Consider the following 57,671-nt stretch of genomic DNA (forward strand, 5'->3'; position numbering starts at 1 on the left):
CAATTTCTGTTTCGTCTGCTGTTGAAGGTTTACAGCTTATTTATCCTGACATACAGACGATTCCGATCGTTATCAGCATCTTAACCTTAATCTTTGTAATTCAAGCATTTGGAACAAAAGTGGTCGGACGCGCTTTCGGGCCGATTATGGTTACCTGGTTTCTGATGCTTGGCACACTTGGTCTGTTTCAGGTTTTGAAACATCCTGAAATTTTAAAAGCTTTTAATCCAAAATACGGCTTTGACCTGCTAACAAATCATCCTGGCGGGTTCTGGATGCTTGGTGCAGTGTTTCTGTGTACCACAGGAGCGGAAGCATTATACTCTGACTTAGGACATTGCGGACGGGAAAACATTCGTATCAGCTGGATTTTTGTCAAGATCTGCCTTCTCTTAAACTACTTTGGACAGGGTGCCTGGTTAATTTCTGAATTAGGAAATCTGCTGGAAGGCCGTAAACCTTTTTACGAAATTATGCCTGAATGGTGGCTTTTGCCGGGCGTAGTTATTGCAACCCTGGCGGCAATTATTGCGAGCCAGGCGGTAATTACGGGTTCATTTACCTTAATTTCAGAAGCAATACGTCTCAACTTCTGGCCAAAAGTAAGATTGGTTTACCCAAGTGATCAGAAAGGTCAGTTATATGTTCCAAGTATCAACTGGCTGCTTTGGCTGGGTTGTACTGGTGTAGTTTTGTATTTCCGCCAATCATCAAACATGGAAGCGGCTTATGGTCTGGCCATTACGCTGACCATGATCATGACAACAATCCTGTTCTCCTACTACTTGTATATGAAGCGGGTGAACCTGTATATTGTCATTGCTTTTATGCTGCTGTATCTGTTCATCGAAGGCATGTTCCTGGGAGCTAACCTGTTGAAATTCACGCATGGAGGTTGGTTTACAATTCTGATTGGCGTGTTGGTGGCCGGATTAATGACTGTCTGGTTACGTGCATTTTATATTAAACTACGGCTTACTGAATATACCAAGCTCGACAAATTTGTTCCTGCTTTACATGAACTAAGCCGTGATATCAGTATCCCGAAATACGCAACGCATTTGGTTTTCATGACGAATGCCTCGCGTGCCAGCGAAATTGAAACGAAGGTTATTTATTCAATTTTTCAAAAACGGCCCAAACGTGCGGATATTTATTGGTTCCTGCATGTGGATACCACTGATGATCCATACACAATGGAATACAAAGTAATGGCCGATGACGATGATGATGATAATGTAATCAAAATCAATTTCAGGCTCGGCTTCCGTGTCGATCAGCGTATTAACCTGTTTTTCAGGAAGGTTGTTGAAGACATGGTAATGAACAAGGAAGTGGATATTACCAGTCGCTACGAATCATTGAACCGCCAGAATATCTCCGGAGATTTCCGATTCGTTGTATTGGAGCGTTTCCTTTCTTTTGAAAACGATCTTCCGTTCTTTGAGCAGATGGTGATGAAAACTTATTTTTTTGTGAAGGACTTTACAACTCCGGAAGACAAATGGTTTGGACTGGACAGCAGCTCTGTCAAAATAGAAAAGGTACCGCTTATTATCCGGCCGGTAGAGAACATCAAGCTCCGGAGGGTTTATAGCTAAACTTCCATAAAAAATGCCCTCATTTCGATTTTTGATTTGAGGGCATTTTTTTTATTTACAAGAGTATCACTTCAAGTAAACTCCCTCCTCTTCCGGATTACTAAGCACTACCTCTACATGCTCGCTGATTGTCGTACTTAATGAATAGCCAACGTAATCGGCGTGAATTGGAAAAAGATGATGGCTGCGGTCTACGACGACGGCTACCTGTACTTTCTTCATACGAACTTTCAGGAAGGGTTCTAATGCAAAAGCGAGTGTACGACCGGTATTCAAAACGTCATCTGTAATCACTACAACCTGATTATCAACCACAGTTTCCTTATCAAATAAAATCGGGCTTTGGTAATGAATATGTTTGTCAAAACGAAGTTCAATCAGCTGCAAGTTTAATGGAGAAATGGCTTGAAGTTCGGCAGTCAACCGTTTGGCGAATTCATAACCCTGTCCGGCTATCCCTGCCAGAATGATTCCGGTTTCTTCGAAATTCTGTTCGTAAATCTCAAAAGCGATACGACGGATCTTCTGGTTTGTCTCATGCGAAGTCAAAATCTGACGTCGTGGCGTGGTGCTGCTATCGGTCATGAATTATTTTAGTATGTACTGATCAAGGGGTAAAATTAACAATACCCGTGATTCTATTTCAATGCGTCTTCCACAAATTTCCTGATCCAATCCGCAACCAGCAATTCATGAGTAGGTAATTCCAGACTTGCAATGCCGGATTTCACTTTACTTTCCCCTATTCTATCCACACGAAGCTGCATCAAAGCTTTGTCATAATTTTTCGGAAATTCCGGATGAGCTTGTAAACCAAGCATATTTTTGCCAATGGTGAACATGGCGTGCGGACAATCAGCTGTTCGGGCCAAAAGTTTAGCACCAACAGGTAATTGCACAACCTGATCCTGACACATCATCAGTAAATTAAAGTCGTTTTGTGCGGGAACCATCCAGCTTTCTTCCTGAAGAAGTTTGAAACTGTGAACGCCAACACACCAGCCGACCGGTGCTTTTTCCACCTTTCCTCCCAGCACTTCCCCCAGCATCTGATGTCCAAAACAGACACCCACGAAAATTTTATTCGACTGGTATATCAGTTTTACAAAATCTTTGAGCCTGAAAATCCAGTCTTCCCCATCATAAACAGAATTTTTGGAACCTGTACAAATGTAAACATCGCATTCATCAGGAGATTCAGGAAAAAAACCGTTAAAGACATCGTAAAAGTTAAATTGCCAATCGGGAGCAACCTGCGCAAACAAAGCCGGAAACATTTGCCGGTAATCGCCCGCAATAGGTAGCAATTCCTCACGAACATGATCACATTCCAGTAATCCAATTTTCATATCTTTTTAAAACAGCAGGCCTATTTATTAATCTTCAAATGGAAAGACTTGGGTCTGGTTAGCGCTTCATAACCAATTGTCGACAAAGTACAGCCACGACCAGAATTTTTAACTCCTGTCCAGGCGAGAGCAGGATCCAGATAATCGCAGCGGTTCATAAACCAGGTTCCGGTCTCAACCTGTTCGCCTATCGCAAGGGCAGCGTCCAGGTCCGTCGTCCAGATAGAAGCAGTTAAACCATACTGACTATCATTCATTAGCCGGATCGCTTCCTCATCACTTTTAACCGACATGATCCCAACAACCGGCCCAAATGTTTCTTCCGTCATCACATCCATTGAATGATCAACATTCACCAAAACCTGAGGAGCCAGATAAGGAGAACCCGGTATATTGGCAGAAAAAAGGTCTGGATCGATCAATGCCTTTGCACCCTGTGCTACGGCTTCGTCAATTTGTTTTTGTGCAAAAGTCGCCGCAGAAGATTTAACCATAGGACCTAATGTAGTATCAGCATGCAGCGGATCGCCAAGCGTGTAGGTTTTTGTCAGTTCCACAAAACCATGTATGAATTTTTCATATACCTCTTCGTGAACATAAATGCGCTCAATTCCGCAGCACGACTGCCCGGAATTAAAAAACGAACCGTCGACAAGATTTTCAACGGCATCGGCTATGTCCGCATCTGCGCGTACATAGGCAGGATCTTTTCCGCCCAGTTCAAGCCCGCCTATAATAAAACGTTTGTTGATAGCATCCTGAACAGCATGACCTCCTTCAACCGAGCCGGTAAAAGCCACGTAATCAATTCTTTCATCACCAATCACGTCTGCCACCTGCTGATGACTTAAATGTAAATACTGAAAAACCCCGTCTGGCAAACCTGCGTATTCAAAAGCAGCAGCATAACGTTCGGCACAAAGCGGTGTTTGCTGTGCATGTTTTAAAATAACAGCATTGCCAGCCATGATGGCCGGAATCACAGAATTGACAGAAGTTAAGTAAGGATAATTCCAGGGCGCTACCACAAACACAACGCCCAGCGGATCACGCCGGATGAAACGCCTGAATCCGGGAATCTCTTCAACCTCAACATCAGCCAATGCTTTTCCTGCAACCGAAATCATGTAGTTAGCACGTTCCTTAAATCCTTTCCTGATCTCATTCGCAGTATAACGGATAGGCCGCCCCATTTGCCAGGTAAGTTCCTGACCAATTTCATCGGCATTGTTTAAGAAATACGCAACTGCTTTCCGGCAAACTGTTTCCCGCTCAGCCAGCGAAGTTTTTCGCCAATCCTTGTGGGCAGAAACCGCTTTCGTCAAGGTGACTTCTACCAGTGCATTATCCGCCAGCTCCCGTTCGACATAAACCGAGCCATCTACCGGGCTTATTGTTTTTTGAGTAGACATAAAATTGATGAAAAAAGGGAGGAAGGAGCTATGGAGTACGGATGATCAATCCTTTCTCCCTCGTCCGTTTTTCCCTTTTTCCTTTTAAAGTGGTGTTACATAAGCAGAGGTAATTCCTCCGTCAACCAGAAAATCTGTACCCGTTACAAACGATGATTCATCGGATGCCAGGAAGAGTGCTGCATAGGCCATCTCTTTGGCTTCTCCAAAACGGCCCATCGGAATGTGAACAAGTCGTCTTTGTTTTTTTTCTTCGGTATTTAAAAATTTCATCAGCAGTTCTGTACGTAAAGGTCCCGGACACAGTGCATTTACACGGATATTTTCGCGGGCATGAATGATGGCAAGTTCTCTTGTCAGTGCCAAAACAGCACCCTTACTTGCCGTGTAAGCAATCTGCGGTGTGGCTGCACCAAGAATTGCAACGAATGATGCCGTATTGATAATTGATCCACCGCCTGCGCGCTGCAAAGCCGGAATCCCATATTTACAACCCAGAAAAACACCTTTTGCGTTGATATTCATCGTGAGGTCCCAGATGGATTCCTCGGTTGTCATGGCGTTGTCATCATCACTATGCATAATACCTGCATTGTTGAAAATGATATTCAGCTTACCGAATTTATCTTCAGCAAAAATAACCGCCGCTTCACAGTCTGCGGCCTTGGATACATCAGAATGCAGAAAATAAGCTTCACCGCCGTTGGCGTTAACTTCGTCGGCAGTTTCCTGTCCAGCCGCATCATTTACATCCGTAACGACAATTTTCGCACCTTCTTTTGCGAACAACAATGCCGTTTCACGGCCGATACCGCCGCTCCCGCCGGTAATTAGGGCTACTTTATTTTCTAAACGCATTTTATGTGGTGTTATGGTTTCAGATTTACTTAATCAAAAAAATCGAATGAGAAATTTTCTTCATATTGAATTTCAAATTTTCTTAGAAATTCCTGATATTCTGATCGAAATGTTCGTTTACTATGATGTTCTTCCTGACCTATTACATATTTGATAACGAGATTAATATGGGAGTGAGAATCGGAAAACACTCCATACCCCTCTTGCCAGGAGAACTTCTGATTTGTCCATTTCTTACTGTTTATAAACTCGTTACTTTCAACTTTTATTTCCTTTACGAAATCTGATATACTAATAACAGGTTTGAAACCAACAAAGAGGTGCGTGTGGTCGGGCATACAATGAACAGCCAACATCTTCGCTTTCCGATTTTGTACTAATCCAGTCACATATTTATGCAGCTCTTCTTTGTGTTCCTTTGGAATAAGACTCTGCCTGTTTTTCACTGCAAATACAAATTGTAAATAAATTTGAGAAAAAGTGTTTGCCATTTCTATTTTTGATTAGTGTGTGTTATTGCTTTTTACTACAGGAAGCTACTACGTAGCTCTGAAAATTTCAAATACATTCTTTCTATAAACAGGAGGCCATTACGTGGCCAAATTTTACTTAAAATCATAACCACTTTTTGATACTATTCCTTGTGTTAACTCATATCTGCTCAAAATATCTTCTCCGCTCCCAATCCGTCACTGACTTGTCATAGGCCTGCTGCTCGCTTTTGAAAAAATGACTGTAATGCTCCACTACTTCAATCCCAAATGTACTTTTCGCAAATTCACTATTTTCAAATAATGCTGTCGCTTCATGTAAGGTATACGGTACTCTCGGCAAGTGGGCTGCCGCATAAATGTCTCCGATAAAACATTCCGGTGGTTCAATCTTATTTTTAATCCCGTCCAGACCCGATGCAAGAGAAGCGGCAAATGCCAGATATGGATTACAATCTGCACCCGGGATCCTGCATTCAATCCTCAAACTCGCTCCTCTTCCTACCACTCGAAAGCCGGCTGTACGATTGTCATAACTCCATGCAAGCCTGGTGGGAGCCCATGAACCGTCTACAAATCGCTTATAGGAATTGATCGTTGGCGCATAAAAAGGCATCACATCAGACACATGTTTTATCCATCCTCCCAAAAACCACCTAAAAATATCCGAACCCTTCACCGGCCCGAATTCCTGATCTCCCACAAAAGCATTTTTCCCATCCTTCCACAAACTCATGTGAATATGACTACTCGAACCGGCTTGATCCGTTACAAACTTTGCCATAAAAGTTACCGACAAACCCATTACATCCGCAACTTCTTTCAGGCACTGCTTATAAACAACATGATTGTCTGCCATGGTCAAAACTTCAGAATACTTGACATTTACTTCATGCTGACCCAAACCAAATTCTCCTTTCGAAGTTTCAACCGGCACTCCGGAATCTTTTAAATGACGGCGCACTGCAGATGTGTATTTCTCATTTCTCGTTCCCTGAAGAATATTGTAATCTTCCAGGTAATAACCGGCGGGTTTCAGGTTATGGTAATTTTGCTCAAAGGCTTGTCTGTAAGTATTTTCCAGAAGATAATATTCCAGCTCCGATGCTGCAAAACAGTTAAGATTCTGCTCAGCAAGTAAATCCAGCTGTTTTTTTAGAATAGATCGCGGTGCGATTGATTCGGTTTGATGCGTTTTTTCATTATGCAAATCACAGAGCACCATCGCTGTTTTATCAAGCCAGGAAGCCTTGCGAAGCGTGGAGATGTCCGGAACCATGTGAAAATCGCCGTAACCCAGTTCCCAGTTGGCATAATTATAACCGGGCACAGGCTCCATTGTCATATCGGTTGTCAGCAAATAGTTGCAGCCATGGGTCCCCGAATCCAGAACGGTTTCCAGAAAAAACTCAGCATCCACCCGTTTTCCCATGAGCCGGCCGTAATGATCTGTAAAAGCAACAACTACTGTTTCCAGCATGCCATCTTTGACAAGCTGCTTAAATCCTTCCAGTGTAAGCATATACTTCTGTTATCAAGACAGCCGCCTTGTTTAGTGTGGACAATCACATTATCTTAATTTCTCTATTTTCGCATTCATCGGAAATTTCAACAATACTTTTTTGCCTGATGCCTTTTCCAGCATGGGCGTTAAAATCTTTGTTGCATTTTCTTCGGTTTGTTTTAAAATACCCATATCCAAAGCCGACTTTTGAATCTGCTTTTCGGCTTGTTTATAGGCATCCTGCACGAGTTTGGCTTCTTCGGTAAAGGCATATTCGGTATTGTAAACCCTGGATTTTTCGTGATCAATTTTAAAAACACACAATTCCGGTTCAGGCATGTGTACAACCAGCGTTTCCTGTTCGGATGTAATGTCTGCGATCCTGATTTTGGTTAAATCCACGCAACCTATGGCTTCTCCCTGAACGATTAAAATGGCTTTTGCATTGGGAAGCCACATTTTTACGATCTCCTGTTCCACCACATCCTTGAAATTGTACTTAACAAGTTCAAGTTTCCCCATCGCCGTGATTTCCTGCAGAACCACTGTATGCAGGGTCTCAGTTTTATCTTCACCACTCAGGAAATCGGGCAGCCAGTCGCCGTTCCGGAAGTTATTCCACAAGGTTTTCATTCCCACCAGTAAAAGCACCAATACGATTAAACGTACTGCCCACGACAACAATCGCATAGAAATTATTTTAAATTAACAACAGTACTGCTTACTCAGATAAACGCTCTATTTCTTCCTGCTGCTGCCTTGCCATACGCTGCGCAATGATGCTTGCAGAAATTAATTGCAAAGCATGATAAAGCATAATTGGCAAAAGCATCACGCCCGCATGCGCACCTGAAAATAAAACCTTTGACATGACCGCTCCCTGTATCAACGATTTTTTTGATCCGCAGAATACAGCTGTCACTTCATCTTCTTTACTAAAACCCAGTGACCGGCAAAAAAAAGTCAGCAGAAAATAAACGGCAAAAAACAAAGCCAGCATTCCCATACCTAAAAATATGATATCCTTTGCCTCGAACTCACTGAAAAGGTGCTCGCCAAATGATTCACAAAACGATGTATAAACGATCAGCAGAATCGAAAACTGGTCGAAATAACGAATGTATTTTTTATATTTTTCAGCGATTGAGCCCCAGCTTTTGTTCATCAAAATCCCAAGCGTCACCGGCAATAGTACTTGTAAAGAAAGCTTTCCGACTACTGACATCAAATCATAATTCCCCGAACCCGTATCCAGCACCAATCCCATCCACAGGGGAGTAATAAACACACCAATTAAACTGGAAATACTGGCATTGAAAATAGCGGCAGGAATGTTGCCACCGGCAATCGAAACCATCACAACCGAAGAAGAAACGGTAGAAGGCAAAGCTGTTAAAAAGAAAATAGCCAGCCACATCATTTGATGATCTTCCCCTTTGAAGAGCGGACGCAACGCCAACGCCAGCAACGGGAAAAGTACAAAAGTGGAAAGGTGAACCATTGTATGTAGTTTCCAATTGACCAGACCCGCCCGTAGTTTGTCTGGACTCAGACGTAATCCGTAAAAGAAAAAAATAAGTGAAACGGCATAGGAGGATATTTGAGCAAGCGGGACCGGACTCCCTTTCATACCCGGATAAGGCCAGAGATATGCCAGTCCGATCATGCTGATCAGGGCCAGCATAAAACCATCCAAACCTGCTTTTTTTGCTGTGTCTAAAATCGTGCTCATGAAATTATCTTAGGCTTTAAGCCATCAAAATATCTTTGTTAATGTAATATATGCTGTTTCCAATTACATTATGTACAAAAGAAGGTTAAAAGAATATGAAAATAAATCGCCCGCAATGTTTTCCCAAATATGGCGTTCCAGCTTCAATCGGGCACATCTTAATAAATCTTTTTGCCTGTAATTTCACTTTCTTTGCGTAAATATTCATTCACTTCTGTTAGATCTAATAATCTTTTAACATGTCAGTAGTTACAAAAGGATTACTCTTACTTGCTTTATTTAGTTTTAATTTTTACTCAGCCAATGCGCAATGGAAGCTGGTTTGGGCCGACGAATTTAATATGGACGGGAAACCGAATCCTGCAAACTGGAAAGGCGAACAGGGCTTTGTCCGCAATCACGAACAGCAGTGGTATCAGGATGCCAACGCTTATTGCAAAGATGGAAAGCTGATTATCGAAGCTAAAAGAGAAAAGGTAATAAATCCGAAATACGTTGCCAATAGCAGCCACTGGAAAGAAAACAGGGAATATTCTGAATATACATCAGCAAGTATAATCACTGCAAAAAAACAAAGCTGGCAATATGGAAGGTTTGAAATGAAAGCAAAGATTGATACCCGCCCCGGCATGTGGCCCGCTTTCTGGACGTTAGGAAATGAAGGTCAGTGGCCTGAAAACGGTGAAATTGACATCATGGAATATTATCGTGGTGACCTGCTTGCAAATGCTGTCTGGGGTTCGATGGAGCAATACAAAGGAATATGGAGCACTACAAAAAAACCAATTACAGAATTTAACGATCCGGAATGGTCAAATAAATTTCATATCTGGAGAATGGACTGGGATGAAAAAAGCATCAAACTTTATGTCGACGACCTGCTGCTTAACTCCATCGATCTTGAAAAAACTTATAATGCAAAAGACCCTAAGAAAAACCCGTTCCGTCAGCCACACTATATGTTAGTTGGCATGGCAATAGGCGGAGATAACGGAGGTGACCCATCCAAAACAGAATTCCCGGCGAAATACGAAATTGATTATGTGAGAGTTTATCAGAAGTGAAGGAAAATGAAATTGGGGAGGAAAGGAGGATGACATTAATAGCTACGAAGGAAAAAAAATCTTAATTCTTAATCACTTCGGCGACCCGGTCTTAATTTAAAAATTCTCCCGTCCTGCCAGATCCGGTTTCAGTTTTCTCAGACTTTTCCTGGCAGGCTTTTTCTTTTTATTTCTGCCCCACCAGATTAGAAATCCGGTTATGGGTAAACTGGCACAAATCAGACTGGCACAAAAAGCAAGAATTTTCCCTGGCAACCCCAATATTGCGCCGACGTGAATGTCATAGTTCATCCGGCGCAATTTGTTTGCAAAGCTGGCTTCACTGTATTTTCCTGAATACGGTCCGTTTGCCTTAATCCGCTTCATTGTATGCTGATCAAAATAGTTGTAATCTACTTTGTAATAAGTACCCGCACGGAAATTTACGTAAGAGTAAATCGATTCTGACCTCAGATGAGGGGTGGATATGTTGATTCCTTCATTCCCTGGATACTCCTTTTGCAAAGCATGCCACGCCTTATCCACCGCTTCAATTGGTTTTGAAACTGCCGAAATCTGCGTCGTGTCGGAAGTAGGATTGTAGTAAGCATCGGAACCTTGCCCGCCTGTTACTGTATAAACCGATTGTGAAAACCACTGGAATCCCCATACTAATCCGGTTAAAGCCAGTATCAGTCCGATGGACATTACGTAGAAGCCAAACACGTTGTGCAGATCATAATTTTTACGGCGCCAGGCGGCGTTCCATTTTACAGAAAATCTTTGTTTAGCAGCCGATTTGTTTCTGGGCCACCACAGCACCATCCCGCTAACCAGCATCACCACAAATATCAATGTCGAACTGGCAACAACAACCTGTCCGATTTTTTCAGGAAGCCATGCGTAATAATGCCCGTGAAGAATCCAGTGAAAGAAATCCCCATCCTCATTCCATACTTTTTTAACCTCTGCAGTATAGGGATTTACGTAAACGACGTAATAATATTCAGGATCAAGATTGTAAAAACCAACTTCTGCATTTCTGGTTGGAATTCCGTATAAAATACCGTTGGCTTTTTTGCCAGGCAGATGTTTTTCAGCACTGGCCTGCAATACTGAGGGAGGTAATAATTTCGCGTTTGCCGGCGGTTCGACAAACATATAAGGCTGGGTAAAACTTTTAATTTCATGTTCGAATGCAAGGATACACCCAGTAATGGCAACGACGAATACCACTATTCCGGAGATTAATCCGAGATATAGATGCAGCTGTCCGATCAGTTTTTTAAAAGTCATCCCTTAAATAATTACAGTAAAATGGTCCAGAGACTACAAATGTAACTATACCAATTCTAAATAAAAAAACCGCACTGCTTGTTTCACTCCAAAACAACAATCCCTGCCAACGATCAGATTAGCAGGGATTGTCAGTTTATTTCATTCAAAATCATACTGGTAAACACCTTCTACCTTCGTGCCAGGCGGCATTTCGATAATTGGTTTGATGATCCCGTCATGCAATCCGAAAACCCAGCCATGCAAATGAACCTGCTCTCCGTTGTGCCAGGCTTTTTGCACGATGGTAGTTTTTGAAAGATTTTTGACCTGTTCAATGATATTTAATTCAACCAGACGGTCGAAGCGCGGTTTTTCATGCTGAATTGCATCAAGTTCCAACGAATGTTTATCATAAACGTCTTTGATGTTGCGAAGCCATTTATTTATCAAGCCCAGGTCCTGGTTTCCCATAGAAGCCTTTACTCCGCCGCAACCGTAGTGGCCTACAACCAGAATATGCTTTACTTTCAAAACTTCAACTGCATATTGGAGTACGCTCAGCATATTAATATCCGTGTGTACAACCAGGTTGGCTACGTTTCGATGTACGAACATTTCTCCCGGATGTGTACCGGTTAATTCATCTGCAGGAACACGGCTATCCGAGCATCCGATCCAGAGAAAATCCGGTTTTTGACTTGCTGCTAACCTGTTGAAGTAATCTTCGTCCAATTCCAGTCTTTCCGCTGCCCAGGCTTTATTTGCCAACAAAAGTCTTTTATACAATTCCATCCTTCTTTTTTCTTGAAATATTCCTTTGAACAATATATCTGAATTCAACTTCTATATTTCTTGTATCTGCATCCGCCTTAAATTCCTGAAGTGTGGTAAAGATATCCTGGTCAATAAATTGGGCTCTCGCTCCGTCAAACAGCACTGAGTCTCCTTCCTTTATATCAATTAGGATCTTCTTTAAATTAGATTTATTTAGAAAAGAGACATCCTTGCTGAAAACAACCAACACGTTTTTCCCGTCACGAACCGCCTTGATGGCTGAATGGAAATTGAAATACAAAACATAATTAACTCCAACGGCTAAACCAACCAAAATTCCAATGAGAAGGTCGGTAAAAATGATCGTTACAATGGTGATAATAAAAGGTATAAACTGATCCTTTCCTTCCTTGTATATTTTTTTAAATACCTTGAAATCAACCAGTTTAAAACCAACTACTATCAACAATGCAGCAAGACAGGCGAGCGGAATGCGCTGTAACAGAGAACCTGCTGTGATTAAACTGATCAGCAGAAATAAACCATGAAACATGGTGGCGAGCCTTGTTCTTGCTCCTGAAAAAACGTTTGTCGAACTTCGGATAACAACCGCTGTAATTGGAAGAGCGCCAACCAATCCGCACAAAATGTTGCTGATCCCCTGTGCTCTCAGTTCCTGATTGGGAGAGGAATACCTGCGGTCATGGTCAACACGGTCAGCTGCTTCCAGGGTTATCAACGATTCTAAACTGGCAACGAGCGCAATCGTCAATGCGGCAACATAGACGCCCGAAGATGTAAGTGCGGCAAAATCAGGAAATACAAACGAGTTCATGATCACATCCCAGCTTCTAAAAGACGGAAAGGAAACCATGTGCTGCGGGGAAGTGCCCAGATACCAGTCGGGGTGCAGAATACGGAACAACTCATTCAACCCCACTCCAACAAAAATAACGGCAAGGGATGATGGGAAAAGTTTGAAGAAAGTCTGTTTACCTACTGCCAGTTTGTCCCAAAAAACAAGGAACAGAATACAAGCCGAACTTATGATAAACGCTCCGGAATTGACATGGGTAAGCGCTGAAAATATTTCAGTGAAAGTATTCTCGCCGTCAGACTGCTGGCTGAATTCAAATTCTCCCTCGTAGTCCACATCCCAGCCTAATGCGTGAGGAAATTGTTTTAAAATAATTACCAAACCAATGGCAACCATCATTCCGCGGATGGTACTGTTTGGAAAAAAACTGCTTAATGTGCCCGCTTTTAACCAGCCAAGAATAAACTGAATAACACCAGCCAGAACAACAGAAACAAGAAAAGACTGATAACCCAACGACTGAATAGCCTGCAAAACAATGACTGTCAATCCGGCGGCCGGACCGCTCACGGTTACTTCAGATCCCGACCAGTAACCCACAACCAACCCGCCGATAATGCCGGAAATCACTCCCGCAAACAAAGGCGCTCCGGAGGCCAGTGCGATACCAAGACAAAGCGGAATGGTAACCAGGAAAACAGAAATCCCGGCAAGGAAATCTTCACGCAGGTACTTCAGCGATACGGAGGGAAATTTCATGAATGGCAATCGTAGTCAGTTTTGAATTAACATTGATAACGAATGGCGGTAATTTTAATCTCGTTTTAATGCCGGCGTCTACAATATTACGCAATAACGGGTAATGTCGCTGTACTTTGAGATTGAAATAAGTCAATTCAATACTTATGACAATCAGGAATTAAGGCTCATTAAGTTTAATGATAGTTATCCCGATTTTTCAAAACCTTAATTTTCTTAATTCCTTAATGGTTTAACCTTTCGATCCCTTTACCCTTTCACAGAAAAAATCCGTAATTTTGCGGTTTGATTTGCAAGAGTAAATAACAATTTGTTTATAAAGCTAAAAGCTCATCGCTGATAGCTGACAGTCTATATGAAATACAACGAGTTTAAAAACCTGAGCTATCCGCAAATTGCAGACGAGGTACTGAAATTCTGGAAAGACAATAAGATATTTGAAGCGTCCGTCGATACAAGGGAAGGTGCTCCTTCTTTTACATTTTTCGAAGGTCCGCCATCAGCGAACGGAACCCCTGGTATTCACCATGTTATGGCTCGCTCAATCAAGGATATCTTCTGCCGTTACAAAACTTTACAGGGCTTTCAGGTAAAGCGCAAAGGCGGCTGGGATACACACGGTCTGCCGGTTGAATTGCAGGTTGAAAAGGAATTAGGCATCACCAAAGATGACATCGGCAAAACCATTTCGATTGCTGATTATAACGAAAAGTGCCGCCAGACCGTCATGAAATTCACGGATCAGTGGAATGACCTGACCGAAAAGATGGGCTACTGGGTTGATTTGGACGACCCGTATATTACCTATAAAAGTGAATACATTGAAAGTCTGTGGAGTCTGCTTAAAAAGCTGTACGACAAAGGTTTGTTATATAAAGGTTATACGATTCAGCCTTACTCTCCTGCCGCCGGAACCGGACTTTCCTCACATGAGTTAAACATGCCCGGTACGTATAAGGATGTAAAGGACACGACCATTGTGGCAATGTTTAAGGTGAAGTTACCGGAGACTTTCCAAGTCTTCAAAGACTTGGAAAGTCTAAACGGTTTGGACATTCGCATATTAGCCTGGACAACCACTCCCTGGACTTTGCCTGCAAATACTGCGCTAACTGTTGGAGCCAACATAAATTACGTTTTGGTAAAAACCTTTAACCCTTATACGTACGAACCGGTACATGTTGTACTTGCGAAAGATCTGACCGGAAAATATTTCTCAGAAAAATATCTGGACGGAGATTTTGATGATTTTGCAGCGAGTGATAAAAAACATTTGCCCTGGTCCGTCATTTCCGAATTTAAAGGAAAGGACCTGGAAGGAATCGAGTACGAACAGCTGATGCCGTACATCCAGCCTTCAACCCCTGCTTTCAGGGTGATCATTGGTGATTTTGTGACCACCGAAGACGGCACAGGTGTGGTACACACTTCGCCAACTTTTGGTGCGGATGACTTCCGGGTAGCGCAGGCCAATGGCATTCCATCCATCATGGTAAAAGACGAAACAGGAAAAGAAGTACCGATTGTTGATCGTCAGGGCCGTTTTGTAAAAGAAATCACGGATTATGCAGGTCGTTTTGTAAAACCTGAATACTATTCTGCAGCCGAACAGAATGATCCTGAATTCCGTGCAACCGATGTGCTGATTGCGATCAAACTGAAAGAGGAAGGCAAGGCGTTCAAAGTCGAAAAATACGAACACCCTTACCCGCATTGCTGGCGTACGGACAAACCGGTACTCTACTATCCGCTTGACAGCTGGTTTATCAAAACAACAGCTGTAAAAGACAGATTAGTAGAATTAAATAAAACAATCACCTGGAAGCCGGAAAGCACAGGAACAGGAAGATTTGGAAACTGGCTGGAAAACCTGGTTGACTGGAACCTTTCGCGTTCACGTTACTGGGGAACACCTTTGCCGATCTGGAGAAGTGAACATGGTGAAGAGGTTTGTGTCGGTTCGATAGAGCAATTGAAGGATCTTTTGGAAGAAGCCATTATCTCTGAGCATTTAACAAGAGAACAGGCTGCACATAATTCGGAATACCTGTTGAAACTTCAGCACGGCGATTTCGATCTGCACCGCCCTTATGTGGATACCATTGTGTTGGTTTCGTCAAGAGGAAATGTGATGCACCGTGAGCCGGATCTGATCGACGTTTGGTTTGATTCAGGTGCGATGCCTTACGCGCAGTGGCATTATCCGTTTGAGAATCAGGAAATTTTCAACCAAAGTTACCCGGCAGATTTCATATCAGAAGGTGTAGACCAGACCCGTGGATGGTTCTTTACGCTTCATGCCATTGCCGGTATGCTATTTGATTCTGTTGCGTTTAAAAACGTCGTTTCAACAGGATTGGTTTTGGACAAAAACGGCAACAAGATGTCAAAGCGTCTTGGAAATGCAGTCGATCCTTTCGAAACACTGAGTAAATGGGGCCCCGATGCAACGCGCTGGTACATGATTACCAATGCCGAACCCTGGGACAACCTGAAATTTAATATCGACGGCATTCAGGAAGTTCAGCGGAAGTTTTTCGGAACATTGGTGAACACCTATAATTTCTTCGCTTTGTATGCGAACCTGGATGGTTACAACTTCCATGAGGCAACATCTGTTCCGGTTGAAAAAAGAACTGAACTTGACCGCTGGATTTTATCCAAACTGAATACATTAATTAAAGAAGTCGGCGAGCAGTTCGACGATTACAACCCGACCAAAGCCGGGCGTCTGGTGCAGGATTTTGTTACGGATCAGCTTTCCAACTGGTACATCCGGTTAAACCGCCGCCGTTTCTGGAATCCGTCCAGCGAGCAGGGGTCCGGACTGACCGAAGACAAAAAAGCTGCCTATGAAACCTTACAGCATTGTTTGGTAACTGTTTCACAGCTCATGTCACCTATTGCTCCGTTTTTTGGAGAGTGGTTATATAAGAGCCTTACCGACGGGATCAGAGATGAAGCCAAAAAGGCGGGCTCTCTTTTGCAATACGATTCTGTTCATTTAACACACTGGCCACTTGTAGAATACAACGCCATTGATCTTGACCTTGAAGAAGCAATGGAAATGGCCCAGTCGATCAGTTCGCTGGTTCATTCAATCAGGAAAAAACATAAATTAAAGGTTCGTCAGCCGCTTTCAAAAGTTTTAATTCCGGCTTTGACTGAAAAAACGAGCCGTCAGATCCGCCAGGTTGCATCGATCATTTTATCAGAAGTGAATGTAAAAGATGTAGATGCGATCAATGATAACGATGGATTTTTCCACAAAAAAGCCAAACCAAACTTCAAGGTTCTGGGTAGGAAATTTGGTAAGGATATGCAGGCCGTTGCCGAGAAAATTAAGCTTTGGGACAATACCGAAATAAAACAGCTGGAAAAAGATGGACAGTATTTAATTACTGATCTTCAACCCGTGGCAGCAATTCTTTTGGAAGAAGTTGAAATTTATACAGAAGACGTACCGGGTTGGCTGGTTGCAAGTGAAAACGGTTTAACCGTTGCGCTGGATATTACGGTTACGGACGAACTTCGTCTGGAAGGTATTGCACGTGATTTTGTAAACCGCGTTCAGAATCTTCGTAAAGACAGCGGTTTTGAAGTAACGGATAAGATCAAAATTACGCTGCAAAACAATGATGAATTGCTGGCCAGTGCAGTTACTGCCAACCGGGATTACATCTGTCAGGAAGTTCAGGCATTGGATCTTGATCTGGTTAGTGACTTAAATGGAACATCCAGCGAGATTGAGATGGATGAGTTTTTACTGAAAGTGAAAATTGAGGTAGTTGCCTGATTTCTTAGAGACATACAGGTAAGTTATCTTTAAGAGAGGTTCACAGAGTTAAAGTATTTTCTCTGTGAACCTCTCTTTTTTCTCTGCGAACCTCTGTGTAAATTAGCAAACAAAATCTCACACTTCATGCAACTACAAAACGCCACAGCGCTGATTACCGGAGGTGCATCAGGACTTGGTGAAGCAACGGCCCGCCTGTTCCTTTCTCAAGGAGCTAATATTGTAATTCTTGATTTGAATGAAAGTTCCGGCAAATCACTCGAAACAGAGTTTTCAGGAAGATTAAAATTCTTCAAAACAGATGTTTCTGATGAGATTGATGTCAAACTGGCTGTTAATTCAGCTCTCGAAACATTTGGATCTGTTCAAATTGTGATCAACTGTGCAGGTATAGCACCGGTCGGGAAAACGATTGGAAAAACCGATGGTATCTATGGACCGCATTCTCTCGAAATTTTTGAAAAAACGATTAAAATAAATCTGATCGGAACTTTTAACGTAATTCGCCTCGCCGCTTTTGCCATGGAGAAAAACGCGCCTAATTCCGAAGGTGAACGGGGCGTAATTATCAATACAGCTTCCGTTGCCGCTTATGACGGGCAGATCGGACAGGTTGCGTACGCGGCGAGTAAAGGAGGAATTGTGAGTATGACATTACCTGTTGCACGTGATCTTGCCAAATCAGGTATAAGGGTTATGACAATCGCACCTGGTTTATTTGAAACGCCGCTGATGCTGGGATTACCAGAAGAAGCCCGCCTTTCCTTGGGGCAACAAGTTCCTTTTCCTCCACGTTTAGGCCGGCCGGATGAATATGCTTTGCTTGCTAAATCCATCGTTGAAAACCCAATGCTGAACGGTGAAGTTATCAGGCTGGATGGGGCGATCCGTATGGGACCAAGATAATATCTGAATCAAATTCTTGCAGTCCTGATATAAATAGCGGTATTTAAAAATGCAAACAGATAAGATATACAGGTTTAAACTTCCGGTTTTACACTGGTTGTTTCTTGCGTTTTTATCATCCTGTATTTCATATCAAACCCATGACTCTCAGTTTGGCAGACAAACTGCCCGCTTAGAGGCAGTTGATTCACCGAAAGTATATAGGAGAATAGCATCAGGAGCTCACTACTATTCTAATATTAACACCCAGGCTTTTCAACCAAAATCAGCGCATATTCAGTTACAAAGAATTTTGCTTTTATCGCGTACACTGGATTCTTTCCTTGTAACAACATCGCGAATTTGTAAAGAATCTTCTGTACAAAAAAACGTAATCGTTCATTGTCGCAGTCGTAATTTACATTCCAATACTTTGGAAGACCACATTTCCTGATAAACCAGTTTCCTTACTTTTTAGCCGTCCCGTAACAACCTGGTTGTTGCCTGCACTGTCATTTTTTGATCAGGAATATCGGCAATCTTAATACTCAAACTTTCAGGAAATGAAACCAAATTACATCATTTCTCAGACCACAAAATGGCTGAGAAGATTCATTATGGCATTTATGCTTGGGTTTTCTAATGTTCTCAATCAGGAGACAAAGATGATCGATGATACCTTTAACAAAATTGAACAGACCTCTGACGACAAAAAAAACGATTGAAAATTCATCATTGAACAGCATAACAAAAGGGCGACCAGAATCACTGACCGCCCTTTTAACAAAATAATACTTTTATAAATCTAAACCTTTTCCTTTACCTTTTCCTTTAATTGCAGCAGCTCATCCCTAAGCCGAGCAGCTTCCAGAAAATCCATATCTTTGGCCGCTGATTCCATCTTGCGCTGGGTTTCTGCAATGAGTTTGTTCAAGTCATTTTTACCCATATACTGAACAACAGGATCCGCAGCAATTCGTATTTCGGACGGTTCCACGTAGGCCCTGCGGGGTTTGGAATCTGCCACCATGGTTTGCTCCATAATTGCTTCCCTGGATTTAAGAATTGTTCTTGGTGTTATTCCATGGAGTTTATTGTATTCAAGCTGAATACTTCTGCGTCGGTTTGTCTCTCCAATTGCCTGCTCCATCGATCCCGTCATCACATCCGCATACATAATCACCTTACCGCGGTCATTACGCGCAGCCCGTCCAATTGTCTGGATCATTGAACGCACATCCCGGAGAAAACCTTCTTTGTCTGCATCCATTATCGCAACCAGGGAAACTTCCGGTAAATCGAGCCCTTCACGAAGTAAGTTCACACCAACCAGAACATCAAAAACACCTAATCTTAATTCACGCAAAATCTCAACCCGGTCCAGAGCTTTTACTTCTGAGTGAATATACCGGCATTTAATACCCACCCGATCCAGATACTTGCTAAGCTCCTCAGCCATCCGTTTAGTCAAAGTGGTGATCAACACACGGTCGCCCATTTCGATTCGCTTGGTAATTTCATCCAGCAAATCGTCAATCTGGTTCAGACTTGGCCGTACCTCAATTTCGGGATCGAGCAATCCGGTTGGACGAATAATTTGTTCGACAACAACACCTTCCGATTTTCTCAATTCATAATCCGATGGCGTTGCACTAACAAAAATCGTCTGCGGAGTCATGTCCTCAAATTCCTGAAAAGTAAGAGGACGATTATCCATGGCCGATGGCAGACGAAATCCATATTCGACCAGCGATTCCTTGCGCGAACGGTCACCTCCCCACATCGCACGAATTTGCGGCATGGTAACGTGGCTTTCATCAACCACCATCAGAAAGTCTTCAGGAAAATAATCGAGCAGACAAAATGGGCGCTGACCAGGCAGACGACGATCAAAGTACCGGGAATAATTTTCGATACCGGAACAGTATCCCAGTTCACGCATCATTTCCATGTCAAACTCAGTACGCTCTTTTACCCTTTCAGCTTCTGCCAGCCTTCCTTCTTTGGTAAAATACTTGATTTGCTGAACAAGATCATCCTGAATTTCTTTGATCGATTGTGTCAAAACATCGCGTCCGGTAACAAAGAGATTTGCAGGGAAAATGGCCACGGCCTTGTCAGTCGATATTTTTTTCCCAGTATCCGGTTCTATTCGCTGTATTTCTTCAATTTCATCACCAAAGAAAATAATACGATAAGCGAAATCCGCATAACCCGGAAAGATGTCCACCGTATCGCCTTTTACGCGAAAAGTCCCGCGGGTAAATTCCACTTCGGTCCGGCTGTACAAAATCTCAACCAGCCTGAAAAGGAATTGATTCCTGCTCACAACATCACCCAGTTTTATACTGACAATGCTTTTTTTATACTCATTAGGATTTCCCGCACCATAAATACATGAAACAGAAGCTACTACAAGCACATCTCGCCGGCCGCTCATCAGGGATGAAACGGTATGCAAACGTAATTTATCAATTTCCTGATTGATCATCAGGTCCTTTTCAATATAGGTATTGGTACTTGAAATGAAAGCTTCCGGCTGATAATAGTCGTAGTAACTAATAAAATATTCAACTGCATTATTTGGAAAAAACTGCTTAAACTCGCCGTAAAGCTGAGCCGCCAGTGTTTTATTATGACTCAGGACAAGCGTGGGTCTGTTGATCTCCGCCACCACGTTGGCTACCGTGAAAGTTTTCCCTGATCCGGTTACCCCGAGCAAAGTCTGGGCCGGTTCGCCCGCAGCTATTCCCTCTAAAAGCTGCCTGATTGCCTCAGGCTGGTCTCCGGTTGGTTTGTATTCAGAAGTGAGTTCAAAATTCATAACAAGTCATAAAGTGCATACCAGAAATAACGTATTTCAAAGATAGAATAGTTTCGTTTATGTGTGTGGTAGTTACTGATTCCAATTTATCCAAAAACAAAATACCCCGGCACTGCTGAACCGGGGTATTATATAAATTTTATCGCCAAAAAAGTTTACTACTCAGGCCGTCTCGTGAAGAACAGCTTCTGCTTTTTCAACCGCTTTATTCTCTTTCCAATGCTGCCAGCCAAGTCCAAGCAACTTAGTCATACTTTTATCCACAAATGTGTGGCGAACAATGTTCATACCTCCTCTAACCGCTGTGAAAATATTATTGTTTGCTCTCAGGGCAAGACTAAAACCACCATCGATGTAACGGATATAATGCCACCAAAGCGAAGGAATAAAAATGGTTTCGCCATGTAGCAAAGTGGTTTCATGCCCTACAAGACCTTTTAAAGCAGGGAATTTTTCGTAATCCGGGTTAATCGGATCAACCTTGCTCATCACCGTAAAAGGATGATGATATAACCTGGCGCTGTCCTCAGGAGAAAAAAGAATCACCTGTTTTCTGGTATGAAACTGCGTCAAAAATACATTTGAGCAATCCATATCATAGTGCAGGTTGGTAATTGCACCCTGTCCTCCAAAAAAAACAAATTTATACGACTTCAAAAACCCGTCCATAATAGTTGGGAAAGTAATATCGTCTGCCAGTGAAGGCGCTTTTTTGAATATATCAAAAAGAAACAACCGCAAATCCGTAGGACCTTTTTCAATCAGGGAAAGGTATTCTCCAAATTTCATCGTTTTGGCCGTCTGGAAATATTTATCGGCATCGTGAACATGATTATCAACCAATGGAACATCAATCTGTCCATGGTTTTCTTTGAGCCATTCAAAAGTCCATTTTTGCATTGCCGGCCAATCTTTCATCAAATCCGTAAAGACTACCGGGCGGCTCGGTTTCAAATAGTTTTCAATGAATTCTTCACGGGTAAGTCCGCTACGCTTTTCTATGGGCACTAATTTCATAACAGAAACTAAATATGTGGTAAGCTACTGAATAAAAGGATCTTTATATTACAGTGCATGCTGTGAACCTTTTTACAAAACAACAGGCACCCATCGGGCTATGAACATTAAACTTTGTCACCAGTGTATAAGTTCTGGAATTCCGTTAATTCTGATATCCGGTCCAAATTTATTAAAGAGAATTGAGAAACTATATTATTTTCATACTTAATATAAAAAAATCCCTTGTTAATTGATAGAGTTTATATTTTGCAATAGTGTTACTTTCTGCCCTGCCAACGATACGCCTATTTAAATAATAGTATTGCTTCCGAAATAAATGTGGCTCTCATTATGTATGTTGCTTCCGTTGAATAAATGGCATAGCTAATTCGTACTTTCGTAAGAAAAAAGAAACCCATGGACATTGACAAAAATGAAATCGAAGACATACTAAATGTACAAAACCTGCAGTTAAAAAAACTGCATGAAATCGTGCTGCAATCAATTAAAGAGGAAGATGTTCTGGTAAGTAACCTCCTGCATCCGCCTGCCGAAAAATCGACGCGCGGCCAAAAAGTCTCAGATCAGGTTGCTAAATTTGGAGGCAGCTGGACGTTTATTATCGCTTTTTCAACCCTTCTCTTAATCTGGATTGCATACAACTGTCTTGTGCCTGTCAGCTCCCGGTTTGATCCTTATCCTTTTATTCTAATGAATCTGGTATTGTCTTCGGTTGCAGCTTTACAGGCACCGATTATCATGATGAGCCAGAACCGTCAGGAAGAAAAAGACAGGATTAATGCGGAAAACGACTACATGGTAAACCTTAAAGCCGAACTGGAAGTAAGAAGCCTTCATCAAAAAGTAGATCTGCTTTTGGAAGAACAGATAAAAACGCTGTTTGAAATTCAGGCGAAGCAGGTTGAAATGCTTAAAAAGCTGGATGACAAACTTGAAACACTTTGTGCTAAACAATAAACCAGCTGTGTTTTTCAGTTGATTTCAAAATTCTTATGATCGATTACAACAACAAGATTTTCATTCCTCTATCCAATTCAGAAAACGGAGAGGTGGATCTGAGCATGCAATTCCATTACAAACAAAACGGCAATATCCTCACCTGCTCCTATTCCGGAGGAAGAATCCGGCTCGGACAGCTGATTGCACTTGTGGATGAAAACGGTTGTCTGGACATGCGTTACCACCAGATAAATACTTTCGGAGAAATTATGACCGGCATTTGTAAATCAACTCCTGAAATATTGGAAAGCGGTAAAATACGTTTGTTTGAGAAATGGAAATGGACAGCGGGAGATTTTTCAGAAGGGGAATCGGTATTGGTTGAACAATAATTAAACGATAAAATCATGACATCGGCTATTAAAATATACTCGTTTTTGATCATGCTGCTTGCCTTTTCAGCATCGCAGGCGCAAACCTCGAAAATCATTTCAGGCTCAACCAATTTTAGTGTAAAATTCGTCCTTGGGACCTGCGACGGCACTTTTGATGCGCCAAAGGGAACGGCTGTTTTTGATGAGAAGAACATCTCAACTGCATCTTTTAATATCACTGTTTCAGCTGCGTCATTCAAAACAGGCAACAACAGCCGCGACAAAGACATGAAAAGCGAGAAATACTTTTTTGTCAGCAAGTACCCGGATATTCATTTTAAATCATCCAAAACAGAAAAAGATGGCGCAAACTACAAAACAACAGGAACGCTGACCATCCGTGATGTTTCCAAGACAGTAACACTTCCTTTTGAGGCGAAAAAGAAAGCAGACGGAACCTATGCGCTGTCCAGTGTTTTCGAAATCAACCGGCTTGATTATAAAATCGGGGAAAAAGACTGGAAACTAAAAGATATTGTAAAGGTCGATTTAAAAGCAATTATCAAATAGAATTATCGGATTTACAGACTTCCTGTATTTTCACTCATCCCCAAGCATAACTCATCTCCGCTTCGGAAAAAGATTTTCCCTGAAGCGGAGATTTTTATTTTGACTTTACTTTGTAATTGGTCTAAATAATATTTCCTTTGCAAAATATAATTGGTCTAAATTGACACAACCTCCGATGAAACTTTTTTTTACATGGATTCTTCTTTTGTCCGTAGCGCATCTGGTCGCAGCACAGGATGGAGAAATTAAGGGGAGAATTCTTGCGCAGGATAACGCCCCATTGGATGGCGTGAATGTTACACTAAAAAATACAAAGTACGGCAGCCTTTCCACCTCAGAAGGAAAATATGCTCTTTCAGCACCGGCAGGAAATTATACCCTTATCGTCAGTATCCTTGGCAGGAATGAGAAGTCGCAGCAGGTGGAAATCATTTCAGGGAAAGTTACCAACATTGATGATATCCAGCTAATGGAATCTGCCATTTCTCTCGGCGACGCAGTCATTACCGGACAATTTGAAAAACAGTCACTCCGAAACTCTGTATTTCAGGTAAGAACAATAGATAGTGAACGTATACAGCAGAGAGGCGCGACCAGTATTCAGTCTGTTTTAAATACAGAATTGGGAATTCGTTTTTCAAATGACCCTATTCTGGGCACCACCGATATTCAACTAATGGGTATGTCCGGTCAGAATGTAAAGATATTGCTTGACGGAGTGCCCATGGTAGACAGAGGCGGAACAAGGGAAAGTCTGGGGCAAATTGATATCAATATTATCGAAAGGATTGAGATTGTGGAGGGGCCAATGTCTGTTATTTATGGTTCGGACGCTCTGGCAGGCGTAATTAATGTCATCACAAAAAAAGGAGACGGCGGCGATAACCTGAGCATCAATGCAAGAATACAGGAAGAAACCATTAACAAGGAATACAATGCTTTTACCAAAGACGGAGCGCATAATGCTAGTCTTGGTGCAGCATGGCAAAAAAGCGGTTTCAGGGTTTCAGGTAATATTTCCAGAAACAACTCCGGTGGCTGGCAAGGCGAATTGACGGGCCGGGCTAAAACCTTTCTTCCGAAAGATCAGATGCTTTTTACATCGGTAGTTGGTTACACAGGCAAAAACTGGAAAGCATGGTATCAGTTTAACGGAACGGATGAAACAATAAAACTTCTGGGAAATGTAAATGCTGCTAATTCGGCAGGAGACAAGGATTATATCACAAAACGCTGGTTTCATCAGGCTCAGGGTGAGTACAGGCTCAACGAAAAACTGGACTTTTCGGGAGCTTTATCCTTTACGGATTACAGCAGAAGAACTTTAAGTACCAATATTGACCTGAATACCGGAAGACGCACGCTGGCATTGGATGCAGCAGCACAGGATAAATCAATTTTTACAACTACCTTTTTCAGAGGAATTGCAAAATACAAGGTTTCACCAAATGTGTTCCTTCTTCCGGGGATTGAAATTAACAACAATAACAGCAGCGGACAGCGGATCAAAGGCTCGCCTACCATCAATGAATATGCATTTTTTGTTTCTTCGGAACTGAAAATCACACCGGCCATTAAGCTTAGCCCAGGCTTGCGTTTCCTAAAAAATTCTGTTTATGACGCCCCTCCGGTTATCCCAGCGCTTAATGCAAAAATCAGCTTGAGCAAAGCCTTCGATTTACGAATGGGTTACGCAAGAGGTTTTCGTTCTCCCGCATTGCGGGAATTGTATTTCGATTTTCATGACGCTTCTCACTCCATCAACGGAAACGTTAACCTGAAAGCAGAATACTCCGACAGCTTTAATTCATTCTTGGTCTGGAATTCACCGGAACATTCAAAAACACGCTTTACATCTACTTTGGGGGCTTTTTACAATATTTTTCATGATCGTATAGATACAGCACTCGATCCAAATGATCTGACACAAACGACTTATCTCAATATCAGTTTGTTTAAAACGACTGGATTTAGTCTTGAAAACAAGCTTCACTGGAAAAATCTGCAGGCAACCGTGGGTGGAAACTACGTTGGCACTTACAATGTAATCCTGGAAGATGAAGAAGGATTAACAGATCTTCCCGAATTCGTATGGTCTCCGGAAGTGAATACCAATCTGGTTTACTCATTTCCGAAAATCGGTACCAGCATCAATTTCTTTTACAAGTTTACCGGCAAAAAACCTGCTTATCTGTTAACCGGTACCGACCCGGTTTCCGCGACGCTGACACAGATAAACAGCTATCATATTGCTGATCTTACGATTACAAAAAATTTCGGCAAGTATCTTAACATCATTGCAGGTTCTAAAAATCTTTTCAACACAACCTCCATACGCAGCACCACCGTGGGTGAAGGGCACGACGCAACCGGACCCGGCTTTAGTGGCCGCTCCTATTTCCTCGGTCTGAACATCCATTGGTCTAAAAACTAGTCAATACCTATTTTAAACAAACAATTATGAACAAGTTAATCAAGCCTCTACTCGTCTTTGCATTTTTGGGAATATTCAGCGCCTGTAAAGACGACGAGCCGCCATTGCCTGACAATCTTGCTGCATTTGAATCAACCGCACAGGGTTTTGAAGGGGAGCAGGTTGAAGTGAAAGTTGTATTAAGCCGCGCAGCAGAAGCTGCAACACCAATTTCTGTAAGCCTTACACCTACCAATCTGACTTACGGAACGGAGTTTACCACAGAACCAGCAGCAACAAATAATGCACTGGCACTGACTGTTCCAGCAGGAGCAACAGGTGTTTCGTTTAAAATACTTAAAAAAACAGGTGTTCTTCTTGACGGAGATGAAAGCATCCAGTTTAAAATTGCTTCTGTAGCTTCTCCTGTATTGATCGGAGCAAATACAGAAACGAAACTTAGCTTTAAAGCAATCATTTCCGACGGAACTGCACTACAGTTAAACGGACTTGTTGGAACTGAATCCGGTGCTAGTGCAGGAAACAGTGTATTTCTTGATTTGAGTGCAAATACACAAATTCCAGCTGCACGTGATAGCTGGGATCTTGGTTTCAACAGCGGAGCCGAATTCCGTGTGATCATCAACAATACCAACGTTGCTTCTGCAATTGAAGTAAACAAAAATGACATCAACGCGGTGACTGCTGCTGACCTTGACATCACAAAACTTGGTTTGGGACAGGGAGCAGGAACGTTTGCTTTATTTGACGACGTAACCGGTGATCTTACCAAAACAGTTATCAAAGAAGTTTCTGCAACGGATGCTGATAACAAAGTTTATGTAATTAACCGTGCTGGCGGAACCGGAGCCGTATTACCGGCAGACCAGCTTTACAAAGTTCGTGTCCTTCGGAAAGGAACAGGTTATACTTTGCAGTATGCGAAACTGACCGAAACAACTTTCAAAACATTAGACGTTACCAAAGATGCATCCTTCAACTTCCAGTTCGCTTCTTTGGTAAAAGGTACTGCTGTAAGTGTGGAACCGGCAAAAGGGCGCTGGGATATCGTTTGGGGATATAGCATTTACTTCACAGGAACAACACCGTATGCGTTTTCAGATCTCGTGTTTTTGAACAAATATGCAGGTGTAACAGCGGCAGAAGTTCTTACATCGACTTCAACTTATGACGCATTTGCTGAAAGCAATCTGGCAACAATCACTTTCAGTGCTGACCGTGATGTAATCGGTTCTAAATGGAGAGCAACTACCGGAACAGTAGGTGTGAAAACAGATCGTTTTTATCTGATTAAAGATTCGTCGGGAAACGTTTACAAACTTAGGTTCATAAGCTTCCACGCAAGTGACAGCGGCGAAAGAGGCAAACCAAAACTGGAATACAAACTGGTTAAAAAAGCTGCTTAACCGGCAAAAATTATAACTGATCAACCAGAGAGAAGCAGTTTACTGTCTTCTCTCTGGTTGTATAAAAACAAAACCAGATTATGATGAACATACTTGTAAGTTCTTTACTACTTTTAACCGATTTAAACGCAGCAGCGGATGTTTCGGCAAAAAATAAATATGCCTCTTTGATGGAAAGTAAATCAGAAATCATCGTTGTTAAGGATCTAAATGCCAACACGAAACCCTATATCTATTTTAGTTTTACAACCGGCAAGGACATACCAGCAACCGAAGCTAAAACTACCAAGTGGGATATCGCATTCAGCAAGACGACCATCGCCGTTAATGGAGGAACCAGTGGCCCCGGACGAGGCGGTGCTCAGGTTTTGGAACAGCCTTTTGAAATGATCAAACAGGCACCAGAAGATGGCTATAAAACAGATGGCGAAAGTGGGAGTGCTATACCTGGTGGCAGCGGTAATTCCTGGTATAAATACGATATGAGCGTTCACGCCATATTGCCGATCGTTGGTAGGACGATACTTTTAAAAACGGCCGAAGGTAAATATGCCAAAATTGAAATCATCAGCTACTACAAAGGTGCACCGGAAGAAGTGCCAACAGAAGAATCCAGTTATTTCACATTCCGCTATTCAGTAGCAGACGAAAAAGGTAAATTTTAACGGATTTATACACAGACTTTCCAAGTCTTGAAGACTTGGAAAGTCTAACCTAAACTGCTCCTTCTATTTTTCAAGAATAACTTTAAGATTTTGCAGACCATCAGAAAAATCCTTCCCAATTGATTTTTCAATCCCCATCATAGGCATCATCGCGTTCATTGGATAAGGCATTACACCGGTAAAACCCCACTTTACTTTTGTCTGATTTTCACCTGCACTTTCCGTGGTCATGTAGGCATCACTTGTTGATTCAAAAGGTTCGAGAAAACGCAGCTGCGTATTGATTCGCTCTCCTTCCGAAATTCCGGTAATTTCCTGCTCACCTTTGCCCACATCATCGTTTCCTTCCCACATGGAAACGAACCCGACTGTTCCGTCCGTTCCTTTATATTCCTTTTTTATGTTTGGATCCATCTTCATCCAGACACTCCAGTTATCCTGGTTTTTTAATGATTTTAAATATTCGAAAACTTCGGCTTTCGGTTTATTAATCACGATCTCACGTTCAACAGCATAATTTTTTGGCATAATCAGCCCAGCAACGAGCACAAGAACAATTAATCCCAGAATAATGTAGAGCAGCTTTTTCATAATAGGATTGGTTTGGTGTGAATAACTGAATTTATACTTGACTTCATCAAGATCTTCAATCGTTTCCACATTGGCCATCCCTGCTTTTTCTAATACCCTTATGGAAGCGCCGTTGTTAACATTTACAAAAGCAATCACCTTTTTTGCACCGATTGTCTTTTCGGCAAAACGGATAAGTCCGGCAGCAATTTCGGTGGCAATCCCTTTTCCCCAGTGCACTTCCTGAATACGGTAACCGATTTCTATTTCTTCTCCGATACTATCCAGTTTGGCCGCCCCGATCAGTTCATTATTTAACCGGTCTTCGATAAAATATCTTCCCAGGTGCTCATCAATATCATTTTCCAGCAAGTATCCCTGAAACATTTCATCGGATTCGTCCCGTGAAAGTGCATAACCTGTCACGAATTTCATTACGTTTTCGTTGCAGCTCAGACTATAATATCTCTCCTGATCTCCATCGGCCATTCGAAACAGACCAAACCGCTTTGTCGTTATTTTGTAAACGCTCATTCCGAAATATACGGGTTGTTCAGGAAAAGTTAAAATAATTATCCAAATTTCACAATCCGGACACATCACCCTTAAATCAGGAAAAGATCCACACTACATTAGTTTAACTAACTGATTACTAATTAAATTCACCACAAAAAAAAGCGGACGATGTGCCCGCTTTTTTAATCTAATATGTAACCTAAACTTGCTAACAAGTCAAATCCGATTTTCTGCCTACTGTCTTCTTTTACTACTTAACTCCTGATTTATAAAATATAAAATCTTGCAGGTGCCACAGCAGTTGGTAAATCATGCTTTTCACGCATCATTTGCTTAAGATCTCTTTCAATATTTCTTGAAATAGTCAACATTGGAGTATCCGTTGGTTTGTTTTCAAACGGATCCTGAAGATGAATAGCCATTTTTTCGATCAGGAAGAAACAGGCAGTAAGTACTACCAATACCGGAACCATCAAAAACCCGAACAGTTGAACCAACCCAAATGGCAATAGAAGAATATAGAAGTGCAGTGCAACATTAATGTACAAGCTATAAGTAGCCGGAAAAACCGTGTTTTTGATCCTCTCACATTTACCCATCGAATCACAAAGCCTGGTAATTGTCTGATCAATTTCTACCTGTTGGTACGAATTGACCCATCCCTGCTTCAGGGCATTGTTCAAATCCCGTGCGTGCAGCTGTAAGAGTCCGATGTGCTTGTTGTCAAATTCCTCGACATATTCTGCTTCATCGGCTGAAACAAATTTCCGGATCATGGGCATTGGATCATCTTTTCGTAAGCCTTTACCCAAAGCATAACACCAGGCGATCTGTCTTTTGATCATACGATGTTTGAATGGTTGTATATTTTCTGAATCGTAAGAATCTTCCATCAGCGATAGTACCTGACGGGCAAGTGTTCTCGAATCGTTGACAATGGCTCCCCAGATAATACGGGCTTCCCACCAGCGGTCATATGCCTGATTGGAACGAAAAGCCAACAGGAGTGAAATGATCGTACCTAATACGGTTGGCACGGTCATAGGAATAGATATATTGGTGATATGGAAATTTTGGTACATCACCTCAATAAATATACCATAGATCGCTACGAAGAGAACTTCATATTTGATTTTCCCAAATACGTATTTAATGGGAATGTTCTTTTTGAGCAGCATAATTTATTTTTTTATCGATGAATAAATTTTAACCGGGTTTATAATTGTTTCTGCCCTACATCTGAAAAAGCAGCTTTATTGATCTGATCAGTATCAATCAGCTTCAATCCTGCTTTTTTGACAACCGGCATTGCTTCAATGCTGCTTTTGCTCAATTTTGGCACCCCATAACTTTCAGAGTAAGCAATGGCAACGGCATCGTTATAGTCAAGGAAATTTTTGAAGGCAGCAAGTTTGCTTCCGTAGAAAAACTCAGTTCTTACTGCTTTGAGATGCGGGTGAAGATCTTTCAGCATTTTAATTTCCCTGCGGAATTCATCCGATACAAATTCATATTCTTTTTTGCGGTAATTTGAAAAAAGAAGATCCTGAATATCGTCGGCGACGTGAAAGAGGTGTGTAAAAATGATTTTTAAATCAGCAGTTTCATTTCTTACAATCGTCTCGGCAACCTGTACCGATTCCATGCTGAAATCACTAGGAATTACTATCGTTTTCATAATCTTACCGTTTTGATTTACAATGCTTTTACATCAAATAATTGATGATACAATGTTACGGCCGATTTATTAGCACCAGCTAAAAGAAGGATTATAATACGATAAGGAAGTTATTAGAATGCGATAAGAATATTAAAATGAGATAAGAATCAGTATCTGAAAGGGAGGGATGTAATGAAACTGGTTCCGACTCCAACCTCACTGCGAACTACAATACTACCCTGATGCATCTTGATAATATTGTTGGTTAAAGGAAGGCCGATTCCATAACCTTTGTATCTGTCGGTGTTGGAAGCCCTGAAAAACGGAACAAAGATCTGCGCTATTTCTCGGTCCGGGATTCCAATTCCATGATCTGTAACTTCTATAAATACTTGGGAAGAATCCGCGCCAATTTTTATCGAAACCGGTTTGTTGTCCGAATATTTACAGCTATTTAAAACAATGTTTGTAAAAGCTGCTTTCAGAAGTGTTTCATTTCCGTTGACCACCAGCTTTCGCTCATCATCAGGCAACTCATCAAAATTTATTTCCACATTATTGGCAGGAATAATCTGGTCTACATTTGCCTTCACGAATAAAATCAGTTCATCAATTCGCAGTTGCTCCCACTGTTCCTTTTTACCATCAAATCCAGTTTGTGCCAGACTTAACATACTGTTTGTCAAATGTTCCAGTTTTTCTGATTCCCGAAAAATAGTCTGAAAGGAGTGCCTGGCAATATCTGGAATTTCCGGTTGGGAAAGGCCCAGCTGTGCTTCTCCGCTGATCACGGTCAAGGGGGTCCTGAACTCATGTGAAGCATTACTGACAAAATTGTTTTGCATTTCAAACGTAATTTCCAGTCTGTCGAGCATCTCGTTAAAAGTATTCGATAGAGCGTCAATCTCATCTTTTGTTCCGTCTACAACAAGGCGCTGGTTAAGGTTATGTGCATTGATTCCTTTTACGTTTCGAATAATCCGTCGTATCGGTTCAAAAATTTGTCGGGAAAAAAGCCTACCAAAGCTAAAAACAAAAACCATGGCAATGAAAAAACCCAGAATAAGCAGATTTTTAAGGTTATTCATTTCCTCTAAACCATATAAGTCAACGGCAGATGAAATAATAATGACGGTTTTACCCGCCTGGTTGATGTTCAGGCCTACATAAGAAGTATCATTGGCAAAGTACCTCGCCGGTTCCTTTCTCACAATCTGGTCGTAAAAGGCCGGTGGCATAGGAAGCACTGCCCGAAGCGAATTTGCCTTCTGAATTTCCCCGCTTTTGATAATGTGATGCTGCTCAAAAGGAAGGTCTCCGAGATGTTTTTCTTTTATATCGTAATAAAGAGAGGTTTGGGTTTTGTCTTCCTGAAGACCCGCGTGGCCCACAATATCCGAGCGGACTTCCAGGCGGTGAAAAAAGCTTTTTTCCGTACTTTCCCTGGCGAAGATGTAAATGAAAATACTGAGAGCCACAATGATACCAGCCGTCAGTAAAGTAAAAATGAGTGCAATTCTAGTTTGGATCTTCATAAGTCTGCCGCATTACATAACCCATTCCAAAGACGGTGTGAATAAGTTTTACCTTATGTTTTTTGTCAATTTTTTTCCGTAAATAATTCACATAAACGTCAACAACATTTGTCCCCAGGTTAAAATTAATATCCCAGACATTTTCCAGAATCTCCATCCGGTTCAACACCCTGTTTTGATTGGAAAGCAAAAATTCAAGTAATCTGAATTCGGTTGCAGTCAGCTCAATGGGTTGCGAATCTCTGGTAACAGTTTTAGTATCTTTATCCAAAATAAGATCAGCCATTGTCAGACTGTTTGTATTCTTTTCCTTTTCCGTCTCCTTTCCTCTTCTTGTCAGCGTCCGTATACGCGCTTCCAGTTCGGCAAGTTTAAAAGGTTTGGTCATGTAATCATCGGCGCCGGCATCAAGGCCGGAAACAATATTTTCTGTGGTACCCAGGGCAGTCACCATTAAAATGGGTGTCGATAAACCTGCCTGTCGTATTCTCCGGCAAACTTCCATTCCATTCACAACCGGTATCATCAGATCGAGGATGATCAGATTAAAATCATGCTGTTCGGCCATTTGCAAACCGGATTGCCCGTCCATCGCCACCGTAATTTCGTGGCCCGACGCCGACAGACTTCTCTGGATAAGCGATATTACGCTGGGTTCGTCTTCAATCAACAAAAGCTTCATTCGGCAATTTAGTGTATTTATTGGGCAAACCGGTTACAGAAAATAACCTGCTTTTTAAGCAAAAGATTCAGTTAAGCATTTCCTGTTTTAAAATAACATTAAAAATGAATCTACGGGCTTTCGCAGGCAGGATATTTGTCAAAGCTCAGAAATATTATGTCTATTTTGCGATAGCATCAGAATCATTCGTCTGCAAATGAAAAAGTATTTCCCCTTTATTGCCAAATACCGAACAGCCATGATTCTGGGACCGCTCCTGGCTATCATTGATGTTTTCGGAGAAATCGTACAACCCATGCTCATGTCCGACATTGTGGACATTGGTATTAAAAACGGTGATGTTCATTATATATTGAAAATGGGTGCTACCATGATCGGACTTTCACTGGTGGCAATTGTTGGCGGTGTTGGTAATGTGTATTTTTCGTCCAAATCTTCCGTTGGTTTTGCCAGCGAATTACGTAAAGGATTATTCAGTAAAATTCAGGAATTCTCTTTTGCAAACATTGATACTTTCAGCAGCGCATCACTTGTTACCCGGCTCACCAACGATGTCAATACGTTACAACAGGTAGCCATGATGTCGCTGAGATTATTGATCCGGGCTCCGCTGATGCTGATTTGTGCTGTCATTTTTGCTTTGCAGATTAACCGGGAACTCACGATCATTATTGCGGTAGCTATTCCGGCGCTGAGCCTTGCCATTTTTTTAATCCTAAAAAAAGGAATTCCCTATTTTACAAAGATGCAGCAAAAGCTCGACAAGGTAAACGGGGCGATTCAGGAAAACCTTACAAATATCCGTGTTGTAAAATCATTTGTGCGAAGTGATTTTGAAAAGCAAAAATTTGCCGTGGCGAATAAAGACCTGATGGATATGTCTGTCAAAGCTTCAACAATCGTGGTCCTGATTATGCCCGTCATGATGCTGATTATGAACATCTCCATTGTAGCAGTGGTATGGTTTGGCGGAAATAAAGTCATGCAGCGAGACATTCAGGTTGGCCAGCTGATGTCATTTATCAGCTACATCACACAGATACTGATTGCACTGATGCTTCTTTCCATGACCATCATGATGTTTTCAAGAGCAACGGCTTCTTCGAAACGGATTATGGAAGTGTTGGAAACCAAAATCGATATAAAAGATAATGCGGCTACAGCAGACAAAAACTCTCGGGTAACCAAGGGCAAAGTCGAATTCCGGGATGTTTGTTTTAAATACAATCCTGACAGTGAAACATTTGTATTAAAAGATATAAGTTTTACTGCTTCTCCCGGAGAACTGATCGCGATCATTGGTGCAACGGGATCGGCCAAAACCAGCCTGGTCCAGCTTATACCCAGGTTATATGATGCGACCGAAGGACAGGTCTTGATTGATGATCAGGACGTCAGAAATTACACTTTGCATCACTTAAGGGAAGCTACGGCTACGGTTCTTCAGAAAAACGTTTTGTTTTCCGGTACGATAAAAAGTAATCTTAAATGGGGTGATCCCGAAGCATCCGATGAAGCCATTATTGCAGCAGCAAAAGATGCCCAGGCTCACGATTTCGTCATGTCCTTTCCGCTGCAATATGAAACAATACTCGGACAGGGCGGCGTGAATTTATCGGGAGGGCAGCAGCAGCGCCTGTGTATAGCAAGAGCGTTAATCAAGAAGCCCACAATATTGATTCTCGATGACAGTACAAGTGCGGTAGATACGGCAACGGAAGCAAAAATCCGTGAAGCGTTACAGCAAAATCACAGCCAGACAACGACATTCATCATTGCCCAGCGTATCAGTTCTATTGAAACCGTTGACCGGATCATCATCATCGATGATGGTCGGATTATCGGTGTGGGAACCCATAATGAGCTTTTGAAAGACAACGCGGTTTATCAGGAAATTTATCAGTCGCAGCAGCAAAACGAAGTAATGGCATCATGAGCGAAAGAAAAACAACATCCACTCCGGCTCCCGGAGGAATGCCGGGCGGCGGTGCCACCAGAAGGTTTTCTGCCGAAAAGCCAAAAAATACGAGTTTGACCATTCGCAGGCTCTGGGGCTATCTGCAAAAAAACAGACTTCAGCTAATCATTGTCGTTGGGCTTATTCTGATCAATACCGGGGCATCGCTAACTGGTTCTTACCTGCTGCGACCGGTTATTAACGATTATATTATTCCAAAAAATTATGACGGGTTACTGAATATTTTGGGTTTTATGCTTGTGATTTACTGCGCCGGAGCTACCGCCGCTTATTTGCAGAGCAGGTTTATGATCATTATTTCTCAGAAAACAGTAAACCAGATCCGTAATGATCTGTTTGGTAAACTCCAGGCTTTGCCTCTGCCCTTCTTTGATTCCAACAGCCACGGAGAACTCATGAGCCGTTTCACCAATGATGTGGATCTGATCAGTGAATCTTTAAACAACAGCATCACTCAAATATTCACGAGCATCATTACCCTGACTGGTACATTTCTGCTCATGTCATACATCAGCCCGCTTTTGACACTGGTAACGCTGGTTATGGTTCCGCTGATGTTGTGGCTCGCTTCGCAGGTTATTAAAAGAAGTAAAAATTATTTTATCGAACAGCAAAAAGCCGTTGGTGCAACTAATGGATACATTGAAGAAATGATCACTGGCGTGAAAGTCGTTAAAGTTTTTGGCCATGAACAGAAAGCTGAAAATGATTTCGAAAAACTAAATGAAGACCTGAGAGAAAAAGCGACCAAAGCCCAGATGTACTCCGGCATGATGATGCCGATTATGATTAACATGAGTACAATAAATTACGCTTTAACAGCTACAATAGGTGGTTTACTGGCGGTAACCCGTGGGCTTGACATCGGAGGTCTGGCTTCCTTTCTTCAATATTCAAGACAGTTTGGAAGACCGATCAACGAACTATCAAGCCAGATAAATAGTCTTCAGGCGGCGCTGGCCGGAGCGGAACGTGTATTTGAAATGATGAACCGCGAGCCCGAAGCGCCGGATGTAGAAAATGCTGTTGAGCTAAAAAATGTTGAAGGAGAAATAAAGCTAGAAAACGTAACCTTTGGCTATAATGACGATAAAATGATCCTGCATGACATCAGTCTTTGTGCCAGACCGGATCAAAAAATTGCCTTTGTGGGTTCAACCGGCGCAGGTAAAACGACGATCATAAATTTGCTTCCGAGATTTTACGATATCCAATCCGGCAAAATATCGATTGACGGTATCGACATCCGGAAGGTATCCAGAGAAAGTCTGCGTAAATCGATTTCTATGGTTTTGCAGGATACGCACCTTTTTTCAGGGACGGTGATGGAAAATATTCGTTACGGCAGGTTGAATGCAACAGATGAAGAAGTAGTTAAAGCAGCTGAACTTGCCAATGCACATTCGTTTATTTCAAGAATGCCTCAGGGGTATCAGACGGTGCTGGAAGGCGACGGAAGTAATCTGAGCCAGGGACAAAGACAGTTGCTGAATATTGCCAGAGCAGCCGTTGCGGATGCTCCGATTTTGATCCTGGATGAAGCGACAAGTTCGATCGACACCAGGACAGAGAAACATATTGAACAGGGAATGGACACACTCATGAAAGGCCGTACTACTTTTGTGATTGCCCATCGTTTATCGACGGTCCGTAACGCCGACGAAATCATCGTTCTGGAACAGGGCCGCATTATTGAACGCGGTAATCATCAGGATTTGATACTTAAAAAGGGGAAGTATTATCAGTTGTGTACCGGGCAATTTCCCTAAATGTAACCTTCGTTAACATCCGTTAACAATCCTCAAAATTTGGTTTCTACATTTGAATTATTATATTTGAGAGTTACACATACTATATCAAGATTCCGTCCCCATAATTCCAATCAATCTTGAATTCATTATAAAAGTATGAATTTTTCAATGTACTGATCCCAATCAGCATCATGACAAAAAGAACTTTTGTATTGTTTTTTTGCCTCGTTCAAACACTGGCCTTTACGCTGCTTACCGGACAGTCGCAGGCTTGTTATAAGGCAGAAATAATACAGAGTGACTTTTCTCCGCACGTAAGCTCGCCTTCGGACATACTATTAGAAAATGAAATCTGCGAAGATATTTGTGAAAATGAACCCGTCATTCGAGCTGATGAAGCTGAGTGGAAAGAAAATCTCACAAACCTGCTTCGGCACAGACATTCAACATACCGGTTTTCTTCCTTCGAAGTTGTTCCATCTGCATTTCTTGATTTTGTTCCGGGATTTAAGATATTTTCCCGTTTTGTAAAGCCTTTTTCCTTATACAAAAGCGTAACAATCTTACCTGATTATTACAGCTTTCTCCATCTTCTCTGCCCTTTCTAGGCTTCTTCTAACCTTATTTTCTAAATTCTGATTTACAATCTGCAGTCGCGCGGTTGTTTTCGGCCGGCACTTTGTGTCCTGCCTTGTCAGTCATGACCGTTCAATTCATTTGGCAGGCTCTCACCTGCTGAGCTATTTCTATTCCCACCTTTCAAACAATCATTTTTAACTTCACCTACTCATCATGAAAAATCACTTATGGCCTGCATTTATACTCCTTGGTTTATTTACTACCGGATGTGCCACGCAAAGCCAGGACACTGTGGAAGACAAAGACAGTGTCAGAACAATACCTGTAACAGAGCTAAAATCGCAGAAAACCGCAATGCACCGCGAGTACGTGGGTGATATTCATGCGGTTAAAAATGTGGAAATATATGCCAGAGTAAAAGGTTACCTGGAGGAAGTTTATGTAGACGAAGGTAAAGAAGTAAGAAAAGGCCAGGTCCTTTTCAGGATCAATAACGAAGAATATGAGTCAAATCTGGCCAAGGCAAAAGCGAATCTTCAAAGCGCCGTTGCGGAAGCAAAAGGTGCCGAACTTGAATTAAAACGTGTCAAACTCCTCGTTGAGAAAAATGTTATTTCCAAAACAGAAGTAGAAGTCGCAGATGCAAAACTTGCCGCCGCGAAGGCCAAAATAGAAGAAGCGAAATCGGAAAGATCGACGGCTGCTTTGCACCTGGCACAAACACAGATAAAAGCTCCGTTTGATGGCGTTATTGATCGTTTACCTTACAAAACCGGTAGTTTGATCAATGAAGGAACGTTGCTTACAACGCTTTCAGATACAAAAAATGTATTTGCTTATTTTAATGTCTCTGAAAACGAATATTTGGAATATAAAAAGGCAAGAGGCGCGGCATCGAATCAAAATGCCATTGTAGAACTGGAACTTGCAGACGGTTCCTATTTCAAACACAAAGGAGCCATCGAAACCATGGAAGGTGCTTTTGATGAAGGAACCGGTTCAATTGCTTTCCGTGCAAGATTCGCAAATCCTGAAAAATTACTTAAACATGGCTCAACAGGTACAATCCGCCTGACAAACACCGTCGAAAATGCCATTCTTGTCCCACAGAAAGCTGCCTTTGAGATTCAGGACAAAAGCTTTGTTTATGTTGTTGATAAAAACAATAAAATCAAAACCAGAAGTTTTACGCCTAAGTCCAGGTTTGCCAATTATTATGTGGTTAAGTCCGGGCTGGAAGCCGGAGACGTTATCGTGTATGAAGGAATTCAGGGTTTAAAAGACGGAGCAACAATTTCTCCCAGAACCGTCTCCATGGACAGTATTAACGTAGCATCAAAAGTCGAACTGACAGCACGTTAAAAGCAACCCGATTCCTCATTATAAACTTTGAATTATGTTTAAAACCTTCATTGAAAGGCCAGTGCTTTCACTGGTCATATCTTTATTTATAACACTTTTGGGGATCCTGGCATTTTTTGGTCTGCCCGTTTCCCAGTTTCCTGATATTGTACCGCCTTCAGTTGTTGTAACCGCAACTTACACAGGTGCAAATTCCGAAGTATGCGTGGATGCTGTTGCCGTTCCGCTCGAAAAGGCAATTAACGGGGTTCCGGGGATGACCTACATGAATACCGTTTCCGGTAATGACGGAGTTACGACAATCACCATATCCTTTAATGTAGGCGTGGATCCCGATCTTGCTGCTGTAAACGTTCAAAACCGGGTTCAGACTGTGATAGATGAACTTCCTGAGGAAGTAATCAAAGCCGGTGTGACGACTGAAAAAGAAGTAAACAGTATGCTCATGTATCTTGATATTATGAGTTCTGATTCATCCGTCGCAGAAGATTTTGTCTACAACTTTGCCGATATCAATATTCTGAAAGAACTAAAAAGAATAGATGGTGTCGGCAGGGCGGTCATCATGGGCAGTAAGGATTATTCCATGCGCGTATGGCTTAAACCGGATCGAATGATCAGCTACAATGTTTCATCTGAGGAAGTTGTTCAGGCAATTCGAGATCAGAATGTTGTGGCAGCGCCGGGAAAAACAGGTGTGAGTTCCGGTCGTGAAGTTCAGGCATTACAATATGTATTAAAATACACCGGGAAACTTTTTGAACCGGCTCAATATGAAAATATCGTCCTGCGCTCGAATCCCGATGGCTCGATGTTAAAGTTGAAGGATGTTGCCGACATCGAGTTCGGAAGCCTGGAATATGATGTGGCATCCAAGTCAAACGGAAAACCTTCTGCATCGATCATGCTCAAACAACGACCGGGTTCGAATGCGCAGGAAGTAATTGAAAATGTGAAGAAAAAAGTAGCGGAATTAAAAGAAACTTCCTTCCCGCCCGGTATGGACTATGCTGTTTCGTATGACGTTTCGCGGTTTTTGGACGCATCTATCCATGAAGTAGTCCGCACATTGATCGAGGCGTTTATCCTGGTAATTATAATCGTTTACCTTTTCCTTCAGGATTTCCGTTCAACGCTGATTCCAGCGCTGGCTGTCCCCGTTGCATTAGTCGGGACTTTTGCTTTTATGCAAATGTTCGGGTTTTCAATAAACCTGCTGACGCTTTTTGCATTGGTTCTTGCCATTGGTATTGTGGTAGATAACGCCATCGTCGTCGTCGAGGCCGTTCATGCAAAAATGGCCGAAAAACATCTTGATGCCAGAGAAGCCACTATTGAATCGATGAAAGAAATGAGTGGCGCAATCATTGCGATCACGCTGGTAATGTCGGCGGTATTTGTTCCGGTGGCATTTATGTCTGGGCCTGTCGGTGTTTTTTACCGCCAATTTTCGATTACATTGGCTATTTCAATTGTCATTTCGGGTATTAACGCATTAACACTAACACCTGCACTCTGTGCTCTGATGCTGAAAAATACGCATGGACAGCCTTCTAAAAATACGCCATTGGATCGCTTTTTCAGGGGATTCAATAATGGGTATGACGGCATTTCCAACAAATACAGAAAACTGCTTTCCCGTATTGCCAGCCGCAGGGTGGTCACCGTGGGGCTTTTACTTGCATTTTGTATCGGCACATATGGAATTAACACGATACTCCCGACCGGGTTTATACCAACCGAAGATCAGGGTGTGATCAATGTCAATGTAACCACGCCGGTAGCGGCTACAGTTGAAAGAACCGAAGCGGTTTTGGATGAAATTCAAAAAGTAGCTCAGGCATTAGGACCGGTTGAATCTGTTTCGACTTTATCCGGATACAGCCTGATTACGGAATCATCCGGTTCATCCTACGGTATGGCCATGATCAATCTTAAACCCTGGGACCAGAGAGAGGCTTCCGTCAGCGACATTATTTCTGAAATGGAGCAAAAAACAAAACACATCACGGATGCCGAAATTCAGTTTTTCCCACCTCCTACTGTACCCGGTTTTGGTAATTCAAGTGGTTTTGAATTGAGAGTACTGGATAAAACAGGCAGTGATGACCTTCAAAAAACCGCGGCGATTACCAATCAGTTTGTTAAGGATTTAATGGCTTCGCCAGAGATCGCCGGTGCTTTCAGCAGTTTTGACGCAAGTTTTCCGCAATATATGATTCATGTTGATCCGGATATTGCAGCCAAGAAAGGGGTCTCTGTTGAAGTAGCCATGAGTACGCTGCAAACCCTGATCGGAAGTTTATACGCTTCAAATTTTATCAGGTTTGGGCAAATGTACAAGGTAATGGTACAAGCTGAACCCAGCTTTCGAAAGAATCCCGAGGATATCCTAAAATTGTATGTAAAAAATAACCGGGGAGAAATGGTCCCGTTTTCCACGTTTATAAAACTTGAAAGGGTTTACGGACCGGAACTGCTTACCCGTTACAATATGTACACGTCGGCGATGATCAACGGAGATGCTGCTCCGGGATACAGCAGTGGAGATGCAATTAAAGCAGTTGAACGCATTGCGAAGGAAAAATTACCGAAAGGATTCACCTACGAATGGTCCGGAATGACAAGGGAAGAAATCCTATCGGGAGATCAGGCAATGTACATTTTCGCTTTGTGCCTGCTTTTCGTTTATCTGTTGCTTGCGGCTCAATACGAAAGTTTCCTGCTTCCGCTTCCCGTAATTCTCTCTTTACCAACCGGTATTTTTGGCGCCTTTCTATCACTCAAACTTCTGGGGCTGGAAAATAATATCTACGCCCAGGTTTCTCTCGTCATGCTGATTGGTCTTTTAGGTAAAAATGCCATTCTGATTGTAGAATATGCCATTATCAGACAAAAAGAAGGCCGCAGTGTTCTGGAAGCAGCTTTGGAAGGCGCAACAGAACGGCTTCGTCCTATTTTGATGACTTCCTTTGCTTTTATAGCAGGCTTAATTCCACTCGTAATTGCTTCCGGAGCAGGTGCAATAGGGAACCGTTCTATCGGCACAGCTGCCGCAGGCGGTATGCTAATCGGGACACTTTTCGGAGTGATCATCATCCCGGGGCTCTATATTTTGTTTGGCGGTGTGAGGACGCCCAAAGCAAAAGCCCGGGTGGTGCATGAAAAAGAAGAAGTATTGCTTGGCTAAGCCAATTCCTGTTCAGATAGCCGGTGATTGTACCGGCTGTTTATTTCCAATCAGAATAACCTATAAATGAAAACATATAATAAGATCAACCCTCTTATTTTAGCGTGCATCCTGTTTGTCAGCGGTTGTAAACTAACCAAGCCGGTACAGCAAAATGCTGCCATAAAAGCTCCCGTCACCTTTGAAGGCCAAAGTGATTCTATCGGGATTGGCTCAATGAAATGGAGCAGCTTTTTTACGGATAAAAATTTAGTCGCACTGATAGATACCGCTTTGCAGAACAATCTGGATTTAAAAATGGCCGTTCAGCGCATTGAAATGTCAAGATCAAATGTGCTGATCAGTCAGGGATTATTGCTGCCATCAGTCGGTGCAGAGGTATCAGGCGGAGGACGAAAGTTTGGCGACTACACGATGGACGGTGTCGGTAATTATGACACCAATTTCTCAGGAAACATAGATGCAAATCGCAAAATCCCCGGACCGTTTCTTCCTGATTATTTTGTAGGATTTAGAAGTTCATGGGAAGTTGACATTTGGGGTAAATTAAAAACACAGCGCAGAGCGGCGTATACAAGGTTTTTAGCAACTGAAAAAGCAAAACAGGCCATTACAACAAGTTTGGTTGCGCAGGTTGCCAGTATGTACTATGAATTGATGAACCTCGATTCCGAACGTAGTATCATCCATAAAAACATTGGCTTACAACAAACTGCTGTCGAAACGGTGAAGATTCAAAAGGAAGGTGGCCGCGCAAATGAACTGGCAGTCCAACAATTTCAGGCTCAATTATTAAACACAAAAAGCCTGGAAATCGAAATAGACCAAAAAATCATTGAAACTGAAAATCAGTTAAATATGCTTCTTGGCCGCTTTCCGCAGCGGATAATGAGAAGTACGGCAATTGAACAAAAATTCCCGCAGCAAATACAGGCAGGTATTCCATCGCAAATATTACGCCGGCGCCCGGATGTACAGCAGGCAGAACTGGAAATGCTCGCGAATTACTCGGATCAGCAGGCGGCGCGGCTCGCGTTTTTACCATCCCTGAATATTACGGCTATGCTCGGCTTCAATGCATTTAAAAGCAACTTATTGTTCAATCCCGGATCAATAGCCTATAATGCACTGGGTGGTTTAGCTGCTCCTCTTTTAAATAGAAAAGCATTGAAAGCCGGCCAAAAGAGAACCGAAGCCGCCAGTATAGAAGCGCTTTATGCTTACAACAAATCCATTCTGACAGGATTTCAGGAAGTCAGTACAAATCTTAAAAAGATTGAGAATACCAAAAAAATAGCGGGTTTCAAACGGGAAGAGGTTGCCGTTCTTCAGCAGGCAGTCACTACATCCCGTGATCTTTTTGTGACTGGCTACGCCTCTTATCTTGAAATTATATTGGCACAAAGAAGCGTATTGGAAGCAGAATTAACACTTACGGGCGTACAAAAAGAACAATATCTTGCTCTGATTGAATTGTACCGTTCGGTTGGCGGTGGGTGGGAGTAACGAAACGTGAATCTATTGAACTAAAAAGCGCGAATGAGAAAACCTCATCCGCGCTTTTTAGTATACCTGATTACCTATTTTTTCTTCGTTCCGGCCAAACTCGGCTCTTTCGAAATCTGGATCAGATCGGCCAGCATTCTGCCGGTTTCAGTTAAATAGATATCCTTTTTCTTTTTCACTTCTTTTGGAGCTTCTACCGCTTTTCCGTCAAGCTCTTCTTCATCCTCGTCACCCTCTTCGCCCAGTTGCTTCATGGCAAGTCTTTTCTTTTCAGCTTCCGCACGTTCTACCTTGCGTTTCGATTCCTGCAAAGAAACGACCTTATTTTCACGGGCTTTTTTAAACTCGTCCAAAGTTTTTACCAAAGTTTTCAATTCTTCATCAGATTTAAGTCTTTGGTTATACTTGTCTTTCAGCTGAGAAACAATTTTGTCGTTGATGTTTTTAGTGACTTCGTATTTAGAAGATGCGATCTGGTCCCATGGCAACGCACTTGGCTGTGATCCTTCTCCATATTCATTTGTCAAAAACGCAGTTGGCAATTCCAGATCAGGCATTACACCTTTAAGCTGAGTGCTGCTGCCGTTGATACGGTAGAATTTAGCAACAGTTAATTTTGCGTCACCCAGTGCTTCCGGATACTTAGGATCGTACTGATTCAGGTTGATTAACGTCTGTACCGTTCCTTTACCGTAAGTTTGCTCTCCAACAATAATTCCACGCTTGTAATCCTGAATTGCAGCAGCAAAAATCTCAGATGCCGAGGCACTAAAACGGTTCACCATAACTGCCATTGGACCACTGTAAGCAACCATCGGATCATTGTCAGACTGAATTTCAACTTCTCCCTGACTTTCTTTCACCTGAACTACAGGTCCGCGGTTTATGAATAAACCGGTTAAAGAAATTGCCTCCGTCAAAGAGCCACCTCCATTATTACGAAGGTCAATCACGATACCATCCACGTTTTCAGCCTGCAATTCAGTGATCAGTTTTTGAACATCACGTGTAGTACTTGAAAATTCTTTCTCTCTTTGCTGCGCACCTTCAAAGTCACGGTAAAACAGAGGAATATCGATCACACCAATTTTATAATCTTTTTTATTGGAGTTAATTGAAACAATTTCTTTTTTGGCGCGCTGTTCTTCAATCTTAATTTTTTCACGCACCAAACGGTACTCTTTCGGCGGTGTTCCTGCCAGTGCGTCAGCAGAAATAACCTGTAGACGAACAACCGTAGATTTTGCACCTTTGATGAGTTTGACGGCATCATCCACAAACCAGCCCACAATGTCCACAAATTTACCTTCGTCGCCCTGAGCAACACCAATAATTTTATCTTCCTTTTTAAGCTGTTTTCCTTTAAATGCCGGGCCGCCGGGTATGACTTCAACAATTTTAATGTAGTTATCTTCTTCACGCAGCATCGCTCCGATTCCTTCCAGGGACTGGCTCATATCCTGTTTAAAACGATCCGCAGCAGTAGGTGCCAGATAGCTTGTATGCGGGTCAAGTGACTCAGCATAGGAATTCATGAACATTTGAAAAACCTGCTCCGTACGAATCCGTGCCAGGGCGCGGTCTCTGTTTTTGTACCGGTCACGCAGTGCGCTTGCAACTGCAGTATCTGCTTTTCCTGACAATTTCAAATCCAGCGCTTCACTTTTCAGATATTTTCTCCAGGTGTCGTTCAACTCATCTGAACTTTTTGCCCACGGCGCTTTTTCACGATCTGTATTAATGGATTCGTCGGTTGAAAAATCGAATGGTTTAGCTTCTGTCAGCAACGACTGGATATAATCACTGCGTTCTTTGTAGCGCTTTCTGAACACATTATACATCTCAAAAGGAACATCCAACTCCCTTTTCAATAAATAATCATCGAATGAAAATTTGTACTTCTCAAAATCCGCTATGTCAGAAGCGAGATAATACAAACGACCATGGTCTATCCCATCAATGTACTTGCTAAACATCTCTGCCGATAACGAATCATTTAGTTTCGTCTTTCGGTAGTGATAGCTTGACAGAATACGGGTGGTCAGTTCCTCAGCCTTATACTGTGCCGGGATCGGTTTAATATCATCTCCTAATGAGGCTGTTTCTGCAACGGTGAATGTTCCTTTTTCCTGAACGGGACCACGCTGCCAACCTAGCAATACAACCGGAATAAGAGTTATTAAGTACTTTTTCATCGTTGAATGTTTGCTATTTAACTATTTCCAATAATTCAACCTCAAACACCAGAGCCGAGTAAGGCGGTATCTGAGGGCCTGCTGCCCGTTCACCATAAGCAAGCTGATACGGGATAAACAATTTCCATTTTGAACCAACAGGCATTAACTGAAGTGCTTCTGTCCAACCTTTAATTACGCCGTTAACCGGAAATTCAACCGGTTCGCCGCGTTCCACAGAACTGTCAAAAACCGTTCCATTGGTTAATGTTCCGTGGTAATGCGTTTTTACTTTGTCTGTCGCAGCCGGTTTTGGACCGTCACCTGCTTTTATAATGGAGTATTGCAAGCCGCTTTCGGTTGTTGTAACACCTTCCTTTTTCTTGTTTTCTTCCAAAAATTTTTCACCTTCCACACGAACAACTGCTCCTTTTTCTTCCATTTCCTTTTGCTTTACTGCTGATAATTTTTCAAAGTAACCTTGTAAAAAACTGTTTGCTTCATCTGTACTTAATACGGTCTTCCCGCCTTTAAGTGCCGCACTGATCGTTTTGGTCAGCACATCTGTATTGATACCGCTAATTCCCTGAGACGAAACTGAGTTTGAAAAACTTACACCGATTGCCGCTGATAAAGAATCCATCTGATTTTTGAGTACAACCGGGGCAGTTGCTGCTTTCACTGGTGTAGCCGGAGTTTTTTTAACGGCACTGACGGGTTTGGTTGGTTTCTTTGTTACTTGCGCGAAACTTTGTGTGGTTGCAAAAATTCCGCATACTACACCTGCTAAAAGGATTTTTTCTAATTTGTACATTCTGCTAAAAGATGGTCGGTAAAGTTTAAGTTTTAATCGGTAATTGTTATTAACGAACTCAATTACAACAAAAACACAATTAGTACCTAAAAAAGTTTTAAAAACATTCAGAATGCATGATAAACGGTGATTTATTTTGCAGGAAGCCCAGAACACAGAACAACTTGGAAAAATCTAATTTTAACCAATAGTTTTTTGGATCAAACATTCTTTTTTTACCAAAATATAGCCTACCTTTGCGGCTGATTTCAAAATCTTACTACTATACTCTAAATAAGTCAATTATACTATGGTATCTGTTAGACCGGATGAAGTTTCGGCCATCCTGCGCGAACAACTTGCAGGCGCTAAATCTGAAGCGGAACTCGAAGAAGTAGGAACAGTCCTTCAGGTTGGTGATGGTGTTGCCCGCATTTATGGCCTTTCCCAGGTTCAGGCAGGAGAGCTGCTTGTATTCGAGAACGGCTTAAAAGCACTCGCCCTTAACCTTGAGGAAGACAACGTCGGCGCAGTTTTGCTTGGTGATTCAAGTGAAATAAAAGAAGGAGACACCGTGAAGCGTACTAAGGAGATCGCTTCAGTTAAAGTCGGGGAAGGAATTATCGGCCGTGTAGTAAATACACTGGCAGAACCTATTGATGGCAACGGCCCTCTTCAGGGAACACTTTACGAAATGCCTCTGGAGCGTAAAGCGCCAGGTGTAATTTTCCGTCAGCCTGTTACCGAACCTCTTCAGACAGGTATTAAAGCGATTGATGCAATGATACCCATCGGACGGGGACAACGTGAGTTGATCATTGGTGACCGCCAGACTGGTAAAACAGCTGTTGCGATTGACACAATCATCAATCAGCGTGAATACTTCGAAAAAGGAGAACCCGTATTTTGTATTTATGTTGCCTGCGGACAGAAAGCTTCTACCATTAAAGGTATTGAAGCAACCCTTCGCCGTTATGGTGCCATGGATTACACAGTAATTGTTGCGGCAGGAGCTTCGGATCCTTCACCTATGCAATTTTATGCTCCCTTTACAGGTGCTGCGATCGGTGAATACTTCCGTGATACGGGTCGTCCTGCATTGGTTGTTTATGATGACCTTTCAAAACAAGCTGTTTCTTACCGTGAAGTTTCTTTGCTTCTTCGTCGCCCTCCAGGCCGTGAAGCATATCCTGGAGACGTATTCTATCTGCACAGTCGTTTATTGGAGCGTGCAGCGAAAATCATCTCGGATGACAGCATTGCAAAAAATATGAACGATCTTCCTCCTTCACTGAAGGATATCGTAAAAGGAGGTGGTTCTCTTACTGCCCTTCCAATCATTGAAACCCAGGCTGGTGACGTTTCTGCTTATATCCCTACAAACGTAATTTCGATTACTGACGGACAGATATTTTTGGAATCCAACCTGTTTAACTCTGGTATCCGTCCTGCGATCAACGTAGGTATCTCGGTATCACGTGTGGGTGGTAATGCACAGATCAAGTCAATGAAAAAAGTTTCGGGTACACTGAAACTGGATCAGGCTCAGTTCCGTGAATTGGAAGCTTTTGCAAAATTCGGATCCGACCTTGATGCGGCTACCAAGCTTGCGATTGACAGGGGACGCCGTAACCAGGAAGTTCTGAAACAACCTCAATACGCTCCGGTTCCGGTTGAATTGCAGGTTGCTACGGTTTATGCTTCTACCAAAGGTTTGCTGGATAAAATCCCTGTTGAACGTGTAAAGGATTTTGATAAAGAATTCCTGACTATTTTGTCAGTTCAGCATAAAGATACATTGTCTGCTTTGCGCGCCGGAAAACTCGATAACAGCGTAACTGATGTGATCGACAGAGTGGCAAGAGAAATAGCAGCTAAATACTAAGCTAATTATCATTCATTATAAATACCGGTTGTTGCAAAATAACCGGCACTTATAACGCAACGGCGAACCGTTTTTAATTTTCCAAGAATGGCAAGTTTAAAAGAAGTACGTAACCGGATTGTATCGGTTAATTCTACCCAGCAGATCACAAAAGCCATGAAAATGGTGGCTGCTGCTAAGCTGCGTAGAGCTCAGGATAATATTATCCAGATGCGCCCCTATGCCCAAAAGCTGGGAGATATGCTTTCGACTGTTTCAGCTGGAACAGAAAGCTCATCGGACAGTCCGTTGAAAACAGCACGTCCGATTGAAAAAGTGTTGATCGTTGTGGTAACTTCTGACCGCGGATTGTGTGGCGCTTTCAATACCAACATCGTAAAGGCTACTTTGCTTTTAATCGAAGAAAGGTATGCGATTCAGGCTGCAAAGGGAAATGTTGAAATTTTTGCTATTGGTAAAAAAGGTGCCGAAGCTTTCTCCCGGAGAGGATTTAAAGTGAACACCGGCTTTACTGACCTGTTTACCCGTTTAAAATTTGTTGCTGTTAAACAGGCTGCTGAGGAAATCATGCACGACTTTTCAACAGGTCGTTATGACGCAGTTGATATTGTTTACAATGAATTCAAAAACGTGGCAACGCAGCTGATCCACACGGATCGTTACCTGCCGATTGTTTCTGAATCAGCAACATCTGCCAAAGTCAAAACTGCTGAAGTAAATTATATTTTTGAACCAACAGAAGAAGAAATTCTTGCTGAATTGATTCCGAAATCATTAAAAATAATGCTTTACAGAGCTGTTCTTGAGTCAAATGCTTCTGAACAGGGAGCACGTATGACAGCAATGGAAAAGGCTACGGAAAATGCTCAGGATCTTTTGAAAGAATTGAAACTGATCTACAACCGTACCCGTCAGGCTGCCATTACAACGGAAATTCTCGAAATCGTTGGAGGAGCAGAAGCTTTGAAGAATTAAGCTTTACCAGATATAGATTTTTGAAAACGGACAGAATAATTTCTGTCCGTTTTTTTTATGAATTTTAAGCTTATAACTGCAATCTTCCGGAAATTTTAAAGTTAATTCCATAGTTTTACTTATCAATAAATCAAAACCAAGATGTACAACTACAAAGGTTTCAAGCTGCTGGTAATCTTATTTATCACGGGAATAGCACAAACGGTATCTGCTCAGTCGGTGGATGAAATAATTGCCAAACACATTACGGCGATGGGCGGAGCAGATAAACTTTCAAAGCTGAAAAGTGTTGCTATTGTTTCCAATATGGAAGTGATGAATATGGAAATGCCTGTAAAAATCACGATTGTTCAGGACAAAGGTTTTCGCACTGAAACAACAGTACAGGGCATGACAATTATCCAGGCCACGGATGGCGTAAAGGGATGGATGGTGAATCCTATGGCTGGAGACGGCAAGCCGGTGGAGCTACCGCAGGAAGCCGTACAACAGTATGCTTCTCAAACGGATCTTACGGGTTTGTATAATTATAAACAAAAAGGATTGCAGCTGGCGCTTGAAGGAGAGCAGGAACTTAACGGAGCAAAGGTTTACAAGATAGTGGCGACATTAAAAAGCGGCGCAAAACAGGATAACTATATATCAAAGGATACTTATTATGTTTTGAAAGTTGTTGCAACTGTTTCAGCAAACGGCCAGAACATTACCACCGAAAATATACAGTCCGACTTTAAACAAGTGGATGGCGTTACTTTTCCCTTTTCTTCTGAGCTAACAACTTCAGCAATGCCAGGCGCGAAGGTGATCAACAAGATCGAATCCGTTGCAGTTAATGCAAAAGTAGACGAAAGCATTTTTGCTATGCCGAAGTAATTTAGAATTAAAAATTATAAATTAAGAATATAAGTTACTGTAAAATAGCACACTACAATCTCAATTGTAACTGATTGAGATTTTTTTCGTGTTATTGAAAACTTTTTTCCAAATTTACATGTATATACATTAAATGTAAATACATAAATTAATTAACACTGATATGGCAACTGCAACAACATGGGTTATTGACCCAACTCATTCCGAAATTCAATTTAAAGTTAAACACCTTGTGATCTCAACCGTTACGGGTTCATTCAAAAGTTTTGAAGGATCTGTTGAAAGTGAAACAGAAGATTTTGAAGGTGCAAAAGTTACTTTTTCTGCGGACACTGCAAGCGTTGATACCAACCAGGCGCAGCGTGACGAACATCTTAAAGGATCAGATTTTTTCGATTCAGAAAAATATCCTAAAATTTCTTTCGCAGGAGTTTTGACCAGCACAGGTGACGAATCTTATGCTTTGAAAGGTGATTTGACTGTTAAAGATGTTACAAAACCATTTTCCTTTGATGTAGAATATGGTGGGAACATGACTGACTTTTACGGTAACAACAAAGCTGGTTTTGAAATTACAGGTAAAATCAACCGTAAGGAATTCGGATTGGAATGGAGTGCAGTAACCGAAGCAGGTGGTGTTGTGGTTGGTGACGATGTCAAATTGATCGCTAACGTTCAGGTGGTTAAACAATAGGGACGTTGTCTTACCTGACAGGTATTTGCATCATAGTCTGCCAAGGTAAGTATAAAATAATTTTAGCTACGTTAGCTGTTAATCATTTTCTTCCAATTCTCCGGAAGGATCTCGAAGAGATTTACTCCGCATATTTCGGATACTCTTGGATAATATTCCAATGGTATCCGTTTTTTGTTACTAAGCCAGTTGTGAACAGCCGCCTGGCTTACTTGCAGTTTAACTGCAAGTAGCGGCTGGGAATCGCCACTTTGTTGATAATAAATTCGTAATGCTTCTTCTGCGGTCATATTATACTAGTAATATTTACTAACCCAGAAGCTTTCCTAACGTTGTTCAAATATAGTAACTAATACCGCCGGCACACAACCTAAAAATAAAATAACTATACAAAGAACTGATTATCAACCTGCTAAGCTATTACACGGATCTCATTTTATTATTTTCATAATAAAAATACTTCTATAAGTGAAATTATTATATAGGTGATAGCTCCTGAAAAAAACCCCAGTTACATTTGCGAAACAACAATAAGCACAATCTGGCCAGAGAAACGTTTATTACCTTGTGTAATTAATAATATTAAGTTATCCAGAATTAAATAAATTATTTAACAAAATCAATTAATCATGAAAAAAGTAACCTTATCCCTCGCAATGGTTTTCATGGCATTTGTTAGCCAGGCCGCATATATTGATCAAAATTATTCTGTCCAAAACACAGCAACCGAGAATATAACAACAAATTTTATATCATCCGTTGTTATACCTGCATCAAAACCGCTCCAAATGGAATGTTTTGATTTATCATGCGCAGTAGTATGCTACAACTCTGACATAAAGAAGGACATACAGGAGGATATGGACGGTGAATGTGATATTGAATGCGTCTTTGATACTTTGGAGGAATATCTTTGTTAGTAAGTTTCACCTGGTTAATACCGGCAAAAATTGTCGGTATTAACTGGTACAGCGTGAATACTATATGGCGCATCCGAATGTCATCCTGAGCTCGCAGAAGAATGTGACAGATTTAAAAAGGGGCGCAGTCGGGCAAAAAAGTTATCTTGTGATCATCACGACATCAAAATATTCGTTTTGTTAACGTGTAAGACTATACACTCAATATATGAATTTAGCAGTTATATTTTACCTCGCCATCCATCTACTTTCGGCACCTAATTTCTAGGCTAAGTATCACCTAACTTACCATCCCGACTCCACCAACCTAGAAAGAATTCAGCAAGAGATTTTTAGTTTAACCATTAAAGAAAACAGACAGTCTTACTTTTGTTCTGAAAATTTCTCAAAAGCTGACTCTATAAGAGGCCTAATGAATTCAGGCCTTATATCATCGCAGCAGTATATGTCCAGCCCAAAATACAGATTTCGTTCAGCGTTTATGAAGTTTATCTCAAAGAGCTATGATAGCGGCGAGAGCAGGGTATTTGAAAAAATAGCAGCTGAGCAATTTGAATTTCGGGTTAAGAATAATCTCAAATGGGAGATTGGTACCGAAACAGATTCTATATCCGGATATGCATGTACAAAAGCTACGACATTCCTTGGCGGCCGGCACTATGTAGCTTGGTTTACATCGGAAATCCCAATCACGGATGGCCCATATTTATTTTGGGGACTACCGGGTCTCATTGTAAAGATCAGTTATACCAAGAATCATTATGATTTTACGCTTGTACAATTTGTAGGTTACACTGGTCAAATAAAGGAATGGCCAGCGTTTGCTAATACTCGTAAGACAATTGAGAGCACTGCTGCAAACGTTTTTGCTCATCGGGAAGAAGTACGAAAAGATCCATTAGCCGTTGTTGACAGGCTTGTTGGCCCTTTTACTGTTAATGGAGTACCTTCATCGGACAAGTCAATTAGAAATAAAAGAAGCTGGGATAACAACCCCATTGAATTGCGCGCCCCTTTGGAGTGATGGATACTATTTATCGAACCCAAAAGATATCCAAACTAACCGTTATTATAAACCGAAACCGTTGTAGAAAAGCGACGAATATAACACTAAAATAAATGCAAACCTTCTGCACAGTTTGATTTTCACTATGAGATGTTGGTTTGTACTTTTTTTTCTTCTGCCATTCACTGCTTTTTCTAAGTCGGTATTTACAGGATCGGTATCCGATCACCGGGCAACCTCGCTCCAAGGTATCAACATCGCCGTGCAAACACATGGGAAGTCCGGTATGATCGCATTTGCCATCTCGGACAAAGACGGAAAGTTTATAATCAGTGCATCCAATCCGTCTGATACACTTTACATCAGCGCATATGGACTGGGATACAGCACGCAACAGTTTAAAATCAGCAACAAAACACAGGAAATATTATTCAGGCTGTCTGAACAAAGTATCCAACTCCGGGAAGTCGCCATAAAACCAAACCCCATAACCCGCCATGTCGACACACTGAATTACGACGTCTCATCCTTTAAAAACCAGAGCGACCGGACCATATCAGACCTCATCCGCAAGCTGCCGGGAATTGAAATAGAACCGGGCGGAAGAATATTATACCAGGGCAATCCGATTAACAAGTATTACATCGAAGGCCTGGACCTGCTGGAAGGAAAATACAGTCTGGCCAACGAAAACCTGTCTGTCGATGCCGTATCCAAAGTTCAGGTGCTCGAAAACCATCAGCCGATACGGATTCTGGACAGTCTTGTTTTTTCCGAAAATGCGGCACTTAACATACGTTTAAAAAGCAAGGTAACTACAACCGGCACAGCCCAGCTTGGTGCCGGCTTTGCCCCTCTGTTATGGGACGCGAAGCTTACTCCCATGATTTTTACCAAAAAGAATCAGTTTATAGCGTCATATCAGGCCAACAATACAGGTAACGACGCAAGTACGCAGCTCCGGAATTTAACTTTTTCAAATCCGGCAAACCGGTTTGAAAACCGGCAGGATATAGTTGATTGGGTACAGATAATTGCTTTACCTCCTCCGGACTTCCCAGCTTCGCGCTGGCTGAATAACAACATTCATGTGGGCAGTATAAATTATCTGAAACGCATAAAGAATGATTTTGATATTCGCGTTAATGCGTCCTATCTCAACGACTACCAGCAACAGCAAGGCCACACTACAACCATTTACTTTACTCCGGCTGACACAATCAGCCTTTCCGAAAGAAAATACAACAGGTTGTTTTTTAACCGCCTTGAAACAGACATTACACTAAATAAGAACACAAAAAAAACATTTTTTAAAAACCAGTTTGCTGTTAAAAGCTCCTGGGACAAAAGCATGGGATTCGTAAAGCGAACCAGTGATTCTTTGACACAATCTACTCAAAAGCCGTCATTCATCATCAGTAACACCCTGAATGATGTTTTTAGGGTCGGCAGTCAGCTCATCAGTTTTGATTCATTTGTTAGCTGGCTGCGGACGCCTCAGTCACTCACAGTCACACCCGGGCAGTTTGAAATGCTTTTAAGCCAGGGGAATCCATATCAGCAAATTGAACAGGAAGCTTTACAAACGGCTTTTTATACACATCATATATTGAGCCTGACAAAACGCATCCACTCTTTTACAATACTTCCGCAGGTTGGCTTTCAGATTGAAAAGAATAAGTTCGAAAGTGCTTTAATTCCAATGTCGGAAGGAAAGGAACTTGAACCAGGCATCGCTTACAGTAACCATACCCGGTGGCAGAGATTGAAATATTACATTGGGTTAAAGACACAGTTTAATAAAATGAGCTGGCGAATCGAAATTGATGTTCCTTTCTCATACAATCGTTATGAGGTGTCTGATAAATGGCTGGACAGAGAAAGAGATCTGACGAAGCTCATTGCCGAACCGAGGATAAGTATCAGATATGATTTCAATTCGTATCTGTCAGCCAACGGCTCTCTATCATTAAAGCATCACTTTGGAGAAATTAAGGATAGCTACTTTTGTTACCTGCTAAAAAACTACCGAACACTGGTGCGACAGGATACTCCCTTATTTCATAACAAGGCAGTAGTTTTAAACATAGGCATAAGCTATCGCAATCCGATCGTGGGCGTGTTTGGCAACGTTCATTATTCCAGAACATTAACACATCAAAATCTGCTGTATGAGACCAAAATTTCACAGCAGGGAGGAACCGAACTTTATGCAATTGAAAAAGAGAACCACCTTTTATCCAGCTCTGTTTCGTTTCAGATCGGCAAATATATCAGTGCGTTAAAAACAAACATCAGCCTTGGATCAGGTATAAATTTCAACAGGCGCAGTCAGCTTTTAAACGGAACAGCAATTGAAGCCAAAAATCTCAGTTTTATACCCAACTTTAAAATCACCTCCAACTTTGCTGATTGGGCTGAAATCGACTATCACTACAAAGTCCTATCCTATCAAAATGAACTGGCTGATGTCAGCAGGCAGCGCTCAGTACAACACAGGCATCAGCTAAACCTCGGAGTTTATCCTTTCAAACAGGGATATATTGGAGTTCAAAATTCTGTCTTTTCAAATAATTTTGGGAATAAGGCCACTCCTCCTACGCTGTTTGCCGACCTCACACTCCGATACACGATTAAAGAAAAAAAAATTGACATCGAAATATTTTGGAACAACGTGTTCAACACCTCTTTATTGACTACCATTTCAGCAAGCTCCTTTACCTACTTAGAGTCTGATTATCGGTTACGCCCATCTCAGCTTCTGCTGAAATTTAAATTTTCTTATTAATACAGTACTTCGATACTGCTGCTTAAATAATGTTCAGAGCTTAATCGATAATTTTGTCAATTAGTTACTATTTTTGAAGAAAAAAAGAACTCAACATTGATAATCGAGACAAGAGCATATGCCCGTGCCGGGCTGCTGGGTAACCCCTCTGATGGTTTTTTTGGTAAGACAATTTCTATTTCCGTCCGCAATTTCGGTGCTTCCATTTCATTATACGAATCTCCTGAATTACACATCGATGCGCAGCCACAGGATGTGAGCACGTTTCGCAGCATTTATCACCTGCGCGACTCCGTAAGTATGCTCGGCTACAATGGCGGTATTCCGCTCATCAAAGCCGGTATCAAGAAATTTGGCGACTACTGTGAAGCGAACAATATCCGCCTTCCCAACCGCAATTTCACTGTGAGATACAGGTCTTCCATTCCCCGTCAGGTGGGTATGTCAGGATCAAGTGCCATTGTCGTGGCGCTTTTCCGTGCGCTGATGCAATTTTACAAGGTGCAGATTCCTATTGAAATACTCCCACAGCTCGTGATGGTAACAGAAACCGAAGAACTTGGCATTACTGCCGGTTTGCAGGATCGTGTTATCCAATGTTATGAAGGCTGCGTTTATATGGATTTTGACAAAGACATGATCGCCGAAAAAGGTTACGGAAAATACGAAAGGATAAATCCTGAATTGCTTCCAAAGTTATACGTTGCCTATAATACCAACCTAAGTAAAGTTTCCGGCAAAGTTCATAGCGACGTCCGGACCCGGTTCGACCGCGGAGAACAGGACGTTATTGACACCTTGGCTGCAATTGCTAAAAAAGCAGAAGAAGGCCAAAAAGCATTACTGGAAGGACGGCCGGAAGACTTGCATAACCTGATGAATGAAAATTTTGATTTGAGATGCAAGATTTACAACGTTCCGGAATCCAACAAAAAGCTTATTAACGCGGCCAGGGCCTGCGGTGCTTCTGCTAAATTTGCAGGATCTGGCGGAACAATCATTGGTATTTACCATAATGACGACATGCTCAACCAACTTTTCGTTGAACTTAAAAAACACAATGCCAGGGTTATAAAGCCATTTGTAGTGTAATAGCTGTTTTAAAATCGTCCATTGTAATTTATAATTCCATTTCTAAATAAAAAATTAACCCTGATATCTATTGAGCTAAATGCGGTCCGCCGCGTGGCCAGTAGCTAACTGCTAATTGCCAAATTATGATTCGTAAAGCCGTTATACCAGCCGCCGGACTAGGAACCAGATTTCTTCCCGCAACAAAGTCGATGCCCAAGGAAATGCTGCCTATTATTGACATTCCTACTATCCAGTATGTGGTCCAGGAAGCAGTAGATTCAGGAATTGAAGATATTCTCATTATCTCAGGAAAAGGCAAGCGTGCCATCGAAGATCATTTCGACCGGAATGTTGAACTTGAAAGCCGCCTGGAAGAGAAGGAAGATCTGATGTGGTTTAATGAAATGCGCCGCCTTGCAGACATGGCTAACGTCCACTTTGTGCGTCAGAAAGAAGCCAATGGTTTAGGTGATGCTATTTATTACGCACGCCATCATGTTGGTAACGAGCCATTTGCCGTTTTACTTGGAGATACCATTATGGACTCGGTAATTCCGGTAACACAGCAGCTTATGGACACTTATGAGCAATACGGTGGTTCTGTGATCGCAGTTGAAGAAGTGCCTGCC

46 protein-coding genes and 1 pseudogene (2 of these 47 cut by a window edge) are annotated in these 57,671 nt (G+C 41.9%); 26 read left to right on the forward strand and 21 right to left on the reverse strand.

Annotated features, from left to right (window positions below):
- A protein-coding gene (locus tag E0F88_RS11210) for a KUP/HAK/KT family potassium transporter (RefSeq protein WP_131958315.1) crosses the window boundary here: on the forward strand, nucleotides 1–1,601 show its 3' portion. The gene continues 346 nt to the left of window position 1, outside the view; the window shows 1,601 of its 1,947 coding nt (coding positions 347–1,947); its start codon lies beyond the left edge, outside the window; it ends in the stop codon at nucleotides 1,599–1,601.
- Between the two features lie 66 nt (nucleotides 1,602–1,667).
- Here the strand turns inward: E0F88_RS11210 and E0F88_RS11215 are convergent, their stop codons facing one another.
- From E0F88_RS11215 to E0F88_RS11250, 8 genes are all read right to left on the reverse strand, one after another.
- Nucleotides 1,668–2,186: a phosphoribosyltransferase family protein gene (locus E0F88_RS11215; protein ID WP_131958316.1), complete on the reverse strand. Its 519-nt coding sequence runs from the start codon at nucleotides 2,184–2,186 to the stop codon at nucleotides 1,668–1,670.
- A 53-nt stretch (nucleotides 2,187–2,239) separates the two neighbouring features.
- A complete protein-coding gene (locus E0F88_RS11220) occupies nucleotides 2,240–2,950 on the reverse strand; it encodes a glutamine amidotransferase-related protein (RefSeq protein WP_131958317.1) in 711 nt (236 codons plus the stop codon).
- Nucleotides 2,951–2,970: 20 nt separating this feature from the next.
- A complete protein-coding gene (locus E0F88_RS11225) occupies nucleotides 2,971–4,362 on the reverse strand; it encodes an aldehyde dehydrogenase family protein (protein ID WP_131958318.1) in 1,392 nt (463 codons plus the stop codon).
- Between the two features lie 84 nt (nucleotides 4,363–4,446).
- Entirely contained in the window at nucleotides 4,447–5,220 is a 774-nt protein-coding gene (locus E0F88_RS11230; RefSeq protein WP_131958319.1) for a glucose 1-dehydrogenase, read from the reverse strand.
- 29 nt (nucleotides 5,221–5,249) lie between these two features.
- Nucleotides 5,250–5,711, reverse strand: coding sequence for an IS200/IS605 family transposase (tnpA, locus tag E0F88_RS11235; protein WP_131958320.1), 462 nt, complete (start codon nucleotides 5,709–5,711; stop codon nucleotides 5,250–5,252).
- 160 nt (nucleotides 5,712–5,871) lie between these two features.
- Entirely contained in the window at nucleotides 5,872–7,233 is a 1,362-nt protein-coding gene (locus E0F88_RS11240) for a glutamine synthetase family protein (RefSeq protein ID WP_131958321.1), read from the reverse strand.
- 48 nt (nucleotides 7,234–7,281) lie between these two features.
- Nucleotides 7,282–7,905 carry a DUF4230 domain-containing protein gene (locus tag E0F88_RS11245; RefSeq protein WP_131958322.1) on the reverse strand — a complete coding sequence of 208 codons (624 nt, stop codon included), beginning with the start codon at nucleotides 7,903–7,905 and terminating at the stop codon, nucleotides 7,282–7,284.
- 31 nt (nucleotides 7,906–7,936) lie between these two features.
- Nucleotides 7,937–8,947 carry a bile acid:sodium symporter family protein gene (locus tag E0F88_RS11250; protein ID WP_131958323.1) on the reverse strand — a complete coding sequence of 337 codons (1,011 nt, stop codon included), beginning with the start codon at nucleotides 8,945–8,947 and terminating at the stop codon, nucleotides 7,937–7,939.
- A 239-nt stretch (nucleotides 8,948–9,186) separates the two neighbouring features.
- On the opposite strand from E0F88_RS11250, the gene E0F88_RS11255 reads away from it, so the two are divergent.
- A complete protein-coding gene (locus E0F88_RS11255) occupies nucleotides 9,187–10,011 on the forward strand; it encodes a glycoside hydrolase family 16 protein (RefSeq protein ID WP_131958324.1) in 825 nt (274 codons plus the stop codon).
- A 96-nt stretch (nucleotides 10,012–10,107) separates the two neighbouring features.
- Here the strand turns inward: E0F88_RS11255 and E0F88_RS11260 are convergent, their stop codons facing one another.
- The 3 genes from E0F88_RS11260 to E0F88_RS11270 form a co-directional block, all read right to left on the reverse strand.
- Entirely contained in the window at nucleotides 10,108–11,286 is a 1,179-nt protein-coding gene (locus tag E0F88_RS11260) for a PepSY-associated TM helix domain-containing protein (protein ID WP_131958325.1), read from the reverse strand.
- Between the two features lie 141 nt (nucleotides 11,287–11,427).
- Complete coding sequence (gene can / locus E0F88_RS11265; RefSeq protein ID WP_131958326.1) at nucleotides 11,428–12,060, reverse strand: carbonate dehydratase; 633 nt, start codon at nucleotides 12,058–12,060, stop codon at nucleotides 11,428–11,430.
- On the reverse strand, nucleotides 12,047–13,618 hold the full coding sequence (locus E0F88_RS11270; protein WP_131958327.1) for a SulP family inorganic anion transporter: 1,572 nt from the start codon (nucleotides 13,616–13,618) through the stop codon (nucleotides 12,047–12,049). The genes can and E0F88_RS11270 overlap by 14 nt, the downstream gene beginning before the upstream one ends.
- 355 nt (nucleotides 13,619–13,973) lie before the next feature.
- Between E0F88_RS11270 and ileS the strand changes: the two genes are divergently transcribed.
- The 3 genes from ileS (at nucleotide 13,974) to E0F88_RS33675 (ending at nucleotide 19,024) form a co-directional block, all read left to right on the forward strand.
- Nucleotides 13,974–17,414, forward strand: coding sequence for an isoleucine--tRNA ligase (gene ileS / locus E0F88_RS11275; protein WP_131958328.1), 3,441 nt, complete (start codon nucleotides 13,974–13,976; stop codon nucleotides 17,412–17,414).
- Between the two features lie 126 nt (nucleotides 17,415–17,540).
- On the forward strand, nucleotides 17,541–18,320 hold the full coding sequence (locus E0F88_RS11280) for a 3-hydroxyacyl-CoA dehydrogenase (RefSeq protein ID WP_131958329.1): 780 nt from the start codon (nucleotides 17,541–17,543) through the stop codon (nucleotides 18,318–18,320).
- A gap of 542 nt (nucleotides 18,321–18,862) precedes the next feature.
- Nucleotides 18,863–19,024: a hypothetical protein gene (locus E0F88_RS33675; protein WP_165940038.1), complete on the forward strand. Its 162-nt coding sequence runs from the start codon at nucleotides 18,863–18,865 to the stop codon at nucleotides 19,022–19,024.
- A gap of 80 nt (nucleotides 19,025–19,104) precedes the next feature.
- Here E0F88_RS33675 and uvrB read toward each other — a convergent pair whose 3' ends face one another.
- Both uvrB and E0F88_RS11290 read right to left on the reverse strand, forming a co-directional pair.
- Nucleotides 19,105–21,123, reverse strand: a complete 2,019-nt coding sequence (uvrB, locus tag E0F88_RS11285) for an excinuclease ABC subunit UvrB (protein WP_131958330.1) — start codon at nucleotides 21,121–21,123, stop codon at nucleotides 19,105–19,107.
- 162 nt (nucleotides 21,124–21,285) lie between these two features.
- Complete coding sequence (locus E0F88_RS11290; RefSeq protein WP_131958331.1) at nucleotides 21,286–22,140, reverse strand: cupin-like domain-containing protein; 855 nt, start codon at nucleotides 22,138–22,140, stop codon at nucleotides 21,286–21,288.
- A gap of 399 nt (nucleotides 22,141–22,539) precedes the next feature.
- On the opposite strand from E0F88_RS11290, the gene E0F88_RS11295 reads away from it, so the two are divergent.
- The 6 genes from E0F88_RS11295 to E0F88_RS11320 all read left to right on the forward strand — a co-directional run bounded on the left by E0F88_RS11295 (nucleotide 22,540) and on the right by E0F88_RS11320 (nucleotide 28,531).
- Complete coding sequence (locus tag E0F88_RS11295; RefSeq protein ID WP_131958332.1) at nucleotides 22,540–23,100, forward strand: DUF1003 domain-containing protein; 561 nt, start codon at nucleotides 22,540–22,542, stop codon at nucleotides 23,098–23,100.
- A 35-nt stretch (nucleotides 23,101–23,135) separates the two neighbouring features.
- The gene (locus E0F88_RS11300; RefSeq protein ID WP_131958333.1) at nucleotides 23,136–23,474 is read left to right on the forward strand and encodes an avidin-fold protein; all 339 of its coding nucleotides are present in this window, start codon (nucleotides 23,136–23,138) and stop codon (nucleotides 23,472–23,474) included.
- Between the two features lie 15 nt (nucleotides 23,475–23,489).
- Nucleotides 23,490–24,026: a YceI family protein gene (locus E0F88_RS11305; RefSeq protein ID WP_131958334.1), complete on the forward strand. Its 537-nt coding sequence runs from the start codon at nucleotides 23,490–23,492 to the stop codon at nucleotides 24,024–24,026.
- Nucleotides 24,027–24,201: 175 nt separating this feature from the next.
- Nucleotides 24,202–26,460 carry a TonB-dependent receptor gene (locus E0F88_RS11310; RefSeq protein WP_131958335.1) on the forward strand — a complete coding sequence of 753 codons (2,259 nt, stop codon included), beginning with the start codon at nucleotides 24,202–24,204 and terminating at the stop codon, nucleotides 26,458–26,460.
- A gap of 26 nt (nucleotides 26,461–26,486) precedes the next feature.
- Nucleotides 26,487–27,866: an HmuY family protein gene (locus E0F88_RS11315; protein ID WP_131958336.1), complete on the forward strand. Its 1,380-nt coding sequence runs from the start codon at nucleotides 26,487–26,489 to the stop codon at nucleotides 27,864–27,866.
- A gap of 80 nt (nucleotides 27,867–27,946) precedes the next feature.
- On the forward strand, nucleotides 27,947–28,531 hold the full coding sequence (locus tag E0F88_RS11320) for an HmuY family protein (protein ID WP_229213732.1): 585 nt from the start codon (nucleotides 27,947–27,949) through the stop codon (nucleotides 28,529–28,531).
- Nucleotides 28,532–28,594: 63 nt separating this feature from the next.
- On the opposite strand, the gene E0F88_RS11325 is transcribed toward E0F88_RS11320, so the two are convergent.
- The 5 genes from E0F88_RS11325 to E0F88_RS11345 form a co-directional block, all read right to left on the reverse strand.
- A complete protein-coding gene (locus E0F88_RS11325) occupies nucleotides 28,595–29,635 on the reverse strand; it encodes a GNAT family N-acetyltransferase (RefSeq protein ID WP_131958337.1) in 1,041 nt (346 codons plus the stop codon).
- A 248-nt stretch (nucleotides 29,636–29,883) separates the two neighbouring features.
- On the reverse strand, nucleotides 29,884–30,795 hold the full coding sequence (locus E0F88_RS11330) for a bestrophin family protein (RefSeq protein ID WP_131958338.1): 912 nt from the start codon (nucleotides 30,793–30,795) through the stop codon (nucleotides 29,884–29,886).
- A 38-nt stretch (nucleotides 30,796–30,833) separates the two neighbouring features.
- Nucleotides 30,834–31,295, reverse strand: a complete 462-nt coding sequence (locus tag E0F88_RS11335; protein ID WP_131958339.1) for a hypothetical protein — start codon at nucleotides 31,293–31,295, stop codon at nucleotides 30,834–30,836.
- A 149-nt stretch (nucleotides 31,296–31,444) separates the two neighbouring features.
- Nucleotides 31,445–32,812, reverse strand: a complete 1,368-nt coding sequence (locus E0F88_RS11340) for a sensor histidine kinase (RefSeq protein ID WP_131958340.1) — start codon at nucleotides 32,810–32,812, stop codon at nucleotides 31,445–31,447.
- Nucleotides 32,796–33,494, reverse strand: a complete 699-nt coding sequence (locus E0F88_RS11345) for a response regulator transcription factor (RefSeq protein ID WP_131958341.1) — start codon at nucleotides 33,492–33,494, stop codon at nucleotides 32,796–32,798. Before E0F88_RS11345 ends, E0F88_RS11340 begins: the two co-directional genes overlap by 17 nt.
- A gap of 196 nt (nucleotides 33,495–33,690) precedes the next feature.
- Between E0F88_RS11345 and E0F88_RS11350 the strand changes: the two genes are divergently transcribed.
- The 6 genes from E0F88_RS11350 to E0F88_RS11375 all read left to right on the forward strand — a co-directional run bounded on the left by E0F88_RS11350 (nucleotide 33,691) and on the right by E0F88_RS11375 (nucleotide 43,860).
- Entirely contained in the window at nucleotides 33,691–35,430 is a 1,740-nt protein-coding gene (locus tag E0F88_RS11350; protein WP_131958342.1) for an ABC transporter ATP-binding protein, read from the forward strand.
- Nucleotides 35,427–37,241 (forward strand): ABC transporter ATP-binding protein, encoded by a 1,815-nt coding sequence (locus E0F88_RS11355; protein ID WP_131958343.1) that lies wholly within the window; start codon nucleotides 35,427–35,429, stop codon nucleotides 37,239–37,241. Before E0F88_RS11350 ends, E0F88_RS11355 begins: the two co-directional genes overlap by 4 nt.
- A gap of 173 nt (nucleotides 37,242–37,414) precedes the next feature.
- A complete protein-coding gene (locus tag E0F88_RS11360; protein ID WP_131958344.1) occupies nucleotides 37,415–37,831 on the forward strand; it encodes a hypothetical protein in 417 nt (138 codons plus the stop codon).
- A 184-nt stretch (nucleotides 37,832–38,015) separates the two neighbouring features.
- Nucleotides 38,016–39,164, forward strand: a complete 1,149-nt coding sequence (locus tag E0F88_RS11365; RefSeq protein ID WP_131958345.1) for an efflux RND transporter periplasmic adaptor subunit — start codon at nucleotides 38,016–38,018, stop codon at nucleotides 39,162–39,164.
- A 34-nt stretch (nucleotides 39,165–39,198) separates the two neighbouring features.
- Entirely contained in the window at nucleotides 39,199–42,354 is a 3,156-nt protein-coding gene (locus E0F88_RS11370) for an efflux RND transporter permease subunit (RefSeq protein WP_131958346.1), read from the forward strand.
- 66 nt (nucleotides 42,355–42,420) lie between these two features.
- Entirely contained in the window at nucleotides 42,421–43,860 is a 1,440-nt protein-coding gene (locus tag E0F88_RS11375) for an efflux transporter outer membrane subunit (protein WP_131958347.1), read from the forward strand.
- A 74-nt stretch (nucleotides 43,861–43,934) separates the two neighbouring features.
- Here E0F88_RS11375 and E0F88_RS11380 read toward each other — a convergent pair whose 3' ends face one another.
- Complete coding sequence (locus tag E0F88_RS11380; RefSeq protein ID WP_131958348.1) at nucleotides 43,935–46,055, reverse strand: carboxy terminal-processing peptidase; 2,121 nt, start codon at nucleotides 46,053–46,055, stop codon at nucleotides 43,935–43,937.
- 13 nt (nucleotides 46,056–46,068) lie between these two features.
- On the reverse strand, nucleotides 46,069–46,848 hold the full coding sequence (bamJ, locus tag E0F88_RS11385; RefSeq protein WP_131958349.1) for a BamJ family beta-barrel-assembly machinery protein: 780 nt from the start codon (nucleotides 46,846–46,848) through the stop codon (nucleotides 46,069–46,071).
- Between the two features lie 289 nt (nucleotides 46,849–47,137).
- On the opposite strand from bamJ, the gene atpA reads away from it, so the two are divergent.
- The 4 genes from atpA to E0F88_RS11405 all read left to right on the forward strand — a co-directional run bounded on the left by atpA (nucleotide 47,138) and on the right by E0F88_RS11405 (nucleotide 51,254).
- Nucleotides 47,138–48,712, forward strand: a complete 1,575-nt coding sequence (gene atpA / locus E0F88_RS11390; protein WP_131958350.1) for a F0F1 ATP synthase subunit alpha — start codon at nucleotides 47,138–47,140, stop codon at nucleotides 48,710–48,712.
- 87 nt (nucleotides 48,713–48,799) lie between these two features.
- A complete protein-coding gene (gene atpG, locus E0F88_RS11395) occupies nucleotides 48,800–49,687 on the forward strand; it encodes an ATP synthase F1 subunit gamma (protein ID WP_131958351.1) in 888 nt (295 codons plus the stop codon).
- Nucleotides 49,688–49,828: 141 nt separating this feature from the next.
- Nucleotides 49,829–50,560, forward strand: a complete 732-nt coding sequence (locus E0F88_RS11400) for an outer membrane lipoprotein-sorting protein (protein ID WP_131958352.1) — start codon at nucleotides 49,829–49,831, stop codon at nucleotides 50,558–50,560.
- A gap of 163 nt (nucleotides 50,561–50,723) precedes the next feature.
- Nucleotides 50,724–51,254: a YceI family protein gene (locus tag E0F88_RS11405; RefSeq protein ID WP_131958353.1), complete on the forward strand. Its 531-nt coding sequence runs from the start codon at nucleotides 50,724–50,726 to the stop codon at nucleotides 51,252–51,254.
- Between the two features lie 71 nt (nucleotides 51,255–51,325).
- On the opposite strand, the gene E0F88_RS11410 is transcribed toward E0F88_RS11405, so the two are convergent.
- Nucleotides 51,326–51,544 carry a YdaS family helix-turn-helix protein gene (locus E0F88_RS11410; protein WP_131958354.1) on the reverse strand — a complete coding sequence of 73 codons (219 nt, stop codon included), beginning with the start codon at nucleotides 51,542–51,544 and terminating at the stop codon, nucleotides 51,326–51,328.
- Nucleotides 51,545–51,883: 339 nt separating this feature from the next.
- Here E0F88_RS11410 and E0F88_RS11415 point away from each other — a divergent pair, with 339 nt between their 5' ends.
- The 5 genes and pseudogenes from E0F88_RS11415 to galU form a co-directional block, all read left to right on the forward strand.
- Nucleotides 51,884–52,174, forward strand: a complete 291-nt coding sequence (locus E0F88_RS11415) for a hypothetical protein (RefSeq protein ID WP_131958355.1) — start codon at nucleotides 51,884–51,886, stop codon at nucleotides 52,172–52,174.
- A 283-nt stretch (nucleotides 52,175–52,457) separates the two neighbouring features.
- Nucleotides 52,458–53,198, forward strand: a pseudogene (locus E0F88_RS11420) (GLPGLI family protein); the annotation flags it as partial.
- A gap of 127 nt (nucleotides 53,199–53,325) precedes the next feature.
- Nucleotides 53,326–55,968 carry a carboxypeptidase-like regulatory domain-containing protein gene (locus E0F88_RS11425; protein ID WP_131958357.1) on the forward strand — a complete coding sequence of 881 codons (2,643 nt, stop codon included), beginning with the start codon at nucleotides 53,326–53,328 and terminating at the stop codon, nucleotides 55,966–55,968.
- Between the two features lie 96 nt (nucleotides 55,969–56,064).
- Nucleotides 56,065–57,060 (forward strand): mevalonate kinase family protein, encoded by a 996-nt coding sequence (locus tag E0F88_RS11430; protein ID WP_131958358.1) that lies wholly within the window; start codon nucleotides 56,065–56,067, stop codon nucleotides 57,058–57,060.
- A 125-nt stretch (nucleotides 57,061–57,185) separates the two neighbouring features.
- A protein-coding gene (gene galU, locus E0F88_RS11435; protein WP_131958359.1) for a UTP--glucose-1-phosphate uridylyltransferase GalU crosses the window boundary here: on the forward strand, nucleotides 57,186–57,671 show its 5' portion. Its footprint extends 381 nt past the window's final position; the window shows 486 of its 867 coding nt (coding positions 1–486); the start codon lies at nucleotides 57,186–57,188; its stop codon lies off the right edge, out of view.

This window comes from Dyadobacter psychrotolerans (genome assembly GCF_004349265.1).
Taxonomy (GTDB): Bacteria; Bacteroidota; Bacteroidia; order Cytophagales; family Spirosomataceae; genus Dyadobacter; species Dyadobacter psychrotolerans.

Coding starts and splice junctions, on each gene's coding strand:
- E0F88_RS11245 (WP_131958322.1), bottom strand. CDS start 7,905: ATGCGATTGTTGTCGTGGGCAGTACGTTTAATCGTATTGGTGCTTTTA.
- E0F88_RS11345 (WP_131958341.1), bottom strand. CDS start 33,494: ATGAAGCTTTTGTTGATTGAAGACGAACCCAGCGTAATATCGCTTATC.
- E0F88_RS11425 (WP_131958357.1), top strand. CDS start 53,326: ATGAGATGTTGGTTTGTACTTTTTTTTCTTCTGCCATTCACTGCTTTT.
- E0F88_RS11215 (WP_131958316.1), bottom strand. CDS start 2,186: ATGACCGATAGCAGCACCACGCCACGACGTCAGATTTTGACTTCGCAT.
- uvrB (WP_131958330.1), bottom strand. CDS start 21,123: ATGAATTTTGAACTCACTTCTGAATACAAACCAACCGGAGACCAGCCT.
- can (WP_131958326.1), bottom strand. CDS start 12,060: ATGGAATTGTATAAAAGACTTTTGTTGGCAAATAAAGCCTGGGCAGCG.
- E0F88_RS11335 (WP_131958339.1), bottom strand. CDS start 31,295: ATGAAAACGATAGTAATTCCTAGTGATTTCAGCATGGAATCGGTACAG.
- E0F88_RS11250 (WP_131958323.1), bottom strand. CDS start 8,947: ATGAGCACGATTTTAGACACAGCAAAAAAAGCAGGTTTGGATGGTTTT.
- E0F88_RS11260 (WP_131958325.1), bottom strand. CDS start 11,286: ATGACTTTTAAAAAACTGATCGGACAGCTGCATCTATATCTCGGATTA.
- E0F88_RS11290 (WP_131958331.1), bottom strand. CDS start 22,140: ATGAAATTAGTGCCCATAGAAAAGCGTAGCGGACTTACCCGTGAAGAA.
- E0F88_RS11320 (WP_229213732.1), top strand. CDS start 27,947: ATGATGAACATACTTGTAAGTTCTTTACTACTTTTAACCGATTTAAAC.
- E0F88_RS11270 (WP_131958327.1), bottom strand. CDS start 13,618: ATGAAATTTCCCTCCGTATCGCTGAAGTACCTGCGTGAAGATTTCCTT.
- E0F88_RS11225 (WP_131958318.1), bottom strand. CDS start 4,362: ATGTCTACTCAAAAAACAATAAGCCCGGTAGATGGCTCGGTTTATGTC.
- E0F88_RS33675 (WP_165940038.1), top strand. CDS start 18,863: ATGAAACCAAATTACATCATTTCTCAGACCACAAAATGGCTGAGAAGA.
- E0F88_RS11370 (WP_131958346.1), top strand. CDS start 39,199: ATGTTTAAAACCTTCATTGAAAGGCCAGTGCTTTCACTGGTCATATCT.
- E0F88_RS11315 (WP_131958336.1), top strand. CDS start 26,487: ATGAACAAGTTAATCAAGCCTCTACTCGTCTTTGCATTTTTGGGAATA.
- ileS (WP_131958328.1), top strand. CDS start 13,974: ATGAAATACAACGAGTTTAAAAACCTGAGCTATCCGCAAATTGCAGAC.
- E0F88_RS11380 (WP_131958348.1), bottom strand. CDS start 46,055: ATGAAAAAGTACTTAATAACTCTTATTCCGGTTGTATTGCTAGGTTGG.
- bamJ (WP_131958349.1), bottom strand. CDS start 46,848: ATGTACAAATTAGAAAAAATCCTTTTAGCAGGTGTAGTATGCGGAATT.
- E0F88_RS11325 (WP_131958337.1), bottom strand. CDS start 29,635: ATGAGCGTTTACAAAATAACGACAAAGCGGTTTGGTCTGTTTCGAATG.
- atpG (WP_131958351.1), top strand. CDS start 48,800: ATGGCAAGTTTAAAAGAAGTACGTAACCGGATTGTATCGGTTAATTCT.
- tnpA (WP_131958320.1), bottom strand. CDS start 5,711: ATGGCAAACACTTTTTCTCAAATTTATTTACAATTTGTATTTGCAGTG.
- E0F88_RS11405 (WP_131958353.1), top strand. CDS start 50,724: ATGGCAACTGCAACAACATGGGTTATTGACCCAACTCATTCCGAAATT.
- E0F88_RS11230 (WP_131958319.1), bottom strand. CDS start 5,220: ATGCGTTTAGAAAATAAAGTAGCCCTAATTACCGGCGGGAGCGGCGGT.
- E0F88_RS11340 (WP_131958340.1), bottom strand. CDS start 32,812: ATGAAGATCCAAACTAGAATTGCACTCATTTTTACTTTACTGACGGCT.
- E0F88_RS11330 (WP_131958338.1), bottom strand. CDS start 30,795: ATGCTGCTCAAAAAGAACATTCCCATTAAATACGTATTTGGGAAAATC.
- E0F88_RS11300 (WP_131958333.1), top strand. CDS start 23,136: ATGATCGATTACAACAACAAGATTTTCATTCCTCTATCCAATTCAGAA.
- E0F88_RS11305 (WP_131958334.1), top strand. CDS start 23,490: ATGACATCGGCTATTAAAATATACTCGTTTTTGATCATGCTGCTTGCC.
- E0F88_RS11415 (WP_131958355.1), top strand. CDS start 51,884: ATGAAAAAAGTAACCTTATCCCTCGCAATGGTTTTCATGGCATTTGTT.
- E0F88_RS11295 (WP_131958332.1), top strand. CDS start 22,540: ATGGACATTGACAAAAATGAAATCGAAGACATACTAAATGTACAAAAC.
- E0F88_RS11375 (WP_131958347.1), top strand. CDS start 42,421: ATGAAAACATATAATAAGATCAACCCTCTTATTTTAGCGTGCATCCTG.
- atpA (WP_131958350.1), top strand. CDS start 47,138: ATGGTATCTGTTAGACCGGATGAAGTTTCGGCCATCCTGCGCGAACAA.
- E0F88_RS11400 (WP_131958352.1), top strand. CDS start 49,829: ATGTACAACTACAAAGGTTTCAAGCTGCTGGTAATCTTATTTATCACG.
- E0F88_RS11365 (WP_131958345.1), top strand. CDS start 38,016: ATGAAAAATCACTTATGGCCTGCATTTATACTCCTTGGTTTATTTACT.
- E0F88_RS11240 (WP_131958321.1), bottom strand. CDS start 7,233: ATGCTTACACTGGAAGGATTTAAGCAGCTTGTCAAAGATGGCATGCTG.
- E0F88_RS11255 (WP_131958324.1), top strand. CDS start 9,187: ATGTCAGTAGTTACAAAAGGATTACTCTTACTTGCTTTATTTAGTTTT.
- E0F88_RS11355 (WP_131958343.1), top strand. CDS start 35,427: ATGAGCGAAAGAAAAACAACATCCACTCCGGCTCCCGGAGGAATGCCG.
- E0F88_RS11310 (WP_131958335.1), top strand. CDS start 24,202: ATGAAACTTTTTTTTACATGGATTCTTCTTTTGTCCGTAGCGCATCTG.
- E0F88_RS11360 (WP_131958344.1), top strand. CDS start 37,415: ATGACAAAAAGAACTTTTGTATTGTTTTTTTGCCTCGTTCAAACACTG.
- E0F88_RS11350 (WP_131958342.1), top strand. CDS start 33,691: ATGAAAAAGTATTTCCCCTTTATTGCCAAATACCGAACAGCCATGATT.
- E0F88_RS11220 (WP_131958317.1), bottom strand. CDS start 2,950: ATGAAAATTGGATTACTGGAATGTGATCATGTTCGTGAGGAATTGCTA.
- E0F88_RS11410 (WP_131958354.1), bottom strand. CDS start 51,544: ATGACCGCAGAAGAAGCATTACGAATTTATTATCAACAAAGTGGCGAT.
- E0F88_RS11280 (WP_131958329.1), top strand. CDS start 17,541: ATGCAACTACAAAACGCCACAGCGCTGATTACCGGAGGTGCATCAGGA.